The sequence below is a fragment of the Comamonas sp. A23 genome, assembly GCF_004522605.1.
Lineage (GTDB): Bacteria > Pseudomonadota > Gammaproteobacteria > Burkholderiales > Burkholderiaceae_C > Comamonas > Comamonas thiooxydans.
Genome location: NZ_RSDT01000017.1, coordinates 1 through 53,769 on the forward strand (window position 1 = coordinate 1; position 53,769 = coordinate 53,769).

Below are 53,769 nucleotides of genomic sequence, written 5' to 3' on the forward strand. Positions count from 1 at the left end.
TACAACTTCGGCAAGCACTTGAAAGCGCTCAGGTGGAAGACATCATTCCGTGCGATGTGCGAGGCGTGGGAAAAAGATCCAAGTCGCTTTAGACTTCATCCGCACCATCTCACTGTGGGACTGAACAGCTAGGCAGTAACTGCCTGATGATCGAATGTGCTCTCATTCGTTTGTTCACAAGTCGATTCGATGATGCGGCCTTTGCCTGCATTCTTTGCCAGGTACATAGCCTCATCAGCACGCTCTAACAACGAGTCGCAGGACTCTTTTTCGCCCTCATAGTAGGCAATGCCAATGCTGCACCCGACGATTGCGGTATGACCGTCTTCAACCGCAATGGGAATCCGCACCATATCCAAACAGCGCTGCATGGTTTGCACGGCATTCTCGTGATTGTTTCGACCAGTCAACACCACCACGAATTCGTCGCCACCCAGCCGGGCTACACAGTCATGGGTGCGCACTGCACTTGTTAATCGTTCGGCGACTGTCTTCAGCACGATGTCACCTGCATCGTGCCCGTAGGTATCGTTCACACTCTTAAAGCCATCCAAGTCTATAAAACATACTGCAACTGTGCCTTGGTCTCGATCCGCAAGCGCGATGAATTGCTGCATTTGCTTGTTGATGAAGCGGCGATTGGCAAGGCCCGTCAAGGCATCATGCGTTGCTTGGTACTCAATCTCTTGCTGGCGCTTTTTGTGAGCTTCTACATCTACGAAAATCCACACTGAATCAGTATCAGTGATCTGCGCTGCATTGGCATCAACCCAGAATGCGTGCCCGCTGCAATGCTGCAGTTGCACCTCGGTGCGGAAACGCCTGTTGTGGCCGAGAGCCTCACTGGACAGTCGCCCCATCCGTTCATATGTCTCGTTGTCAGGGTAGATGCAGCGTTTGGATTGCAGGAGTAACTCGGAAACGCGCTTGCCCAACATGCGTGCCATGGCCGTGTTGGCCCAGAGTATTTTCCGATCACGGACCTTGATCATGCCGATCAGGTCGTTCTCCACAAAGAAGTTTTGCTCTTTCAGCAGCTGTGCGTTCTGGAGTTTGGCAGTCAGTTCTCGCTGCTGATGCACAAACAAGCTCCCCGCACCAAACGCCATAAGCAACACACAAAATGCGGTCAAACTCCAAACGGCCACGGCTTCGTTGCGCCAAGGCTGAAGGTAGCTTTCAGTACCAATACCTGTATACACCGTCAACGAATAGGGTGTTGACAGACTTTGATAGGCAGTGATTCGCTCGATGCCGTCCAGCGCAGTAGGCGCAACGTACCAGCCATGCTCTGGGTTGAGTCGTCGCGTTTCTTTGAGCGCCAACGATGTCAAAGTGCCGCCAATACCTGCCGTCGATGTGGGATCCGCAGCGGAGTAACGTGCCACTAAGCGGCCCTCAGCAGAGCGCAAAGTGGTTGCGCTATCTTCACCAGGAGTCAACTTCTCAAACAGTTTGCGGAAATGCTCGACCTCCAAAACCACAAAGACTGCGCCCTTGAACGTCCCATCGGGAGCCTCCAGCTTGCGACTCAGGACCACGCTCCATTCCTTGAAGGAATGGCTGATCAATGGCTCCGAGATCACCATTTGATCTGAGCGCTTCAGGGTACCGAAGTACTCCCGCTCATTGATCGAAAAGGGATGCTCGCCAGGCAGAAGGCCCAGGCGAACCATGCCAGCTTCATCAGCCACGCGCACAGCTTTGGAGAAAGGCAGCAAGGCGCGCTGATTGACAACGGCATTCTCAAACTCCCGCGTGCTGGATCCAGTCTCCTGGAATTCGTGAGCAATCGTCGCCAGAGCGTTATCGATAAGCCTCATCTCGGTGTTTAACTCGTAGCTCAACACGCGAGCTTGGTTAGCCGCTGCATCCACTCCCCGCTGAACGTGATAGTCATACGACTCGTTCAAATTATGCCAAGTGATTGCTATCAATATTGAAGCTATAAATACAACCCCCGCAATGGTCTTTAGCAAAAGCTGTCTAGACTGGATAAGACTCTCAACTAAGCCATTTATCAGCTGATCAATGAAGCCGACTTTCTTCTTGTATGGGGCGCGAATACTCAACATGAATTCCGTTGCGTCAGGAAAAGCTCACGCAGCGAGTAGAGCATAGGCCCTATTAACCTTCCAAATCGATGTAAGTAATTGTCAATTACACGCCAATTAACTTGAAGTCTGGACTTTTTGAACAACAACGCCGGCTTTTGTTAGGCATCTGCTTTCGGCAAGCCTATGTGACTGCTTCTGGTCATTTCCAGTGGGACGCCATGACACAGCAACCCGCTCTGAGACAATCGTGCCATGACCGATGAATCGCCGATCCACACCGTCCACAAGCGCGTTTGCCAGACCTTCCTGAGGCACTGGAAGGCCCACAACAACGCCTACCCAAAGCTGATCAAGATGACGCCCGAAGAGCTTCGGCAGTTCAACATCGTCAACTCCTTCGGCAAGCCCAATGAGCTGTGGGGAGTCCCAATTGAAATCGATCCCAACACCACGGGCGTGATGATTGCGGTCGATGGGACGGAAATGCCTTTGGTTGAAGGCTACTAAGGGAGCGCGCGGCCTTGGCTCCTCTGTCACGCTCCTTCACACAAAGGAACTGAGATAGATGAGATCTATGCATTTTAGGATCCAGCTCTTCCTGCTTGCAGCGTCGTCTCATGCTCGACTAAGCTGCGTATTAGCAGCCAAGGCTACAGCCCTATCAAGCAGAGGAGCCTTGCTCAGATCGAGGGGTTGAGACTTATGCAGCTGAGTTGGGCCGGTGTCGATCATTGGGTAGTCTCCTTAGGCTGCGGTCTGCTTATCGGCCTCGTGAGCGAGCGTCGCGGGAGTGAGCACGAGAGCATTGCTGGAACTCGTACCCATGCCATAGCAGCGTTGCTTGGTTGCGCGGCCTGGTGGTTAGGCGTGCTGCCCTTTGCCGTTGTACTTCTGTTGGTCGGGGCACTGACCGTCGCAGCCTACTGGCACTCTGCCCCCAATGACCCAGGCCTGACCAGTGAAGTGACTCTACTTTTCTCGTTAACTCTGGGCGCCCTATCGCACAAGAGCCCTACATTGACTGCAGCTCTGGGCATTCTTTGCGCCTTGCTGGTGCATTCAAAAGGCTCCATACAACGCTGGAGTCGTGAGTTACTCAGAGAGAATGAGTTAAGGGATGGTCTTCTGCTGGGCGCTGCTGCGCTGGTCGTGATGCCACTTCTGCCGCAAGCGCCTATAGATCCATGGGGTGTGCTAAGCCTCGCAGCCCTTTGGAAAGTGGTTGTGCTGTTCATGGCTGTCGGCATGCTGGGCCACATACTGACTCGAGTGCTGGGCCCACGCTGGGGCCTACCTGTGACCGGATTTTTTTCTGGATTTGTGTCCTCTACCGCGGCTATAGCCAGCCTTGGCCAACTGGCCAAGTCCGACGAACATCAGCAGGCGCAGGCCTTTGGCTGCGCCATGTTGGCTCAGTTGGCCTCGCTATGCCTGTTCATCGCGATTCTCTCGACAACATCCATAGCTCTGATGCTATCCATGGCGCTCCCTCTACTCGTTGCAGCTCTCTGCCTTGTGTTGGCTGCAGCCACAGGATTGCTGAATCGACAAAAAACTGCCACGCAAACTGAATTCGAGACCGAACGGGTATTTAAGCTTTCAACTGCATTGCTGATTGCCGGCACCATCGCGCTAATGTTGGTTCTCGGCGCCTGGCTCCAGCATATCTTTGGCAGCACTGGCGTGCTGGTCGCGGCGGCATTTGCAGCTTTGGCCGAACTGCATGCCGCTGCTGCTAGCTTAGGGCAGCTTTTTGCGTCAGGTAGTTTGCCTCTGCCCATCGCTCAGTGGGGGTTGCTTGTGATTCTTGCATCCAGTGCAATCGCCAAATCAGTACTGGCATTCGCCGTCGGAGGGGTCAAATATGGAACACGAATCAGCCTGGGACTAGCCTCTATGGTGACAGGTGCAGGCCTGTCACTGCTATGGATTGGCTAATACGAACTTCCCATCAGCGATGGAGTGCGTGATGATTGCAGTCGGTAGAACGTAAATGCCTCTGATGGAAGGCGATTGAGATGGCCCCTCCGCAGCAGTTGAAAACATGCAAAAACCCCGCCGAGGCGAGCCTGATGGCGGGACGCGAAGGCGTTTCTAGCGCTTCATCTGATCACAGGTGCTTTTTTGTTTTGCCGGGGTCATGGTGCCCCATTTCTTCTTGAAGTCGGATGCGTGACCAGCATACATCTTGTCGTAGCTGGCGGGAGCAACACCAAGATCCTTGATGGCCGCGTCGCGTTGCTTGATGCGACCAGTCTCCACATCCTGAGAACTCATGTGCCCACAAGCCAAAGCGAGCTCATTCATGTTCGCGGCCATATTGATGGTTCCTGAAGCTATGGCTGCTTTTGCCTCGTCGGCATGTGCAGAAAAAACCATGCCCGCCGACATCAATGTGGCCAAGATCATCAGTGCTGCTTTCATGAGCATTCATCTCCTTTGAGTGTGAAGCAAGGATCGTACTGACTTCATCGCGTGCTGCTACCCCTCTCTAGAGGGGATATGGTGACATCTGCGACCTGACTGCCACACCCGAATACAGAAAGCACCTACTGAAATCAATCTCCTCTGCAACAAACCCCACGCAGCAAGGATGATCCACACAAAGTCTGGTCCGTCACCTCCCAAGCAGCGCCAGCCCCTGAGCGACATCAGGGCGCAACCCAGAGCGTCTTGATTCAGGGCGTTGCGATTTGTCTGATCATGGCACTCGCTATGACTTGATCAGCCTGGAGACCGCGACTGCGCCAGGTCCTTGATCCTGAGCCAAGTGCTGAATCAGACTGTCCCGATCAGCGGCTGTGCGCTGCTGGGATAAGAATCGCTTGCCGCATAGGTTTTCTATGTCCACCTCGAAGCCGATGAGCCGCGCCGCCACAGACCCCAGGAACTCGGGATCCGCTTGAGTTGGTAACCATGGTTCTTCCCTCAACTCCTCTTGGGAATGGGTTAAGGCATCCAGATGCTCGCGCATCCACAAAGCATCATCGATAAATCGAATGCGGCCTTGCGCTTGAACGGCCATGTAGTTCCAGCTTGGGGCATTTCGCCCGCTTCGCTGCCCATTGACATACCACTTGGGAGAGATATAGGCATTCGGGCTTTGGAAGATCGCAGTCACTGTCTTGATGCTGCGGCCCTTTAAATACAAGTTATGACTCTTGCTCACGTGTCCGGTGAGCCTCCCCAACGAGCTCGCCGCCACCAATAGCAGTGGCAGCAGATTGATTTCCACCTCGCCTGCACCTTCAGCAATCAGTGTTGCGAGCGGATAGCTATTCATGACCTGCTGCAACTCACTGACCTCAGAAATGGAAAAAAGCGGCTGTATGTACATACCATGTGGCCTTCATCAAGTGCAGCGATCAGTGTCGAGCATTCACGTGCATCCGAAAGTCGCCTCTGCGCCAGTCTTGGTGGCAGCAGTTGTTAAAACCAAAGCCTTGCTTACAGGGCTTCAGTTTGAGTAAAGTGAACCAATGACACGCATCAACACCACCGAGATATGGGAGCGGCACGGCTACAAAGTCGAACGCATCGAGCAACCCATAGGCTCGCCCCAACGCAATGTGTATGGGCCTGACGGCGTGCTGCTAATCGAGGACGCTGAGTACACCCAAGAAACAGAAGCGCTGCGTGAACTCGGTTTCATTGATTAACCAATACCTGCCTGAGCGATCTCTCTTTGACCGGCCACCTTTGAGGTGGCTTTTTTGTACCCGGATATTTTGAGATGAGAGCGTTTAACCAGCATGCGGCATGCATATGCATTTCCCTGCAAGGCTAAGCGGGTCACCCGAAACACATCCGGGTTTCAAACTAGAGCCTTGCATACAGGGCTGCAGTTTGTTTCAATCTCATCTTTATAGCTGCGAAGGAGGCGGCTCGATTTGAAGTTATTGAAGAAACACAAGACCAGTTTGGCAGCGGTAGCTGCTGCCTTTGTATTAGCAGCATGCGGTCAAAAAGTGGAGGTTCCGCCTGCACACGTTGGCAAGATCATGACCAAAGACGGCTATCAGGACAACCTGATCCCAACCTCCAAGTTCCGTCTGGGCAAGTGCTGGGCCTACTGTGATCGACTAGTCTTGCTGGATGTGTCTGACAAGGGCTATGAAGAGTCCATGAGCATCTTTATCCCCGAAGACAAGCTCAACCTAGATGTAACCATTCGCGCAACCTTGAGCATCAACTCCAAAAAAACGGCAGAGCTTTTTAATGCTGTCGCGCCAAAAGAGGTTTCGGACTATGTGTCCACGATTGCCAATGAGCAGGTGTACCGCACCTATGCCAGCCAGATTATTCAAGCCGAGGTGCGCGAATATTTGAGCAAACTGTCGATCAGTGAAATCGCCTCAAGCAACGAGAAAATCAACTCTGACTTGCGTGTACAACTGGGCAAAGCCATTGAAGCGCTTACACCTTTCTCAGTGCGCTTTGTTGGGATTACCAACCTGCGATATCCAAAGATCATTACAGATGCTCAGGAGTCCGCTGCTGAACGACGCGAAGCTATCCAAAAGGAAGAAGCGCAGCTGGCCATCTCCAAGGCTCAGTTAGAGCGCGAATTGCAGGAAGCTCGTCTGCAACGTGCGATTGACAAGGAAAAGGCAGAAACCGAAGCCATGTCTCAGTCCGTACTGGCTCAATCCGTCGATGCGCGAGTGCTTCAACTGCGCAAGCTGGAAAATGAGCGCGCCTGGATTGAAAAGTGGAATGGCCAGCTCCCCACCACCTCCCTGGGCGATGCCGTTCCAATGGTTAGCATTGGCAAATGACCCTGCTCATCAACCTGACCCCACTCTTGATCGCTGCCATAGGCTTTGGCTTGAGCTGGAAGCTTCGTAAGCTATGGGTTGCTGCAGTCACTGTGGCCACCCTACTTCTCTACTTCCAGGCTCAGCCTTCATATATGCCTAAAGGGCAGGTTACACGCTCGGAGCCGCCAGCCTTCACCGAGTCTGAGGCCAGGATCGAGGATCGCAATAGCAAACCAATGCCCGGGGATGAGCGGGACCAGCGTATGCGAGATGCCGTCAAACAAGGACTGGACTTCAAGCAGTAGCCCTATCTAAACACCAGTAAAGCCACCTACGGGTGGCTTTTTTGTGCCCCGAGATCTTGGAATGTAAGCGTTTAGCCAGCATGTTGGCATGCATATGCCTTCCCACGCAGGGCTTTAGCGGGGCCATCCGGCGCGACCACTCAAGCAGGTTCGGCAGTTCAGGAATTCGCCTGGGCTGACATCAATTAGGAGCACGGCGCGGCAGCCGCGTCGTGGCAACGGAGGTCATGCCAGATGGTGCATCACCACTTTTAGGTAAGCAGAATTCGTCTTGTTTGCGCCAAAAGCATCATGCAGAATTCGACGCAATCAACCTGTTACGCCGGGCCTGGGGTTTGCTCCTCCCCCCTTCTGACCCCTCCCCAGACACGACCCGAAAGGTCACCGGCTCTTTATTCAAGCCCGCAGCAACCGCTCGCGGGCTTTTTCTTTACCTACAGGAGATTCCATGCACTCCTCCTTCGACAAAACTTCTGGTCACTGCGTAATGAGCGCCAACCGACTTCGGCCTCTTCTGCCTAGTCGGAGCGACCGTGGTGATGACGCTCACGCCAGATGCATGGCCGATGTGACGCGAGCAGCTATCAATACTGAAGCTACTTGCGCTTTCTGCATAAGCGCTACGAAGCAAAATCATGACACAGCTACTTGAAGGCCTGATCTTGCTCGTTGCTATCTGCGCGGAGACTGGCCTGACTGGCCGTGCCAGATGCCCAGGCCGATGAGCCACAAAGCCTCACCCAGAGCCTGCGCGACGAGCTCGTCTGCCCGGGCATGCATGCCGAGTGGTTGGACGACAAAATGGAGCAGTGTCTGAAGAAGGCAACTGCCAAAACTATTGACCGCTGTGGATCATTTTTTCCTGATGGGAGCTCAAGAGGCTGTCCATGATTTGCTCTACCGCTTGCAAATACTGAACATTGGCCTTGGCACTTCGCGTATTCAGCGACAGCCACCCATGGGCTCGCTCCATCGCTGTGGATGTGAAGAAATACTTGTCAACAGCAGTGCCACTGCGATTCGCGGTTGCTGCAATTCGCTGTGATGCCACGTCAAGGTAAAGGCAAAAATCACGCGGCTGTTGCCAGCATTCCAACACAGCACCCTTCAGCCCCGCCATGCCATGTCTTCGATAAATCTTCAAAGATTCTGAAGCTGCTCTATTGACTTCACTGGCGATAACATTTGAGTTTTGCCCGAAGCAGTCCAAAGCAAGTGAAGTAGCGCAAATAGCCGCGATAACAACTGCTATAGCTTTAGTTCTCATGACCTCTAACACTGACTTAAAAAATCGATTCCACCATCTCATTTTGATAGCACTCGGATCATTCTCTAAAGCCAATCCGGTCGAATTATTTCATTTCTTAATGAGAAACCACTACCCACAACCAGAAGCTTATTTTTTGGAGACTCAATGTTCAAGAACATGAACATTGACTACATTGCATATATCTGGGAAGGCACTGCAACGTGCTTTGCAGTAGCAGGTTTCCGCCATGCTTGAGCTAGCCACCCACGAGCGCCCTCGACACTGAAATGTGTCCCTTGCTCACATGGTCTAGGATTCCCTCTATTCAAATATGAGAGGTCACTACCTTGTTTCGATTGATCATTTATGCACTGATTGCTGTTGGAGCCTGGAAGGCCTACGCAACCTATCAGGCGCGGCAGCAGCAAGCCGCAGCAATTTAGCTCCTCATCAATGAGCCGCGCGCTCGTGACATTGACGTGGGCCGCAGCGTCAACCCCAGCAAGCCGAAATACCAGTGCGATGGGCGCACCCATTGCTCTCAGATGACTTCATGTGAAGAGGCCGCCTTCTTCATACGCAACTGCCCCGGGACCAAGATGGATGGGGACAACGACGGCATCCCTTGCGAGCGCCAGCTCTGCTAGCAAGAAACCTTTTCTTTTCAGCCGACCGGAGCCCACTCCACGGGCTTTTTCTATTTCTGGAGCCCTGATGTTCAAGCCCATGATCATTTGTCGTATCGCCGAACGCTGACAGGGAGATCTGCAGGTGCTGAAGGATGCCGTGCAGAAGAAGGCCTCCACAATATGCGTATCCCGTTTGGGTAGGCCACCCAGGCCGGCTATGGCTGACCAGTCCGCTTGTTGTGACCGGCTGCGCTCTTTCCCATGCGATCCTTGAACCGTTTACCAACGCCTATTCACGGTGTCAGCAACAGCACGCGATGATTCAAGCGATCGGCAAGATACAGCACTCCTCCCTTCCCCACGCGCAGGCGCGCCTGCCGCAGGTTCAAGCGCATAGGCGCTTGCTCAGGCAGCCTAACCCAGGTCTCCGGTGGTAACACAGTCACAAAGCGACCTGTACCGGCATCAAGCTTGGCTAAGTGCCCCTCAACGGAGGCCTCGTATACATAAACTTGGCCTTCGGGGTCTAGCGCCAAACTGGTGATGTATCCGAGCGAGCTGTTTGTGGATGGGCGGTCAGTTTGCAGAACGCCCAATGTGCCATTGCCAGCCAGCACAGTGGCCGCAGGCGTGTGTGGATTGGCAGACGGGCCGCTCCATGCATCCAGCCGGAGCAGGCGCATATTCGCGTTGTCAGCGACGTAGATGCGCCCTTGTGCATCTGCAGCTAGATCTGCCATGTAGTCGCCCCCTTCATTGCCACCCCATTGGGGACTCGCCTCCTTGGGGTCATAAGCCACATCAAGCCGTCCGGTTCCGGGCTCCAGGCGATAGACCTTGCGTGAGCGATGCGGGCCTGCAATAAACCATAAGGCACCATCTGGCGTGCGTAGCAACGACTCCGGCTTGGCCAGCGAATCGGCGTTGCCCTCTTTGCCATCACCAGCTGCGCGGCGAATGTGCCCGGTCTCCAGATCCACTGCGCGGATAACGTGATTGCCTGTGTCAGCCACATACAAAGTGTCGTCAGGTGTAAAAGCGATGCTGTCGGGCGATTGAACATTCGCATCCAGAGCTTGGCCACTATCACTGTCACGCGCATCCGTGCCCACCACAGTAACCCAGCTGCCGTCCAGCTCGCGCCGCGAAACACAATCACCGCCATACTGCTGCAACAACCACAGCCGCCCTTGGGCATCTGACAAAGCCAGAGATGGACTGACTTTGTCGTTTATCACCTCCAAGGCACGAATCGGTACGATTGAGTGAGCTACCTGCCCATCGTCCTGCGCATCAAACTCGCCGCGCGCGTCGCCGCCACTAGCCCGCGATAGAGCCCAGCCTACAGCGACCAACCCCAACACCATGCTCAACATCACTGACCACTTGCGCATCGCGATTCTTCCTCCATCCGCCCCTTCGCTGCGTATTCTCCGGCATGCGTTGCAGGTCACTCGTGAGCTGGCCGATGTCTGCCAAACACCGCGCGCACAGGAGCGCCCAATGGATCGAGCGAAGTGACCACAAAATGCCTCAACGAGAAGCCTCGAAGGGATAGCAATAGGTCAAGTAAGTAGTTGCCTGACATCCTTCCGAAGACACAACAGTAATGGGTTTTATTTGTTTTTGGAAATGAGTATCGACTGCGTCTACCTCTCCAAATTCGAATCCGGATGACACAGATCTGGCATTGGGCATTGCAATAGCTCTTGATGCCGCACACCAAGATGTACGAATAGCTGCCGAAGGCTGTCGCTTTGCAATTGAGGAGCAGGCAACGCTAAACCGTTTCGATCCTTGATCGAGGAGGCGATGGTCAGATGTTCGCGAATAACGACCTTATCCTGGTTCTGACGCCTTCGCTGGCGATACTGGTTCTGGCAGCCATCTTGATCGTTGCCTGGCTTGTCCAACGATCCCAGCGCTTTCTGCTTTGGCAAGCTTGCGCCTATTCACTCACTGCTCTGACTCTCGGGGCACAGACTCTACTTACCCTGGAGGAGCTGAATCGCTACGCACTACTGATCGGCAGCTGCTATCTGCTGAGTGCGTGGTGTCTTGCCAGAAGCTGGGCAGAACGCTGGCATGTATCAACCCAACCACAAGTTGCATTGCTCATTGCCATAGTCACCTTGGCTGCGCTCTATCAATTCAGCCAGATCGAACCAAATGTCTGGGCTCGGGTGAGCTCTTTCAGCGTTGGTTCCAGCCTTGTTTTACTGCTCCCCATCCTGCAGGTCCACTCGAAGAAAAACTCATTTGACTGGCTCGATAAATCGCTGCTCTGGCTGAGCATCCTCTTCACCGCCTACACCTTCACTCGACCCGCCTTGATCTGGCTGCTGGGATACACGGATCTGCGAGCCCTGCCAAGGTCACCCTATTGGATCCTGACGCTGCTGAGCATTCTGAATTTCTCGCTGCTCTTCACCGTGGTGATGGCCGCGATTGCCGTAAAGGAAACAGTCGGCAAGCTGCGCAAGGAACGAGACATTGATGCGTTAACGCAGATTCTGAATCGCCGGTCTTTTCATGAACATGCCCAGAAGCGTCTCGCCGACATGAGACGCTATCCCATGGCAGTGCTGGCCTGCGACATAGACCATTTCAAACGCATCAACGATACCTGGGGGCACGAGCGTGGCGATATGGTGCTGCAACTGGTGGCCTCAACTCTGCAAAACAATGTGCGAGAGCACGACCTGGTTGCTCGGTTCGGTGGCGAAGAGTTTGTGCTGCTATTGGCCGACATAACGCTGGAAGATGCAGAACTCATTGCGCAGCGAATCCAGCGTGATCTCGGGTCAAGAAATACTGTTCTTCCAACTGGCCCCAAATTGACCATGAGCTTCGGAATTTCATTGATCACCAGGTCTTTCCAGTTTGAGCAAGCCATGAAGGAAGCTGATCGACTCCTTTACCAAGCCAAGAATGCTGGGCGTGATCGGGTTCATGTATCGGGGGTTTCCTATCCAGACATATCTGTAGAAACTCATCAGCTGTGGAGCAGACCTGCCGCTTAAAAGGCTCAGATAACAAGAGCCGTTCAATTGACCAACCTGACGCCAGTCACTGAACGGACCTTGCCAGCTCGGGGGATACCCACAATCAGGCGCTCTTCGAGTCTGCTACTTATCGTAGCCCCGATTCCACTTTCAAATCCAATGGCATGGACATACCGCCCATATTCAGTAAACGAGTGGGCTGGGCAAGCAGTGTCGGAAATTGATGTGATCGCTTGTACGACCTGGATTGGTGCTGCTTGCGTGGCCCAAGGACGTAAAAGTATGCACAGTGAGCACTCTGAAGCGCTTCGTGCCAACCTTGACATTTACAGCCCTCGTCAAGACGAACGCACCAGCCAACTCGCCCCCTGCTGACGGACTTCAGCCCATACCTGAAAGCCATCTACTTCACGGTTGTCCCTCTTCCTCTCCTTAGGCAAGTGCAGCGCACATGAAATAAAGCACCCGCGTCAACAAACGCACTGCGGACAAATTTCACCACACCGCCCCAGCCCGCCATCGCGGGCTTTTCTCATTCTGGAGAGAACATGCACGAACAGATTGATCGAAGGCTAAGCCGCATCGTTTGCTACCGCCCAGACGACTGCATGCGGCTTCAGCGAAGCGCAAACAGGGCCGCCGTCTCCCATCGTCCCTTGAACGCGTGCCTCAATGACTCCTCCAGAGGAGAGCGCGGCGTCAACGACTTCCTGGGGAATAAACGCCAGCTTCAGCTTGGCACGACGTGTCCAGGGCGAGTCAGGCTGGCCCGCAAGGGTGCCGGAATTGATATAGACGAAGCGATCTGAGGACGGGCCCTGCGCGAACTCACCCAAGAAATTGACTGCGCCCGTCGAGAGGGGCAAGCCCAGACGAAGCGAAAATTCGAACCGAAGAGGCTCGTGCCGACCATCCATTGGATCGAGCAAGTCCGATCTGCCGCATTGCACTGCGAACCGAACATCAGGCGGAGTATTCACCACCAGTATTCGCATACGAACGGACTGTGCGGAGTTTGCTTTGCTCATAAGAGTGCCTTGTTGCTAACGCTGGATTTCAGCGGCCACCGAAAGCTATCCGCTGGAAAGAATATGAAGCTGTTTCCCTCCTTCGGGTAACGGCGTCAAGGCGATCTGCAGGTGCTGGTCAGGGCCGTGAGTGCAGCATTTCATTGCACCCAGTTGATGCTGCTTTAGAGGGGTTTGGATGACGAACAATGACTCCTTGTTCGAGGCTATCCGACTCGGGGGTCTACTTATGCAACAACGCCCAATAAATTAGAGCTCACTTTCCAATGCCGGTTTATGTAAAAAATCTCTTAATGATAGAGCTAATAATCCCAATCCATCACCCACAATTAAATTATCCACATAATATCTCCAATGAAATATATTCCTATAGGTGGGAGATTCAGGCCTCACATCATAAATAATATATGCATCACCATCATCATCATATTCTGAACCAATTGCAATTAAACCATCAGGTAGCAACGAGCGATGATCATACACTGACTCCTGCAATAATTTGGTTGCAGTCACAACCCGATCTGTAGAAGACAAGGTAGCCATCACGACCACCCTAGTTATTCCATTATATATTGCTGTGAAATTATCTAATTCATCCAGTGGGCTACATGCTTGATCGGCGACCAGATGAATAAAATCCAAATATTCATCTGGCAAGCTAATCAACAATGCCTTTTCTACATCAGCAATTCTCTTCTTTATAAAAAGTGGATCAACAATTAAACCCAGCTCATCTGCGTCCCATTTTGCCAAGTCTTCTTTTTGTATCTTCATACTAAAAATCCTCACCACGCCACATTGAGCCACCGCCTACATGGCGGTGTCCCATTATTAGCAGCACCCGTCTCGCTATTCTTGATTCGGATGACATGCGCTCACATGAACTTCGCGGCATCACTGGATGTTGCGTGCCTGGAGGATAAGCCAGGCTGCGCGATCACTAGCTTCAACACCGAGATCCGCATCCATTGCGTTGACTGCGGCCGGAAGTTCCAGCTTCCGGGCCGTGAGCCAGACATGAACAGGGAAGGAGCACGCTGCTCACCGATTGAGCCTGGAGGCAAGGATTATCATCAGCCCTGAAGGATCACGCCCCTATCCTATTCAGCGCATAGCTTGCGGCATCACGGCCATCCGTCCTAGTCGTATCAGAAATCTGTATCTACCCCACAAACCCGCCACTCGGCTGGCTTTCTCTTTTGGAGCCCCCATGAAAGAAAGCGGCTTGATGTTCAAGGCGCCCTTAGAGCGCGCCATCCTGAGCGACTGGTAAAGCCATAGCCAGCTCTGCACCAAGGCATGGTGAATGCAGCCTACAGCAGCGACCACCACCTTTGGCTACCAGACGGCCGCATCGATGCGCTAACCTACCCAGCGAAGGAGTAGCGCAATTCTTTTGGCCAACCTGGTGACCGCATCTATGTGCGCGAGACATTCGCCCGCGCTCCCACTGCCTGCAACAACGAAGAGCTGGTCTATGCAGCCGACTATCAAGACGGCAGCGACAAAGCCTCCGGAGTCAAATACACGCCTTGTCTGCTCATGCCGAAGAAGGCGGCACGCATTTGGTTGGAAATCACTGGAGTACGCGTGGAACGTCTGCAGGGCATCAGCGAGCAAGACGCCATTGCCGAGGGCATCGAGCGCACGGAAGACTTTTTCGGATGCCCATGCTGACTAGTTCAGGCAGCTTGAACCTGGGAGGCCATCAATGGAGACGGTGTATCGAAGGTGACTCGTTGGTTTACCCGGTGATGGGGCCAGTAATCCGCGACGGCGTAGTGCTGCGTGCTCCGATTATCCCATATCGCAATGCCGCCAGCTTCCCACTGGTGATGCACCATGAACTCTGGTCTCTGTAGCCAGCCAAGCAGAAAGTGAAGGACTCCACGAGCTTCATGGCGGTCGACTCCAATGATGTTTCGGGTGAAGTCGGCATTCACGAATATGCATTTACGGCCTGAGTCGGGATTCACTCGGACCACAGGATGTGTGACAGGCTTGCCCGCCTTGATTGCAGCGATAAGCGCTTCATCTCCCTTTTTTCCAAGGTATTCACGAAAGCCTGATTGCTCCCAGGTGTGTACGGCACTCAACCCCTCCAAGTACTGTTGCATGCCGGGGGATAGCCATTCAAAAGCTTTGCTGGTGCTGCTCCAGCAAGTGTTTCCGCCAGCTGGAGGAGTCACGGTGATCTGTATCGCTGTTCCCAATGGGGGGGTGAGCTTCCAGCTGATGTCTGTATGCCAGTTGTCGATGGCAGGCGGTCGGTCGCGGTCGGACACGATCATTTCCATCTCGGGAGCATTCGCGTTGCGGTCGAAATAGGAGCCATTTGAGATTGGTCCAAATACCTGCCCCAATGCAATGTGTTGCTCTGGTGTGATTGTTTGCGGCTTAAAGAAGATGACCTCGAAGTCGAACAACGCCTGGCGAAGTTCAGCCTTAACTTCATCAGTAAGAGGCTTCGTGAGGTCAACGCTTTCGATCCAAGCCGCGAAGTTCGGCATTCTGGGGACCGGCTGTATGTGCTTGTAGCGGCTAGCAATATCGATCAACTCCATGGGTGTGGTATTAGCCATGTTCAATGCCTTTCAGGGATAGCAGGTGGTAGTGAGAGAACTGCTTACTGCCAGTGCAGCAGGCGTTTTTCGAGCCAGGTCATAAAGCGCACGATGCCAACCCCTAGCAATGCGAGTACCAGCAGGAGAGCCATAACGCCATTGATATCGAAGGTGGAGCCAAGATAGGCCAAGGTTTGACCCAGGCCCTTTTCGCTTGCGATGATTTCAGTTCCGACAACGCCGAGCAGGGCATAGATCAACCCCAACCTGAGGCCTGAAAAGATCACTGGGACCGCACCAGGCAAGGTGACCTCGAAGAACGTTGTGCCGGCTTTCGCCCCCAACGTCTTGCATAACGTCAAGTGGTCTTGGCTCACCCCGCGGATGCCAGCTACAGTCGCAGAGAGAACGATGAAGAAGGTAAGCGAGCAGCCAACGGCAATCTTGCTGCCTATTCCAAGGCCGAACCACAGGATGAACAGTGGTGCCAGAGCAATGCGCGGCATCACATTAAGCGCGTTGAAGTAGGGGTCAGCGAATCTCTCGATCGCAGGCCAGCGAACAAAAATGAGTCCAACGGCGAATGCGGCCAGGCTGCCCAGCACGAAAGACGCTGCTACCGCTGTCAGAGTCCAGCCTAGGTCGCTCCAGAACTTCGCTGTTTTTACGTTTTCCCTAAGGTAGGCCAGCACTCCACTCGGTTGGCCAACAAATGTCGGATCAACCCATTTACGCGAAGCAGCGATCTCGGCAAATCCCAGCATTAAGGCTATGAAAACGATGTGCAAGAGCACCCACTGCAGTCGATTAGCCTTCATGGTGTACCCACCCCGATTCAAGCTGCGACCAGAGAGTCGCATAGAGTTCGTGGAAACGTGTCGACTTTTGCAATTCACGAATTGAGCGAGGTCGCGGTAGGTCAATCGACACGTCTGCAATGATGCGTCCTGGCCGGGACGACATCACGATCACACGATCGGAAACGGCAACAGCCTCTGCCAAATCGTGAGTTACGAACAAAGCCGTTTGTCGGTGCTGATGACAGAGACGCAGAAGCAAATCTTGAAGCTGCAACTTGGTTTGCGCATCAAGTGCTCCAAATGGCTCATCCATCAAGAGCAACGGTGCATCCAATGCAAATGTCCGTGCAAGCGCAGTACGCTGACGCATGCCGTGTGAAAGCGCCTTAGGCAATGCATTGGCATGCTCTGCAAGGCCCACCTCGGCAAGTATTTTTCGTGCGCGTTCAAGGCTTTGTTCCTTGGTTTGCCCTCTGACCTTTGAGCCGAAGGCGGCGTTTTCCAAGGCGGAACACCATGGCAAAAGGCTATCGCGCGCGAGCATGTAGCCGATTTGGGGATTGCCGCATCGTGGAGAGCTACCCATCACTTTGATGGATCCGGAACCCGTGTGTTCGACCAGGCCCGCACACAGATTTAGCAAAGTTGTCTTGCCGCAGCCGCTTGGGCCAACGAGAGAGACAAATTCGCCTTCGGCAATATTCAGAGAGATGTCCGCCAGAACCGGCTTGTTGCCGCCGAAGCTTAAATGCAGGCCATCTACGGCAACCGCAGGCTCTCTGGAGGCAAGAGCATTGGGAATGGGCATATCACCTCCGCTCACTGCACCAGCAGCGTAGAGGTGTCCACCACCTTGCTGATCTGGCCTGTACGTTGCATATACCTCGCCGTATCCTGGAACGCCTTGGGGTCTACAGGAAATTGCAAAGAGGGCAAAGAGTTACGCAGCGAGACCTCAAGAATCTGGTCTCCATTAGGAACATTGATTTTGAAGGTGTCTTGCGCAATCTTGAGCAGCGCCGCAAAGTTTGCGGGGTTCTGCGCAAACTCACTCGCTTCAATCATGGCCCTTCGGTACCCCTCTATCGCCTTAGAATTCTTCTGAAGAAACTCATCGCGCACGACTTGCAGCATCGAGGCTCCGTTGGTCTCCAGGACATCACTGGGACCTTGCGCCTTCCGAGGGTCAACCACCATCCGGCAGACCTTCGACACCTCGCAAAAGCCATCCATCGGGGTGAAAAGCATCAGCCCATCAATCTGCTTCTGCGAGATCGCAGGAAAGGCTGTGTTGGGCGAGCCGACCGCAACAATCGTGACGTCCTGGGCAGACATGCCTGCACCCTTGAGCAGGCTCACCAACTGGAACTCGGCTGCGCTGCCTCTTGCTGTAACACCGATTTTCTTGCCTTTGAAATCCTGCATGACCGCCGGATAACCTTTGGCCGCATTGGGCGTATCCAAGCCAGCTCCCGCCATGAGGAAGAATGTGGGCCCGCGAGCTCCGCTGCCAATCGCTTTGACTGCAGCCCCCTTGTTCACAGCCTGAACAAGAACCTCCGGAGGCGTAAATGCGACGTCGAGATCTCCCGCCAGCAGTGTCTGCATCGCTAACGGAGCCTGCGGAATGCTGCGCAATTCGCACGTGATGGCATGCTTTGCGCAGAGTCCATTCGCATTGGCGACACGAACTAGAAAGTTGCCCAAGCCTGGATAGTCCTGTATGCGCAAGACGGTGGACTGAGCCATCGCCGAAGTAGATAGCGCCGATACAGAAGCTATAGCGAGAGCGATCAATTTTTTTCGAATCATGGGAATCCGTTCCGTTGGAGAGAGCGTTACGACAATCGGTATGCAAACGGATTTAAAAATCGACCCGCCAATTGAATTGCGCCTCAGGTGACAATGTTCGGATGAACACCAAGCTCGACTTCCCTAGGCGTCTATCGGGTGACCGTTATCGCGTGGATTGGCTGGCGGACTTCCCTGAGCCCTCTATGCAGCGGCTTCGTGCCATTGGCATCAAGCGAACGTTTCACGACGGCCAACTCGTACAGAAAAGAGGTGACTCTGCACATCATGTGCTGGTTGTGTTGTCAGGACGTCTGCGCTCTGTGGGCTACACCGAAGGAGGGGCCGAGCAATTTACGCGCTGGATGGAACCAGGCGAAATCAGCGGTTTTAGTTCGGTGTTGGGAAATGCGCCTGTGCCGGTAGACCTTGTCGCAGCCGGAGACGTCGAACTTCTAATCTTGCCAAGTCAGCCTTTGCTTGAGGTTTTAGCAAACGATGCTCTGGCATCTTTGGCAGTTGCACGTGCACTAAGCCTGCGCGTGAACGAATTGTTCGACATGATCTTTATCAGGGCGGAGGAGACGCTCAATGCGAGAGTTTGGGCAACGTTGCAACGCATAGCAGCGGAAAACGGAAAGCCTGTTCACGGCAATGTCGTGCTTCTCATCTCTCAAGGTGATCTCGCGCATGCCGTTGGAGCGTCTCGCCAAAAAGTCAACGTCGAACTGCGCGAGCTTCAAGCACAACAGAAGATTCGCCTGGGTTATCGCTGGATTGAGATTTTCTGCGGCACACAACCCTGAGCAAATCCATCATCTGCAGGCTTCATTTAAACCGGTGCTCTTTATGAAAGCTCAGCATCAATTGCAGAGTGGGCCTCCGAAGGCAAATCGGGCTGGCAGCACGCCATAGCTCGGTGCTATACGAGGATAGGGACACACAGTAGACTTGGCGCATAGGTATCAGATCATCGGGTCAACATCTCTCAGTTCATGGCATCCCGGCGTAACCAATTCGGCGAAAAGCACCTACCACGGCATGGGGCGCGTGAGCAGGCTAGGTCGCACGACTGCAAAGGGCGCACAGCAACCGCTGCTTCATAGGGTATGAACGGCTGCAATGGGTCGGCAACACCTGTTCATAAGCCGTGAAAACGGACTTCCAACAACCTATCGACCTGCAACTGGCGGCCACTGTCCACTGCTCACCTAAAACCCGTCAGTGGACAGTCGCCGGCGTCAATGCTCGGATGGCCGCTATGGAGCGGCGATCGATAGATCGCGATGCAGCTACGTCTTGAACAAACAAGGCACACAGCCCCGCGCTTATTGCACTCGGCTGTGTGTCATTTGGCTTTGTTTTTGCGAAAGCTTGATCACGTTAACGCCATCGCGTAAACGATCCAGGTAATCAGCCCACCGCTGAACCAGATCACAGCGCTTGGCCAGGTACTTGGTGCGGTTGTAGCTGCGGCCGTTGGCATCTTTGACGGCGTGGGCCAGGTTGGCCTCGATGGCCAGCGGGTCCAGATCCAGCTGATCCACCAGCATGGTGCGGGCGCTGGCCCTGAAGCCATGCCAGCTTTGCTCCGTGCCGAAGCCCAGTCCATAGAGGGCGCTGAGCACGGAGTTGTCGGACAGAGGGCGGTCGTGGTTGCGTTGGCCGGGGAACACATAGCGACCGTGGCCCGTGAGGGAGTGCAGCTCTCGCAGCAGATCCACCGCCTGCACGGGCATGGGCACCACGTGCGGCTCGCCGTTTTCATTCTCCTGCCTGGTGCGCTTCATCTTTTCGCTGGGAATGGTCCACAGGCCGGCATCCAGATCCAGCTCAGCCCACTCCATCATGCGCAGGTTGCCGGGGCGCTGGTACAGCAAGGGCGCCAGCAGCAAGGCGGTGCGCACCAGCGGCCCGCCCTTGTAGGCATGCATTGCCCGCAGCAGCTAGCCAAAGCGCTGGGGCTCGACGATGGCGGCAAAGTTCTTTGCATGGTACGGAGTGAGGCGGCTTTTCAGGCCTTCGGTAATGTCGCGCTGGCTGTTGCTGGCAGTGGGCAGCCGGTAGCGCCATATCTGGCGGGCCAGCATGAGTGCCCGGTCGGCCGTCTCCAGTGCGCCGCGCTCTTCCACCTTCTGCAAGACGGACAGCAGCTCCATGGGCTCGATGCCAGCCATGGGCCGTTGGCCCAGCCAGGGGAACAGGTCGCGCTCCAGCTGCCTCAAGGTGCGCTCGGCATGGCCGGCGCTCCAGCCGGCTACCTGCTTGCCGTGCCAGTCGAGCGCCACAGCCTGGAAGCTATCCCCGCGATCGAGCCCGCCTTTGAGCTTTTCCAGCTTGCGGGCCTCGATAGGGTCACTGCCCTGAGCACGTTGCATCTTGGCAACATCACGCGCCTTGCGGGCTGCTGTCAGCCCCACGGCTGGGTAGCTGCCCAGAGCAAGCTGCTTTTCTTTTCCGTCGGTACGGTACTTGTAGAACCAGCGCTTGGAGCCGCTGGGGCTGACCTGCAGGTACAGCCCGCCAGCGTCGGTGAAGCGCGCCTGCTTGCGATCAGGTGGGCAGATGGCATTGCGGCAGTGGGGATCGGTCAGCATGGGGTACAGCCTTCCTAGGTGGGGGTACAAATCCCCGCTCTCGGCCCCTGGGTGGGGGTACAACGCATGGGCCGCTAGGCCGCATGGTTGCTGGGTTTGGCCTGAAAGTGGGGGTACAACTTAGCCAAAGTATAGGCTTTTGGCGAGTTGTACCCCCACTTGTACCCCCACTTTGCCTCGGATGCCCGCGAACCTTGGTGGACGATTACGGAAGGCAAGTTGTTGATTTACCAAAGAAAAAGGGCGTTCACTGGACTTCAGTGAACGCCCTTGGACGTTATGGTGGTGGAGCTGGCGGGAATTGAACCCGCGTCCGTAAGCCTTCGCCGGACAGATCTACATGTTTAGTGCTCTGTTTTAAATCTCGCCACCCAAACCCCGCAGGCACACGCTGCTTGGGTAGCCAGCTTCCTAAAATCTCGCCAAATACCAAGAAGCCCGGTATCCAGCCAGCTAATGTAAATTCCCTTGCAGCCGGGAGGTATTGCTACCCCCTTGCCCAGCCCACTAGCGTGCTGTTGCAAGGCTCACCGGATTAAGCGGCGAGTGCGAAACGTTCGTCGTTTGCAGTTAGTTTTTTGAATGGAGATTTACGAGCGTCACTCAAGCTCGACATGCACCGCACCGGTCCCGAACCCACGTCGAAACCAGGACAGCCCCTTAGTTGCCTATTCTAGCCTCATCCCAGCAACTTCAACAGCTCAAGCGGTGAATTGATATGTGCATCGGCACCCCAGTGAACCGTATCTGCTGTCGCACCCAGGTAGCCATAGCGTGCAGCTACGGTTTTCATACCCGCTGCTGCACCGGCCTGGATATCGCGCTCGTCATCTCCGACATAGATGCAATGCTCGGGAGCAATCTGCATGCGTCGTGCGGCTTCAAACAGAGGCTCGGGGTGAGGCTTGGAATGCGGCGTCGTGTCCCCGCTCACCACGGCCGCAGCCTGAGCAAACAAAGGCATCTGACGGGTCAACGGGTCGGTGAAGCGCATGGACTTGTTGGTCACCACCCCCCACAACAACGGGCCGGCTTCCAATGCCCGGATCAACTCGGGCACGCCGTCAAATGCATAGGTGCGCTCGGTCATGCATTGCTCGTAATTGCGAAAGAACTCCTCGCGCATTTCCGCAAAGCCTGCAGACTCAGGCGTCATGCCGAACGCAATACCCAGCATTCCACGAGCCCCAGCCCCGGCCATATGGCGGTAGGCATGGAGCGGCAGAGATGGCATGCCGCGATCCACACGCATCTTGTCTGCTGCAGCTCCCAGATCAGGAGCGCTGTCGATCAAAGTGCCATCGAGATCGAAAAGAACGGCTCTAACGTGCTTCCACATGGCTGTCACTCCTGAGGGCGGCGTGTCGCCAGCATGTAATTGACCGAGGTGTCGTTGCTGAGCCAATAGCGGCCCGAGATCGGGTTGTGCTCCATGCCTTTGCTGCCTTGCACATCCAGGCCGGCTTCGCGCGCAAAGCGAGCCAACTCGCTTGGGCGCAGCAACTTGGCGTACTCATGAGTCCCTTTGGGAATCATCTTGAGCATGTATTCGGCAGCCACGATCGCCAGCGCAAAAGCCTTGGCATTGCGATTGATGGTGGAAAAAAACACCCAGCCACCAGGCTTGACCAGCTGGGCACATGCCCGCACGATGGACGCAGGATCGGGCACATGCTCCAGCATTTCCATGCAGGTCACCACATCAAAACTGGCCGGCTGCTCCTGCGCCAGTTGCTCGACGCTGACCTCATGGTATTGAATATTGGGCGTTCCCGCCTCCAGAGCATGCAACTGCGCAACGCGCAAAGCCTTGGTTGCCAGATCGATACCCACCACCTTGGCCCCTTTGCGCGCCATGGAGTCTGCAAGAATGCCACCGCCACAGCCCACATCCAGCACACGCTGGTTCGCCAATGGGGCCTGGGCGTTGATCCAGTCCAGTCTCAGGGGGTTGATCTGATGCAGTGGCTTGAATTCACTCTCGGGATCCCACCAGCGATGGGCCAGGCTGGAGAATTTTTCCAGTTCTGCCGGGTCGGCATTGATAGTGTTGCTCATGAGGCAATTGTCCGCGATTACAGCAATGAATCAGGCATAAAAAAAGCCCCGTTGCCGGGGCTTTTTGTGTAGCAATCGAAAGATTACTGAGCAGCCTTGGTGCCCACAACTTCGATTTCCACGCGACGGTTTTGAGCGCGACCAGCAGCAGTCTTGTTGTCTGCCACGGGTTGCTTTTCGCCCTTGCCTTCGGTGTACACGCGGCTCTTTTCGATGCCCTTGGACACCAGATAAGCCTTCACAGCTTCAGCGCGACGCACCGACAGCTTCTGGTTGTAAGCATCGGAGCCCACGGAGTCAGTGTGACCCACGGCGATGATGACTTCCAGGTTGATGTCCTTGATCTTGCCGGTCAGGTCATCCAGCTTAGCCTTGCCTGCGGGCTTCAGCACGGACTTGTCGAAGTCGAAGAAAGCGTCAGCAGAGTAGGTAACCTTAGATGCCACTGCAGGCTGGGGAGCCACAGGAGCGGGAGGCACAACGGCGGGAGCGGGAGCAGCAACCTGGGCCTTCAGAGCACCGTCGCAATCAACAGCGGCAGTAGCAGGAGTCCAGTTGGCATCGCGCCAGCACAGTTCGTTCGTGCCGTTCTTCCACACCAGTTCGCTGGTGCCGTTTTGCCAGTTGTCGATAGTCTTGCCACCGTCAGCAGCCTTCACTTGTGCGCCAGCGGCTGTCACGAGGGCAGCAGAGGCAAACAACATCGCCACTTTGTTCAGTTTCTTCATGGTTCTCCTCTTGGGGAAAAAGCCGCAGCAGGGCTGCGAATCTGTGGACGTCATCAGTGACCATCACCAAAAACGTTGAAATGATTGTGCCATACGTAACATGCAAGAGTGTTGTCAACTAGGCACCAACAAGTAGGACAGCTATGTAATTCCTCAGTTATGTTGCTCTGCTGCCACACGCCATTCGACCTAAAATGGCTGTTTTCCAGCCGTCAAAGTATCACTAGACATGACCCAGTTTGCTAAAGAAACTCTGCCCATCAGCCTTGAAGAGGAGATGCGTCGCAGTTATCTCGATTACGCCATGAGCGTGATCGTGGGCCGGGCGCTTCCTGATGCGCGTGATGGCCTCAAGCCCGTGCACCGCCGCGTTCTGTACGCCATGCACGAACTCAATAACGACTGGAACCGCCCTTATAAGAAGTCGGCGCGTATCGTCGGTGACGTGATCGGTAAGTACCACCCTCACGGCGACAGCGCGGTCTACGACACCATCGTGCGTATGGCGCAGGACTTCTCGCTGCGCCACATGCTGGTCGATGGTCAGGGCAACTTCGGCTCGGTGGACGGTGACAGCGCCGCCGCCATGCGTTACACGGAAATCCGCCTCTCCAAGATCGCTCATGAAATGCTGGGCGACATCGACAAGGAGACTGTGGACTTCGGACCCAACTACGACGGCTCCGAGAGCGAGCCGCTGGTGCTGCCAAGCCGCCTGCCTAACCTGCTGGTCAACGGCTCCTCGGGTATCGCCGTGGGTATGGCCACGAATATCCCGCCGCACAACCTCAATGAGGTGGTGGACGGCTGCCTGCATTTGCTGCAGAACCCCGAAGCTTCCATCGACGAGCTGATGGAGATCATTCCCGCGCCCGACTTCCCCACGGCCGGCATCATCTACGGCATCAACGGTGTCAAGGAAGGCTATCGCACCGGCCGTGGCCGCGTGGTGATGCGTGCCAAGTGCCACTTCGAGGACATCGACAAGGGCCAGCGTCAGTCCATCATCGTTGACGAGCTGCCCTACCAGGTCAACAAGAAGACGCTGCAGGAGCGCATGGCCGAGCTGGTGCACGAAAAGAAGATCGAGGGCATCAGCCATATCCAGGACGAGTCGGACAAGTCCGGCATGCGCCTGGTGATCGAATTGAAGCGCGGCGAAGTGCCCGAGGTGGTGCTCAACAACCTCTACAAGCTGACCCAGCTGCAAGACACCTTCGGCATGAACATGGTGGCCCTGGTCAACGGCCAGCCCAAGCTCTGCAACCTGAAGGATCTGATCCAGGTCTTCCTGGAGCACCGCCGCGAAGTGGTGACCCGCCGCACCGTGTTCGAGCTGCGCAAGGCGCGCGACCGCGGCCATGTGCTGGAAGGTCTGGCCGTCGCACTGGCCAATATCGACGACTTCATCGCCATCATCCGCAACGCTCCCACACCTCCCGTGGCCAAGGCCGCGCTGATGGAAAAATCCTGGGACAGCAAGCTGGTGCGCGAGATGCTCACCCGCACGCGCACCGACGGCGGCGTGGTCAATGCCGACGACTATCGCCCCGAGGGCCTGGAAGTCGAATTCGGTATGCAGCAAAACGGCCTGTACCGCCTGTCCGAGACCCAGGCCCAGGAAATTCTGCAGATGCGCCTGCAACGCCTGACGGGCCTTGAGCAAGACAAGATCGTGGCCGAGTACAAGGACGTCATGTCGGTCATCGAAGACCTGCTGGACATCCTGGCCAAGCCCGAGCGCGTCTCCATCATCATTGGCGAAGAACTCAACGCCGTGAAGGCCGAGTTCGGTCAGTCCAAGAAGGGCGAGCGTCGCTCCACCGTGGAGTACAGCGCGCAGGACCTGTCCACCGAAGACCTGATCACGCCCACCGACATGGTGGTGACGCTCTCGCACACCGGCTACATCAAGAGCCAGCCCCTGTCCGAGTACCGCTCGCAAAAGCGCGGCGGCCGCGGCAAGCAAGCCACGGCCACCAAGGAAGACGACTGGATCGACCAGCTCTTCATCGCCAACACGCACGACTATCTGCTGTGCTTCTCCAACCGCGGCCGCATGTACTGGCTCAAGGTCTGGGAAGTGCCCTCGGGTTCGCGCGGCTCGCGCGGTCGCCCCATCGTCAACATGTTCCCGCTGCAGGAAGGTGAGAAGATCAACGTGGTGCTGCCGCTGACCGGCGAAAACCGCAGCTTCCCCGAAGATCACTTCGTCTTCATGGCCACCAGCATGGGCACCGTCAAGAAGACGGCGCTGACCGAGTTCAGCAACCCGCGCAAGGCCGGCATCATTGCCGTGGGCCTGGACGAGGGCGACTATCTGATCGGCGCTGCGCTGACCGACGGCAAGCATGATGTGATGCTGTTCAGCGACGGCGGCAAGGCGGTGCGCTTTGACGAGAACGATGTGCGTCCCATGGGCCGCAATGCGCGCGGCGTGCGCGGCATGAACATCGAAGAACATCAGAACGTGATCGCCATGCTGGTCGCCGAGGCCGACGACGGCACGGGCAACGTGGTGGCGGGTTCGCAAAGCGTGCTGACCGCCACCGAAAACGGCTACGGCAAGCGCACGGCCATCAGCGAATACACCCGCCACGGCCGCGGCACCAAGGGCATGATTGCAATCCAGCAGTCCGAGCGCAACGGCAAGGTTGTGGCCGCCACCCTGGTGGCGCCCGAGGACGAGATCATGCTGATTACCGACACCGGCGTGCTGGTGCGTACCCGGGTGGCGGAAATCCGCGAGCTGGGCCGCGCCACACAGGGCGTGACGCTGATCAACCTGGACGAAGGTGCCAAGCTCATCGGCCTGCAGCGCATCGTCGAAAATGATGCGAACGACAATGCCGGCGAGGACGGCGAAGCCGATGACTCCGGCAGCGCCGGCGCCGAAGGCGCAGCCGAGTCCGGCGACGCCTCCTGATCGGCCAGCCCCGGCTGCCCCGATACGGACCGGACGCCACGGGCATGGTCCCATGCCCGTGGCCCAATGTTTTGATAGCTGAAAGCGCAAGCCAGACAAGCGCTTTCACATGTTTTGAGCGTAAATCTGATGAACCGCCCTTTTAACTTCTCCGCAGGCCCCGCCGCCATCCCTGAAGAAGTGCTGCAAACCGCAGCCGCCGAAATGCTGGACTGGCACGGCTCCGGCATGGGGGTGATGGAAATGAGCCACCGCGGCAAGGAATTCATCAGCATTTACGAAGCCGCCGAAGCCGATCTGCGCGAGCTGCTGGCCGTGCCCGCGCATTTCAAGATCCTCTTCATGCAGGGCGGCGGCATTGCCGAAAACGCCATCGTGCCCATGAATCTGTCGCGCGCCGGCGTGGTGGACTTTGTGGTGACCGGCAGCTGGAGCCAGAAGTCGGCCAAGGAAGCCGCCAAGTACGCCAGCGATGCCAATGTGGCCGCCAGCGCCAAGGACAGCGACTACACCACGATTCCCGCCGCCAGCAGCTGGAATCTGAGCCGTGGCGCCAGCTATGTGCATATCTGCAGCAACGAGACCATTCACGGCGTGGAGTTCCACGAGCTGCCCGACCTCCAGGCCCTGGGCTCGGATGCACCGCTGGTCATCGACTTTTCCTCGCATGTGGCCTCGCGCTCCATCGACTGGAGCCGCGTGGGCCTGGCCTTTGGCGGCGCGCAGAAGAACATCGGCCCTGCGGGCCTGACCATCGTCATCGTGCGCGAAGACCTGCTGGGCCATGCCCTGCCCGTCTGCCCCTCGGCGTTTGATTACAAAACCGTGGCCGACAATGGCAGCATGTACAACACGCCTCCCACCTGGGGCATCTACATGGCCGGCCTGACCTTCCAGTGGCTCAAGCGCCAGACCGAAGGCGGCCTCAGCGGCGTGGCCGCCATGGAAGCGCGCAACATCGCCAAGGCCAAGCTGTTCTATGACTATGTGGACCAATCCTCGTTCTACGTGAACAAGGTGGCCGCGAACTGCCGCTCGCGCATGAACATTCCGTTCTTCCTTCATGATGAGTCGCGCAACGACGCCTTCCTGGCCGGCGCCAAGCAAGCCGGCCTGCTGCAGCTCAAGGGCCACAAGTCCGTGGGCGGCATGCGTGCCAGCATCTACAACGCCATGCCCATAGCAGGCGTGCAGGCGCTGGTCGACTACATGCGTGACTTCGAGCAACGTCAGGCCTGAGCCCCACCCTTAGCCTTGTAAAAAGATGAGCTGCCACCGCTTGATCTGCAAGTACTTCACCAAGGTATTGGTTTGAATTCCTTGTGCAAAAAGCGCCAGCAGCTACGACATTTGAGAGATTCATGAGCCAAGAACCCCAAGCCAGCCCCGAGCTGTTGTCGCTGCGCAACCAGATCGATTCCCTGGACCGCCAGTTGCTGGAGCTGGTCAATCAGCGCGCCCATGTGGCCGAGCAGGTGGGCGAGCTCAAGAAGAAGGAAGGCTCGGCCTTCTTCCGCCCGGACCGCGTGGCCCAGGTGATCGAGAAGATCAAGTCCAACAACCCCGGCCCGCTCAAGGGCGCGCATGTGGCCGCCATCTGGCGCGAGATCATGTCGGCCTGCCTGGCGCTGGAATCCCCCCAGCGCGTGGCCGTGCTCGGCCCGGCCGGTACCTTCTGCGAGGAAGCGGCGATCCAGTACTTCGGCGGCGCGGCCGACCTGATGTACTGCAACAGCTTCGAGGAAGTCTTTCATGCCACGGCCGCCGGCAGCGCCCAGTACGGCGTGGTGGGCGTGGAGAACTCCAACGAAGGCGTGGTCACGCGCTCGCTGGACATGTTCCTGCACACGCCCTGCCATGTGGTGGGCGAAGTCAGCATGCTGATCCGCCACAATCTGATGCGCACCAGCAACACGCTGGACGGCATCGAGGTCGTGGCCGCCCACCCCCAGGCTCTGGCTCAGTGTCAGGGCTGGCTGTCCAAGCACCTGCCGCATGCCGAACGCCGCCCCGTGGAGAGCAATGCCGAAGGCGCACGCCTGGCGGCCCTGCATCCCAACTGGGCCGGCATTGCCGGTGAGCGCGCCGCCCAGCAGTTCGGCCTGCACATCGTCAGCCACGCGATCCAGGACGATGCCTACAACCGCACGCGTTTTGCCGTCATCTGCCTGCCGCACACGCTGGCCACGGCCGCGCCCAGCGGCAGCGACTGCACAAGCCTGGTGGTCTCGGTGCCCAACACCGCAGGCGCCGTGCATGACCTGCTGGTGCCGCTCAAGAAGCATGGCGTCTCGATGACGCGCTTCGAGTCGCGTCCCGCCCGCACCGGCCAATGGGAGTATTACTTCTACATCGACATCGAAGGTCACCCAGCCCAGGCCAATGTGGCCGCCGCCCTGCAGGAGCTGCAGGGCCTGTGCGCGTTCTACAAGGTGCTGGGCACCTACCCGGTGAGCAAGTGATGGCAGCTCAGGAATTGCAGCCGTTCGAGCAGCTCGGCTTGATCGGCTGCGGATTGATGGGCGGCTCCTTCGCGCTGGCACTCAAGAAAGCAGGCCTGGTCAAGCGCGTGGTGGGCTACAGCAAATCGCCCTCGACCACCGAACGTGCGCGCCAGATGGGCGTGATCGACGTGGAAGCGCCCTCCGCCCTGCTGGCGGCGGCCGGCGCCGATCTGGTGCTGCTGGCCGTGCCCGTGGCGGCCACCGAGGCCACGCTCAAGTCCATCAAGCATCTGGTCACGCCCCAGATGATGATCATGGACGTGGGCTCCACCAAGGTCGATGTGGTGCAGGCCGCACGTTCGGCGCTGCGCGACCAGATCGGCAGCTTTGTGCCCGCCCACCCCATCACCGGCAAGGAAGTGGCCGGCGTGGAGCACGCCGATGTCAAGCTCTACCAGGGCGCCCAGGTCGTGCTGACCCCTACGGAGCGCACGCTGACAGCGCATCTGGCCAAGGCCCAGGCGCTGTGGCAGGCCCTGGGATGCAAGGTCACGGCCATGTCTCCCGAAGCCCATGACAGCGCACTCGCCACCGTCAGCCACCTGCCCCATCTGCTGGCATTTGCCATGATGCAAAGCGTGCTGAACCAGCCCGGTGCCGACGATATGCTGGCGCTGGCCGGGCCCGGCTTTCGCGATTTCACGCGCATCGGCGCCGGCGACCCCAAGCTCTGGCGCGATGTGCTGCTGGCCAACCGCGATCAGGTGCTGGCCCAGTCACGTCAGTTTCGCCAGGCGCTGGAGCAGCTCGAAGGGCTGATGCAGGCCAACGACGGCCAGGGACTGCAGGATCGCCTGACCCTAGCCAGTGCCGCACGCGCCGAATGGACCATGGGCGGCAAGCGAGGCTCTTAAACTAGCGGCGTCGATCTATTCACCCAACCGCCAGAGACACCGGGCAGAGGCAGCCGCGCAGCCCTGGTGTCGAAGCAGCCAGGCTGCACAGGGGGTTACGAGAGTTTTATGTTCACCACTGAATTTCTGGACCTGCCCGCACTGGACTCCGCCAACGGCAGCGTCAGCCTGCCCGGCTCCAAAAGCATCTCCAATCGCGTGCTGCTGCTGGCGGCGCTGAGCCAGGGCACCACTACCATTCACGACCTGCTGGATTCGGACGACACCCGCGTCATGCTGGCCGGACTCAAGCAGCTGGGCTGCAGCATCAGCCCGGATGCCGTCACACCCGGCCAGGCGATTGACGTCACCGGCATCGGGGGTCAACTGCCGGCCGGCACTGCGGCCACGCTGTTCCTGGGCAATGCCGGCACGGCCATGCGCCCGCTGACTGCGGCGCTGTCGGTGCTGGGCGGCGACTTCGAGATGACGGGCGTTCCCCGCATGTACGAACGCCCCATCGGCGACCTGGTCGATGCGCTGCGCCAGCTGGGCTGCAAGATCGACTATCTGAAGGATGAAGGCTTTCCGCCCCTGAAGATCGGCCAGCCCGACTTCAGCCAGCTGGGCAGCGAATCCATCAAGGTGCGCGGCGATGTCTCCAGCCAGTTCCTGACCTCGCTGCTGATGGCCCTGCCCTTGCTGGCCAAGGAGCGGGACATCACCATCGAGGTGGTGGGCGAGCTGATCTCCAGGCCCTATATCCACATCACGCTGGAGCTGCTGGCGCGCTTCGGCATTGCCGTGAAGAACGACCGCTGGCAGCGTTTCGTGATCCCCTCAGGCAGCCGCTATCAGTCGCCGGGCGCCATCCATGTGGAGGCCGATGCCTCGTCGGCCAGCTATTTCATCGCGCTGGGCGCGATTGCCACCGGCACCACCGATGACGCCGATGCCGACAACGTGCCGCAGCCCAAGAACATACGAATTCTGGGTGTGGGCCAGGATTCGATCCAGGGCGATATCCGCTTCATCGAGGCCGCCCAAGCCATGGGCGCACAAATCGAAAGCGGCCCCAACTGGCTGCAGGTCAGCCGTGGCAGCTGGCCTCTGAAGGCCATCGACCTCGATTGCAACCATATTCCCGACGCGGCCATGACGCTGGGCACCATGGCGCTGTATGCCGACGGCGTGACCACGCTGCGCAATATCGCCAGCTGGCGCGTCAAAGAAACCGACCGCATTGCCGCCATGGCGATCGAGTTGCGCAAGCTCGGCGCCTCGGTGGAAGAAGGGGCTGACTACATCCGCATCACGCCGCCCGCCGGCAAGACCGCCTGGAAAGCGGCCAGCATCCACACCTATGACGACCACCGCGTCGCCATGTGCTTCTCCCTGGCGGCCTTCAACCCGGCCAAGCTGCCGGTACGCATAGAAGACCCAAAATGCGTGGCCAAGACCTTCCCCGACTATTTCGAGGCACTGTTTTCCGTCAGCGAAGCCGAGCGCGAGCATATTCCCGTGATCTGCATCGACGGGCCCACGGCCTCCGGCAAGGGCACGATTGCCGCAGAAGTCGCCAGGGCCCTGGGCTACCAACTGCTGGACTCCGGCGCGCTCTATCGCATCACCGGCCTGGCCGCATCGCGTGCCGGCATGACGCTTGACGAGTCGAACGAGGAAACCATTGCCGAGATGGCGCTGGACATGCCCGTGCGCTTCGATGCACAGCAGCGTGTCTGGCTCGGCGACGAGGACATCAGCCTGGCCATTCGCAGCGAAGAAGCCGGCATGAATGCCTCGCGCGTATCGGCCCTGCCTGCCGTGCGCACCGCGCTGGTGGATCTGCAGCTGTCCTTCCAAGCCCTGCCTGGGCTGGTTGCCGATGGCCGCGACATGGGTACGGTCATCTTCCCTCACGCCCCGCTCAAGGTCTATTTGTGGGCGTCTGCGCAGTGCCGCGCCGAGCGCCGATATAAACAGTTGATTTCCAAAGGAATTTCAGCTAATATGTCCACCCTTTTGGCAGACCTTGAGGCGCGCGACGCCCGCGATATGAATCGCAGCACCGCTCCGCTCAAGCCCGCCGAGGATTCTTTGCAGCTCGACAGCTCCGAGATGACCATTGAAGAAGTGGTTGCCCAGGTGCTGTCGTGGTGGCAGGAACGCCAGCCGTTCGGTCGTCCTTGAAATTTCAAGCTTGAAGTTTCAAGGCCAGCCCTGCATCTGGCTTGTTGGCCCTTGATGTCAGGTTCTCGCAGACCGCGGACCGGCAGCAAGGTTGTTAACCTTTAACCCCCGTGGGCCTCAAACCCACAACCTCCGCAATCAGTCTTAAAAACGCTTGGCAATGGTGCCGACGGAAACCTGGTTGCGGGCAAGGAACTACATGTCTGAATCTTTTGCCGCCCTTTTTGAAGAGTCGTTGACACGCACCGAAATGCGTCCTGGCGAAGTTATCACCGCTGAAGTTGTGCGCGTTGAGCACAACTTCGTGGTGGTGAACGCCGGCCTGAAGTCGGAAGCCTACGTGCCCCTCGACGAGTTCAAGAACGACCAGGGCGAAGTCGAAGTCCAAGTGGGTGACTTCGTGTCCGTGGCCATCGGCTCCATCGAAAACGGCTACGGCGACACCATCCTGTCCCGTGACACCGCCAAGCGTCTGGCTTCCTGGCTGTCGCTGGAAAAGGCTCTGGAATCCGGCGAATTCGTGACCGGCACCACTTCCGGCAAGGTCAAGGGCGGCCTGACCGTTTTGGTCAACGGCATCCGCGCTTTCCTGCCCGGTTCGCTGATCGACACACGTCCCATCAAGGACCTGACTCCCTACGAAAACAAGACCCTGGAATTCAAGGTCATCAAGCTGGATCGCAAGCGCAACAACGTGGTGCTGTCGCGCCGCGCTGTGGTGGAAGCCTCCATGGGCGAAGAGCGCGCCAAGCTGATGGAAACCCTGAAGGAAGGCGCTATCGTTCAGGGCGTGGTCAAGAATATCACCGAATACGGTGCGTTCGTGGACCTGGGCGGTATCGACGGCCTGCTGCACATCACCGACATGGCATGGCGCCGTGTGCGTCACCCCTCCGAAGTGGTGACTGCCGGCCAGGAAATCACTGCCAAGATCCTGAAGTTCGACACCGAAAAGAACCGCGTGTCCCTGGGTCTGAAGCAAATGGGCGACGATCCCTGGATGGGCGTGGCTCGCCGCTACCCCTCCGCCACCCGTCTGTTCGGCAAGGTCACCAACATTGCTGACTACGGCGCATTCGTGGAACTGGAACCCGGCATCGAAGGCCTGGTGCACGTTTCCGAAATGGACTGGACCAACAAGAACATCGCTCCCACCAAGCTCGTGTCCCTGGGCGACGAGGTGGAAGTCATGGTTCTGGAAATCGACGAAGACAAGCGTCGCATTTCCCTGGGCATGAAGCAGTGCAAGGCTAACCCCTGGCAAGAATTCGCCCAGAACACCAAGCGCGGCGACCGCGTGAAGGGCCCCATCAAGTCCATCACCGACTTCGGCGTGTTCGTGGGTCTGGCTGCCGGTATCGACGGCCTGGTGCACCTGTCTGACCTGTCTTGGAACGAAGCCGGCGAAGCCGCTGTTCGCAACTACAAGAAGGGTCAAGAAGTCGAAGCCATCGTGCTGGCCGTGGACGTTGAGCGCGAGCGCATCTCCCTGGGCATCAAACAGCTGGACAGCGATCCCTTCACGACCTTCGTGACCGTGAACGACAAGGGCCAGGTTGTGACCGGCAAGGTCAAGACCGTGGACGCCAAGGGCGCTGAAATCGACCTGGGTGAAGACATCATCGGCTACCTGCGCGCTTCCGAAATCTCGCAAGACCGCGTGGAAGATGCTCGTTCCGTCCTGAAGGAAGGCGACGAAGTGACGGCCGTGGTGGTGAACGTGGATCGCAAGAGCCGCAACATCCAGCTATCCATCAAGCAAAAGGATCACGCTGAACAGCAAGTCGCCATGGCTTCCCTGTCGGCTCAGTCCTCCAAGGAAAACGCTGGTACCACCAGCCTGGGCGCTCTGCTGCGCGCCAAGCTGGACGCTGACAAGTAAATCTTGCATCAGCCGGTCAGCCAGCTCGTCTGACTGACCGCCAAGCGTCAAAGACAACGGGCGCCCTGTGCGCCCGTTGTTGTTTTCAACCTAGAGCCTCCGTCACCCGATGACCCGATCCGATCTCGTCGAAGAACTTGCCGCCCAATTTGGCCAACTCAACCAACGTGATGCCGAGCAGGCCGTCAAAACCATTCTGGATGCCGTCAGCGATGCCCTGGTGCGCGGTCACCGTATTGAAATTCGCGGCTTTGGCAGCTTTGCCATCAATCACCGCCAGCCCCGCATAGGCCGCAACCCCCGCTCCGGCGAGTCCGTTCAGGTTCCTTCCAAGCGCGTGCCTCATTTCAAGCCAGGCAAGGCCCTGCGCGAAGCCGTGGACAATCTCAAGGCCGAAGACTCCGCTGCCCAGCAGCCGCAGATCGCCTGAAGTCCATGGGCACCGTCAGCCACATCAGGGCTGACCACGCCGTCCGTTTGCCAGTCCGAGCATAGGCTGGCCTAAAATCTTCCCGTCACACAAGGCGCATAAAGGGAAGCATGAAATACCTGCTGTGGCTGCTCAAGGCAGCCATTTTTTTCACTCTGTTCGCATTCGCACTCAACAACCAGCAAGACGCCACCGTGCATTTTTTCTTTGGCACGGCATGGACGGCACCTCTGGTTCTGGTGGTTCTGGCTGCTTTCGCACTGGGCCTTTTTGTCGGAGTGCTGGGCATGGTGCCACGCTGGCTCAAGCATCGCAGCGCAGCGCGCGAGGCACAGGCCACTCAACAGGCACCGAACGCCGCAGCCAGCGCCACCAGTGCAGCACCTGCGGTGAAGGAACAGAACTCTTCTTCGATCATTGCGCCGGGCGACGTGCATGGAATTTAATCTGACTTGGATTTTGCTGGGCCTGCCTGCAGCCTTTGTGCTGGGCTGGCTGGCCTCCCGCTGGGATTTGCGCCAGGTGCGTGCCGACAACCGCCAGGCTCCCAAGGCGTACTTCAAAGGCCTGAACTTTCTTCTCAACGAGCAGCAGGACAAGGCCATCGATGCCTTTATCGAGGCCGTGCAGAACGACCCCGACACCACCGAACTGCACTTTGCACTGGGCAATCTGTTTCGCCGCCGCGGCGAATACAACCGAGCAGTGCGCGTCCACGAGCATCTGCTCAGCCGCGCCGACCTCACCCGCCCCGACCGAGACCGTGCCCAGCATGCGCTGGCACAGGACTTTCTCAAGGCCGGCCTGCTGGACCGCGCCGAGGAGGCTCTGAACCGCCTGGAAGGCACGCAGTACGAAGGCGAGGCACGCCTGGCGCTGCTGGCCATTTACGAGCGCTCGCGCGACTGGGCCCAGGCAGCGGCCATCGTGCGCAAGATGCAGGCTGCGGGCCAAGGGGACTTCAGCACCCGGCTGGCCCACTATCTTTGCGAAGACGCGCAATCTCAGGTCGCCCATGGCCAGCTCGACAAGGCGTTTGCGCAGCTGCAACAGGCCCTGGAGACTGCGCCGCAAGCTCCGCGTCCCCGACTGGAGCTGGCCCAGCTCCAGCATCGACAGGGCCGGTCCGCACAGGCTTTGTCAAGTCTTCAGGCCCTGGCACAGAACAGCCCCGCAGCCCTGCCCCTGGCGGCCAGCCTGCTTGTGGAAGTGGCCGAGGCAACGGGCGCGCTCGCCGAGGCTCGCGATCTGCTGCTCAAGCACTACGAACAGGCACCCTCGCTGGATCTGCTGCAGGCACTGGTCGCAGTCGATCAGAAAAGCGGTGATGCTGCAGCCCCCGGCCGCCAGCGCCTGGTGCAACACCTGGAGCATGAATCTTCCCTGGTAGCTGCCGCCCAATGGCTGGAAGGCGAGACACTGACCGAAGAGCAGTACCATGCCACCGTGCAGAAGGCGCTGAACCACGCCACCAAACCCCTGACCCGCTACCGCTGCGCAGCCTGCGGCTTTGAAGCCCGCACCCATTTCTGGCATTGCCCCGGCTGCCAGAGCTGGGACAGCTACCCGGCACGCAGGGTCGAAGAGCTGTAAAGCACTTCCAGAAGACAAAAGAGCGCCCAGGGCGCTCTTTTTCAATGCATGCAGGCGGCCCGGTTAATGGCCGACCCACTCATCGCCCGGCATATCCTGCTTGCCGATCAGCCAGGGCAGGCGCGAGGACACTCCGACCAGAACCCCCACGGCCCAGAACAGGGCCGAGACACCGACCACGGTGCCCAGCGAGCCGAACAGCACCGGCATCAGCACGCTGGAGCCATTGATGGCCATCATGCGCAATCCCAGCGCCTCGCCATGGCGCTCGGGTGGCGTGATCTGATGGATCATGCTCATCACCATGGGCTGCACCGATCCCAGCACCACGCCCAGCAAGACCGAACAGGCGCCCATGCTCCAGGCACCGGGCATGAAGGGGTAGGCGATGAACAGGGCGCAAGCGGCAACCATGGCCCCCAGCACCACTTGCGATTCGGCCATATGGCGTGTGATGATGGGCATCAGCATGCGGATCACGGCTGCAGCAATCGCAAAGGCGCCCAGGATGCTGCCTATCACCGAGGCAGGCAGTCCGCGCTCATGGCCCAGAATGGGCACGACAAAGGTGTGCACGTCCCAGCAAGAGGAAAGCGCCCAGTTCAACAGCAACAGGCGCCTGAAGCCCCGGTTCTGCACCAGGTCCCAGGCCGTTGCCTTCTGGTTCGCACTCTCGGTCTGCAGTGCGGGCAGCTCCTGCACCGTTCTTACCCAGAACCAGGCCGCCAGAGGCATCAGGGTCAGCAGCAAAAACGCCGCCCTGAAGCCCGTGGTGCTGGCCGCTTCGCCGCCGGCATAGTCGATCAGCAACCCGGCCGCGAAAGGCCCCAAAAAATTGGAGATGGCCGGCCCGATCGCCAGCCAGCTGAAGACCTTGCGCAACTCGTCCTTGTTGTGTGCCATGCGCCCCACATGGCGCTGCAGGGCGATGAGTGCCATGCCGGCGGCGCCGCCCGTCAGCAAAGCGCTCAGGCATAGCACCGGATAAATCGGGAACAGCACGGCCACTCCCGCTCCGGAACAGGCGGCCGCCACACTGATGATGAGCGGGCGCTTGAGCCCGTGACGGTCCGCATAGCGCCCCGCGGGCAGGGACAGGAACACCTGGGTCAGCGCAAACAGCGCCAGCAGCATGCCGACCGCAGCCGCGCTATAGCCCTCCTTGAGCGCCAAAAGCGGCGTGGCCATGCGCATCCCGGTCATGGTGCCGTGAATACAGACTTGCGCGAGGATCAGGCGCAGCAGGGCCGCATTCATTCTTCATCCTCGCTGGCGGTCTGATCGCCTCCAGACGAGGTGGCCGGAAACAGGGGCTGCTCCTGCCCGGCTTCATTCGGCAGCTCCTGCACATTGCGCAAATGGCGCTGAATGGCGCGCGTGCGCACACCCACCTGATCAAACTTGCGCGCAGCGGCATCGATGGACTTGCGCGTAGCCTCCACCACCTCGCCGAACTTGCCGAACTCGGTCTTGACCTGACCGAGCACGCCCCAGACTTCGGAGGAGCGCTTCTCGATCGCCAGCGTCTTGAAGCCCATCTGCAGGCTGCTGAGCATGGCGGCCAGATTCGCGGGACCGGTAATCACGATGCGATGCTCGTTCTGCAGCGCCTCGACCAGGCCCGGACGTCGCAGCACTTCGGCAAACAGGCCCTCGGTGGGCAGATACATGACGGCAAAGTCCGTGGTGTGCGGCGGTGCGATGTACTTGCTGGCAATCTTTTTGGCTTCGCCGCGAATCGATGTCTCGAAGGCATTGCCTGCAGCGGCAATTGCCACCCTGTCGGCACTGTCCTGGGCATCCTGCAGGCGCTGGTAATGCTCGACCGGATATTTGGCGTCGATGGGCAGCCAGACGGGCTGCTCGTCGTTGCGGCCCGGCAGCCGGATGGCGAACTCGACCAGCTCATCACTGCCAGGCACGGTCTTGACGTTTCTCGCGTACTGCTCGGGCGTGAGCACATTGTCGATAATGCTGCCCAGCTGCAGCTCGCCCCAGGTGCCGCGCGACTTCACATTGGTCATCACGCGCTTCAGATCGCCTACGCTGCCCGCCAGAGTCTGCATCTCGCCCAGCCCCTTGTGCACCTGCTCCAACCGATCGCTGACCAGCTTGAAGGACTCGCCCAGACGCTGCTCCAGCGTGGCATGCAGCTTTTCATCGACAGTGCGGCGCATCTCGTCGAGCTTGAGGGAGTTTTCGCTCTGAATCGTGGCCAGTCGCTCGTTGAGCGTTGCGCGCAGCTGCTCGGCCGTGGTCTGCTGGCCCTGTGCCAGCGCAGCCAGTTGCTGGCTCACCGCATCCTGCAACACGGCAAACTGATGACGCAGTTGCTCGCCATTGCTTCCTAGCTGATCCTTGAGCGCAGCCCCCATATTGGTACTCATATGCGTGAGCTGCTGCTGGATGTCGCCCTTGAGCGAGTCCAGCGTACCGCGCGTCGTCTCGGCCAGGGCCTCGAAGCGCTGCTGGACATGGACTGCCTGCTCTGCACTGCTTTGGGCCAGTGCCGCACGGGCTTGCTGGCTGTCGCCCGTCAGCCGCTGCGCAAGCTGGGAAACGTCTTCACGAAAGGATGCCAGCGCCGCCGCCTGCTCGCGCCGTGCGGCCAGTGCATCTTGCTGGGCCTGGGCCAACTGGGTCTGTACATGCTGGGTGACACGGTCCAGGGCTCCATCGCTCTTGGCCACCGTCATCTGGGTACTCTGGCTGCTGCGCTCCAGCTGCTGCAGCCTGACATCCAGCGCCTGCAATCCCTGCAGCAGCTGGGCTTGCAACCTCATCGCATCAGGGCCCAGAGCAAGTTCCGTCTGACGGCGCAGCCCCTGCAGCCACCACAGCAGCACCAGAAGCAGGCCCACCATCAATACGGCCAGCGCCGCCAACCCAAGCCACCACGTAGTCACTGTCTTGCCACGCCTTTCGCACTCTTTTTTGATAGCTGCAAGCGCTTATCAGCAAATCGCTACAGACCTATTCATTGAATTTCCGCCCTGGGCATTGCAGACTGAAGTTTGCAAGCACTAGCGCGCAGGCAAATTATCAGTCCTCAGAGCCACGAAAAATTCAATGCGATCAAAAGTGCTGCTTCCGGTTGCAGCCTTGGTGACAGCTAGGCTGCAATCGGTTGACGCAAGAATCAGGCGTCGGGGCCCACTTGCTGGGCAATGGCCATGGCGAACTTGCCGCCGCCCACGGACCAGTCGGAATAGTCGTTTTCGTGCGTGAAGATGAACACATCGCTGGGTGCGACGTCCGCATCTTTCTCCAGATTGGCGGCGATGTTGGCATACAGCGCGCGCTTCATGGCATCGCTGCGCCCACGGCGCATGGTGATCTCGACCACGACCACGCGGTCCGAGCGCTTGTAGCCGTTGAAAGTGCGGCTGAAGAAGAACTTCTGCTCGTCATATTCCTCAACCATGTTGAACAGCTCATCGGCGGGCATGCCGATGCCGTCGATCAGGGCCTGATGAATACCGTTGACGATGGCCTGGCGCTGGGCGGGCATGGTGTCCTTGTGGACGCTGGTGCGGATAAAAGGCATTGCTGTCTCGCTTGATATAAAAAAGCCCGCTGTGCGCACAGACGCCAAGCGGGCAGAAATTATCAAAGCCGACAACGCACTCAGAGCACGTATTCGCCCTCAAACTGATATGACGTGATACGGCCTAATCGCGGCATCAGGCCAGCTGATTGACGGGCGTCAGCGGCCCCTTGCCAGCAAAGAACGAGATCAGGTTGTCAGCCGCCAGCCCCGCCATGGCCGTACGCGTACCCTTGGTGGCGCTGGCGATATGAGGTGTCAGCACCACATTGGGCACGGTCAGCAGATCGGGATGCACGGCCGGTTCGCCTTCGAACACGTCCAGCCCCGCTGCAGCAATGCGCCCGTCTTTCAGTGCCTGGGCCAGAGCCGCATCATCGACGATGCCGCCACGCGCAATATTGATCAGCGTGGCTGTGGGCTTCATCTGCGCAATTTCTGCCGCGCCTATGGTGTGGCGGTTTTCGGGGGTGAATGGCAGCACCAGCATCAGATGGTCTGCACGTTCGAGCAGCTCCTGCTTGCCGACATAACTGGCCTTGCACTCGGCTTCCAGCGCAGCATCCAGACGCGAGCGATTGTGATAGATCACCTCCATGCCAAAGCCGTAAGCCGCACGGCGTGCAATGGCCTGACCGATGCGGCCCATGCCCAGGATGCCCAGCGTGCTGCCATGCACCTCGGCACCCGCAAACAGGTCGTAATGCCAGTCCTTCCAGAGCCCGGCACGCAGATAGTGCTCGCTCTCGGTAATACGGCGCGCCGTGGCCATCAGCAGGGCAAAGCCGAAATCAGCCGTTGTCTCGGTCAGCACATCGGGGGCATTCGTGCCCTGCACGCCCGCGGCCGTCATCGCGGGCACATCGAAATTGTTGTAGCCCACCGCCATATTGGCCACGATCTTGAGCTGCGGGCAGGCGGCCAGCAACTCAGCATCGATGCGCTGCGACCCCGTGGTCAGTACGCCATCCTTGCCCTGCAACTGCTGTGCCAGCTCTGCCGGAGACCAGACCACATCCTCCTGATTGGACTGCACTTCAAAATGCTGCTGCAACCGCTGCACCACCTCGGGTGAAATGGCGCGGGCAATCAAGATACGGGGCTTTTGACTCATCGCGTTGTCTCCTCATTCATCTTTTTAGAACATATCAGCTCGCCCGGCACAGCCCGAGCTATCAAGCAAGAGCCGTCCCACAGCAATGATGTCGTCCCCCTCAAGGGGAGAGCCATCACCTAAACCAAATCCAGGTAATCAAAACCAGCAGAGGTACCAGCACGCAGACCGACCAGAGCATATAGCCGAAAAAGCCCGGCATCTTCACGCCGCGATCTTCAGCAATCGCCTTGACCATGAGATTGGGCGCATTGCCAATGTATGTGTTCGCACCCATGAACACGGCACCGGCAGAAATGGCTGTCAGCGTCAGCGCCATCTCGGTCATGAGGTGAGCGGGGTCGCCGCCGGCGGTATTGAAGAACACCAGATAAGTCGGAGCGTTGTCGAGGAAGGAAGACAACAGACCCGTGGCCCAGAAATACATGGCCGGGTTGGGCGTGCCATCGGCATTGGTGACTGCGCGCACCACGGCACCGAACGGGCCATCGACACCTGCCTTGAGCATGGCGATGACGGGAATGATGGTCAGGAAAATACCTGCAAACAGCTTGGCCACTTCCTGCATGGGTCCCCAGCCGAACTCATTGGCCTGATGCACACGAGCGGGTGTGAGTTTGAGCGAAAGCAGCACCACGGCAAGCAAACCCAGATCACGCACCAAACCGGGCAGGCCCACATGGGTCCCGGCGATCTCGATACCCGCAGGAGTGCGCCAGATGCCGCTGACCAGCACCAGAGCCACCACCACCATCAGCAGCACAAAGTTCACGCGGCCTTCAAAGCCCAGGCGGCTTTGAGCCCCGGTCACATCCATGCTGGGCGTGGGATCGGGCAGATCGGTCTCGCCCTTTTGCCCCATCAGCTTGTGATCTATCGCATAGAAGATGGCCAGCAGCGCCAGCGTGAGGAACAGCATAGGGCCCCAGATATGGCTCACCGTCCAGAAGAAGTCCACCCCCTTCAGAAAGCCCAGGAACAGCGGCGGATCTCCGAGCGGCGTCAACGCCCCCCCAGCATTGGAGACGATGAAGATGAAAAACACCACCACATGAGCCTGATGACGGCGGTTATCGTTGGCGCGCAGCAAGGGGCGTATCAGCAGCATCGAAGCCCCGGTCGTTCCCATGAAGCTGGCCAGCACCGCTCCAATGGCCAGGATGGCGGTATTCAACCCCGGCGAACCACGCAGATTGCCGCGCACATAGATGCCTCCGGCCACCGTGTACAACGCGGTCAGCAGGATCACGAATGGCAGATACTCGGCCAGCAAGGCATGCACCAGATTCACGCCCGCCGCGCCCAACCCGTAGACCAGCGCAAAAGGCAGCAGGAAGGCCAGCGCCCAGCCGGCAGTGACCTTGCCGAAATGGTGATGCCAGAATTGCGGAAGCAGCAGCGGCAGCAGCGCAATGGACAGCAGCATGCCCACAAACGGCAGGCCCCAGGCCACGGACATGGCTGCGCCGTCAATGTCTGCGGCCTGCGCGGTGGCCGCTGCCAGCGTCAGCAGCGCGGCCGCCGCGGCTTTCATAAAAGATTTGCTGTTCAAACGCCCATCCTCTCTGCTCTTTGCCCTGCAACAGGCATAACTCCCGCCAATGATTCTTTGATTTCTATGCCGGCGAAACCGGCGCCGGCGGCGCAATGCTGAACACCTGGCGCAGATAGGCCAGGTATTTTTCATCGTCACACATGCTCTTGCCCGGTGTGTCCGATAGCTTTGCCACGGGCTGGCCGTTGCAGCGCGTCATCTTGATCACGATCTGCAATGGCACATGCTCGGGGGGATTTCCCAAATCGTTGGTCAGATTGGTGCCGATGCCGAACGCCAGCTGGCAGCGACCGTTGAAGCGCTCGAACAGCCCGATGGTTTTGGGGATGGTCAGCCCGTCGCTGAAGATCAGCACCTTGCTCAGCGGATCGATCTTGTTGGCCTTGTAATGCGCGATCAAGCGCTCGCCCCAGTCAAACGGGTCGCCGCTGTCATGGCGCGCACCGTCAAAAAGCTTGCAGAAGTACAGATCGAAATCACGCAGAAAGGCCGACATGCCATAGACGTCGGACAGCGCAATCCCCAGATCGCCCCGGTACTCGCGCGCCCAGGACTCGAAGCCGAAGATCTGGCTGTCGCGCAGGCGCGGGCCCAGCGACTGGCAGGCCTGCAGATATTCATGGGCCAAGGTGCCCAGCGGGATCAGGCCCAGCTTCATCGCATACAGCACATTGCTGGTGCCCGCCAGTTGCCCCTTGCGCTGGCCGTTAACGCGCGCCGCCCCCGAATGACCCAGCCTGGCGCAAAGCACCCGCAGCACCTCTTCATGCCAGGCCCTGGAAAAGCGCCTGCGGGTGCCGTAATCGGCAATCTTGAGCGACTCAAGGCCAGGCGCTTGCAGCAGCTCGATCTTCTCGTCCAGGCGCTTGCGTCCTTCCAGAAAGTTGGGTACGGGCTGGGTATTGCGGAAATACACCTCGTTGACGATGGCCAGCACTGGAATCTCGAACAGGATGGTGTGCAGCCAAGGGCCCTGGATGGTGATGTCGATCTCGCCGCTGGCCAGGGGCGTGACCGTGATGTATTTGTCGTTGAGCTGGAACAGGCTCAGGAAATCGACAAAATCGCTCTTGATGAAGCGCAGCGAACTCAGATAGGCCAGCTCGGCATCTTGAAAGCGCAGCTTGCACAGAGAGCGGATTTCTTCACGAATTTCATTGACGTACGGAGCCAGTTGCACGCCAGGGTTGCGGCATTTGAAGCGGTACTCCACCTGCGCGCCCGGAAACTGATGCAGCACCACCTGCATCATCGTGAATTTGTACAGGTCGGTGTCTAGCAGACTGGTGATGATCATGGACGACGGTGGGCCTGACGGTCCGTTCAGTCATGGAACAAGGCTGGCTCAAATACAGGCTGCGCCAGCCTCAACAGAGACTGACGAGTGTAGGCTATTCCACACCCTGCACCGTACTCACGGCCCCTAAGCGCTTCTTGCAGATGCGGGCTTCGGATTTGCCGCCAGATATATCAATCGGATCAGAATCAAACCTTTGATACACATACGCGAGAAGCTATCGTTTTTGCTATTCACCAGCAGGCTCTGCACGCAGCAGTGACTGTAGCGCCGCCCGCAAGGGCTCGGGCAAAGGCACAGGCCGGCGCGTCTGTCTGTCGACATAGACATGCACAAAATGCCCGGCAGCAGCCGACTGGCTCGCACCCCTGGCAAACAGACCCACTTCATAGCGCACGCTGGAGCTACCCAGATGGGCCACGCGCATACCCGCTTCCACGGCCTGGGGGAAAGCCAACGAGGCAAAGTAATTGCACTGGGTCTCTATCACCAGGCCGATCGTCTGACCTTCATGAATATCCAGCGCGCCCTGCTCTATCAGATAGGCATTGACGGCGGTATCGAACCAGCTGTAGTAGATGACGTTGTTCACATGACCGTAAACATCGTTGTCCGACCAGCGGGTGCTGATTTCACGAAACACGGGATAGGAGTCGCGCGCCTGTGGCTGGGCGCGCAAAGGTTTGCCATGAGATAACGATGCAGTCATGCAGTCATTTTGCAGAGCCGCCCCGGCGCCGCCAGCACCACCGCGACAGGGCTTGCAGGTTGTCACTCATCAACGCATGACGCACCGCACAAAGAAAACACGCTACTTCAATTTTTGTCAGTTATCAGACATAACAAAGTCTTTTAAAAATCAGATACTTATCAAAAACAAAGAGTCATTAATTTTTTTGCTGCAGCGCAACAAATTAAAGCTTGCATTGCCACAAATTCTCTTTCACAATGCACCCATGCTGCACTGCAACATACGACTGACAAAGATAGCGGTCATGTCAGGGCAGACGTTTCCTCCGGTCCGATCCCTTTGTTAGATCCGTAATTTTGGAGAATTGCCATGAGCCTGACCCCTGACCAAATCCTGAGCGCACAAAAAGCCCACTTCGAGACACTGTTCGGCCTGACCAGCAAAGCTTTCGAAGGCGTGGAAAAGCTGGTGGAACTGAACGTCACCGCCTCGCGCGCCGCACTGGCCGAAGCTGCCCAGCACACCCAGGCCGTGCTCAGCGTCAAGGACGCCCAGGAACTGCTGACTCTGCAAGCAGGCCTGTTCCAGCCGCTGGCCGAGAAAACCGCTTCCTACAGCCGCCACCTGTACGACATCGCCAGCAACACTGCCGGCGAATTCAACAAGACGCTGGAAGCCCAGTCCACCGAAGCTCGCAAGAACTTCAATGCCCTGCTGGACAACACGACCAAGAATGCTCCTGCCGGTTCCGAATCCGCTGTTGCCATGGTCAAGAGCGCAGTCTCCGCCGCCAACAACGCCTTCGAATCCGTGCAAAAGGCGGTGAAGCAAGCCTCCGACATGGCCGAAGCCAATTTCAACGCAGCCACCAAGACAGCAACCGAAGCTGTCAAGGCCACGACCGCTGCCAAGCGTTAAGACCATGGTTATTGACATGCTTGGCAAAGACTAGGGTTTACCCTATAATCACCAGCATGTCAGGTCGGCATACATTGAATCAGATGCTGACCTTGCGCAAGTTGTCTCCTTGGATCCTCCTGAAACCCCCGTTTCATGGATCCCTTCAAAGCCCAATCTTCCCGATTGGGCTTTTTTTTATGCGCGCTTTCCTCAGGTCGCCAGTTCCTTCACTCTGTGCATAATTGACGTTTACGTCAACGTCAACAGACATCGAACAAGGAGACAGTTCATGCAGATTCAGGATCGCGTATTCATCGTGACCGGTGGCGCTTCAGGCTTGGGCGAAGGTACGGCGCGCATGCTGGCCGCCAACGGCGGCAAGGTCGTGATTGCCGACATGAATGCAGAGCGCGGCGAGGCCGTAGCCAGTGAGATCGGCGGCGTCTATCTGCGCTGCGATGTCAGCAATGAGGCCGATGGTCAGGCCGTTGTCGCCAAAGCCACCAGCCTGGGCAAACTCGCCGGCCTGATCAACTGCGCCGGTATTGCACCGGCCGAGAAAACCGTAGGCAAGAGCGGCCCGCACAGCCTGGCCGTCTATACCAAGACCATCATGGTCAACCTGGTCGGCACCTTCAACATGATTCGCCTGGCAGCGGATGCCATGAGCAAGAATGAGCCAGAGCCTACCGGCGAGCGCGGTGTGCTGATTTCTACCGCCAGCGTCGCAGCCTATGACGGCCAGATCGGTCAGGCCGCCTACTCAGCCTCCAAGGGCGGCGTGGTCGGTATGACGCTACCCATTGCTCGCGACCTGGCTCGCAGCGGTATTCGCAATATGACGATTGCTCCCGGCATCTTCGGCACCCCCATGCTGTTCACCATGCCGCAGGAAGTTCAGGATGCACTGGCCGCCAGCGTGCCCTTCCCCAGTCGCCTGGGCAAACCCGAGGACTACGCCAAGCTGGTCAAGCAGATCCTGGAAAACGACATGCTCAATGGTGAAGTCATCCGCCTGGACGGCGCCATTCGCATGGCCCCGAAATAATGGGTAAATCAAAGGCCTTGCCGCAAGGCCTTTTCTCGGGATCCCGGGCAAAGAAAAAGCCGCAATCAATTGCTTGATTGCGGCTTTTTGAATCTGGCGGAGTGGACGGGACTCGAACCCGCGACCCCCGGCGTGACAGGCCGGTATTCTAACCAACTGAACTACCACTCCTGGCAGGAAGCTTTGCTACATATCATGTAGCTGCAAGCGCTTCAAACTTGGCGACCCTACGGGGATTCGAACCCCGGTACTCACCGTGAAAGGGTGATGTCCTAGGCCTCTAGACGATAGGGTCAATTCCTAGAACGATTCAAGTCTTGCGACTCGCCGTCATTAATTTTGGTGGAGGTAAACGGGATCGAACCGATGACCTCTTGCATGCCATGCAAGCGCTCTCCCAGCTGAGCTATACCCCCTGAAGCAATGAAACAGTGTTTCTCTGCTGCAATGCAAAAATTGTAGCACAGGGTTTTCGCCAGTTTTTCCAAACTTCCAACATTTTGTCGAAAGCATGAAAAAAGGGATGCAGAGAGCACCCCTTTTTCTTTCAGTGCCAAGCCTGATCAGCTCACGGCGCCGCCGTCACGGATACGGTGCATCTCGCCGATATCCACCGTCCAGACCAGACCGTCGCCGATCTGCCCGGTGCGGCAGGCCGCGACGATGGCTTCGCGAATCACTGCCACCATGGACTCCTCCACGATTACGCAGACCATGAGCTTGTCCGAAAAATCGGTCAGCTCATCCTTGACCGTACGCTTGTCCACGGCTGCGGGGGCCGTAAAGCCCTCGGCCTTGAAAATCGTCACACCCGGAAAGTTCGGAATCGCACGCAGCTCGGTACGTAGGCGCTCCAACCGGCTGGGACGCACGATGGCGCGGATTTCTTTCATCGTCATCGGATCACTCCTTTCTCAAATCAAGCCTCGGTCGGCTTCTCGTCAAACCAGCGGTACAGCGTGGGCAGCACCACCAGCGTCAACAAAGTCGAGGTAATCAAACCACCGATCACCACGATCGCCAAGGGACGCTGAACTTCGGAGCCAGGACCCGTTGCAAACAGGAATGGCACCAGACCCAGCAAAGCCACGGTTGCGGTCATCATCACAGGGCGGAAACGCTGAGTACAACCTTCGCGCACGGCTTCGGCCACGTCCATGCCGTCCTGGCGCAGTTGGCGAATGCTGGATACAAGCACCACGCCGTTCAGCACAGCAATACCCCACAGGGCAATAAAGCCCACCGATGCCGGCACGCTCACATATTCGCCAGTGACAAACAAGCCAATCAGGCCGCCAATCGAAGCAAAGGGCAGCACCAGAATGATCAGGCTTGCCAGCTTGATGGAGTTAAACAGCAGGAACAGCAGGAAGAAGATGGCCACGATGGTCAGCGGCACGATCACCTGCAGCGTGCCCATGGCGCGCTCCATGTTTTCGAACTGACCGCCGAACTTGAAGTAATAGCCGTCGGGCAGCTTGACTTCCTTGTCCAGGCGCTGCTCGACCTCGGCAACAAAGCCAGCCAGGTCACGCCCTTCCACGTTCGCGCCCACCACCACGCGGCGCTTGCCACCTTCGCGGCTGATCTGCGCGGGGCCATCGACCAGTTCGATCCTGGCCAGACTGCTCAGCGGCACTTGCGCGCCAGCCGCCGTGGTCAGCAGCGTTGCGCCAATGGCTTCAGGCGATCCCCGATAGGACTCGGGGAAACGCACCACGACCGAGTAACGACGCTCACCCTCATACAAGGTCGTCACGTCCTTGCCGCCAATGGCGGACTCCAGCAGGCTTTGCACATCGGCAACGTTCAGACCGTGACGAGCAATCGCCTTGCGGTCGATATCCACCGTCAGAGCCTGCTGACCCGAGAGTCGCTCGATACGTATGTCCGTACTGCCGGAGACGCTCTTCAGAATGCGCGCCACCTGTTCGGAGACTTCCTTGAGGTCTTCAAGCTCGTCCCCGAACACCTTCACGGCCAGTTGCGAGCGCACGCCGGTCACCATTTCATCCACACGCTCGGAGATGGGCTGGGACAGCACAATCTGCACGCCGGGAATCTTGGACAGGCGCTGACGAATCTCTTCGTCGATCTCATCCTGGGTACGCTCGGACTCGGGGTCCAGCAGCACGATGGGGTCAGACTCATTGGGGCCAGCAGGATCGGCTGGCGATTCGCCACGTCCCAGCTTGGACACCACGGACTTCACGCCGGGCACCTGCGCCACTTCCTTCATGGCAGCCATTTCCATGCGAATGGATTCATCCAGGGAAATGCTGGGCACGCGGTTGATCTGCGGTGTCAGCGCGCCTTCCTTCATGGTCGGCATGAAAGACTTGCCCAGGAACGGGAACAGGCCCAGCGATCCGATCAGCAAAGCCACGGCCACGGCCAGCGTCAGGCGGTTGCGTGCAGTCGCACCGTCAAGCAGACGCAGATAGTGGCGCTTGAGGAAGCCAATCAGCTTGGTATCGTGATCGGCACCGCCCTTGAGGAAGTAGGAACACAGCACGGGCGACAGGAACAGCGACACGGCCAGCGAGATCGCCAGAGCCATGGCAATGGTCAGCGCCAGCGGTCCGAACATCTTGCCTTCAATACCTTGCAGCGTCATCAGCGGCAGGAACACCAAGATGATGATGGCAATACCGAAGATGGTGGGGGTAGCGACTTCCACGGTGGCCGACAGCACGGTGCGAATGCGCTCGCCGCGCGAATTGCCCGCCTGCCCCAGCTTGTGGAAGACGTTTTCAACCACCACCACGGTGGCATCCACCATCAGACCAATGGCAATCGCCAAGCCACCCAAGGACATCAGATTGGCCGAAATGCCGTACTTGTTCATCATGATGAAGGTGGTCAGCGGCGTGATGATCAGCGTCGCCACCACAATCAGGCTGGAACGCACATCGCCCAGGAAGATGAACAGCACCACCACCACCAGGAAGATGCCCTCAATCAGCACCTTGCCCACGGTCCAGAGAGCGGAATCCACCAGATCGGTACGGTCATAGTAAGGAACGATCTGCAGGCCGCCAGGCAGCATGCCCTTGGAGTTGATCTCCTCCACACGCTCCTTCACGCGTGTCACGACTTCCTTGGCATTGCCGCCGCGCATCATCAGCACAATGCCCGAAACGCCCTCGGTATAGCCGCCCTTGATGATGGCACCCTGTCGCACCTCGGCATCAATCTGCACCTTGGCCACATCACGCACATAGACCGGCACTCCTCCCTGCTCCTTGAGCACGATGTTGCCGATATCGTCCAGCGTGCGGATCATGCCCACGCCGCGAATCAGATACTGCTCGGTCACCTGCGGCAGGATGCCGCCGCTGGCATTGGCATTGTTGTCCGCCACGGCTTGCACCACCTGACGCACGCTCAGGTTGTAGTGACGCAGGCGGGCAGGATCGACCAGCACCTGGTACTGCTTGACATATCCGCCCTGAGAGTTGATTTCAGCCACACCGGGAATGGATCGCAGCAACGGACGCGCCACCCAGTCCTGAATGGTGCGACGCTCCGTCAACTCGGCCTGGGTCAGCTCGCGCTTGCCATCATCGGGGTGGTCCAGCGTGTACTGGTAGACCTCACCCAGGCCGGTGGATACCGGCCCCAATACCGGCACGATGCCTTCAGGCATGCGTGGCGTGACTTCGATCAGACGCTCCGTCACCAACTGCCGGGCAAAGTACACATCGGTCGCATCGGTAAACACCAGCGTGATGATGGACAGACCGCTCTTGTTGAGCGAGCGCATCTCTGCCAGCCCGGGTAGCCCCGTCATGGCGATTTCGAGAGGCACGGTCACAAAACGCTCGATCTCCTCGGGCGAACGACCAGGGGCTTCGGTGGCAACCTGAACCTGCACATTGGTCACATCGGGGAAAGCATCCACCGACAGATTCATGGCGGCACGCAGGCCAAAGCCACACATCACCAGCGCCAGCACGACCACCACCAGCCGCTGCGATAGCGCGGCACGAATCATGGAGGCAATCATGGGCTTACTCCAGTTCTGCGCGCTTGCGCTCGTTGTTCAGGTGGAATGCACCTTCGACCACGATCTGGGAGCCTTCGCTCAACCCCTTGAGCACAGGTCGCAGACCACCGCTGGCCGCCCCCAACTCCACCGGAGTCAGGCGATAGTGGTTTTCGGCTTTCTTGACGTAGACATGATCCTTGTCGTTCTCGCGAACCACCGCCAGCGACGGGATTGCCAGAGTCTTCTCCATGGCCCCCTGGATCTTCATGGTGGCCAGCATCTGGGGCTTGAGCGCCAGATCTTTGTTGTCCACCTGAGTGCGAATGGTCACGGTGCGGGTTTCGGGGGACACGGTGTCACCCACGTAGATGATCTTGCCCGAGATGGGTGTCTCCTCGACGGTCAGCCCCAGCGCCGGCACATCGATCTGCACGTTCTGGCCAGTCTGCACGCTGCGCGCAATTTGCTCGGGCAGGGCGCCCACCACCCAGACATTGGAGAGATCTGCCACAGTGAACAGAGGGTCCCCCGGCTGCGCCACCTGACCCTGGCTGACCTGGCGCTCGATCACAATACCTGCAGCAGAAGCCGTGATGGCGGCATTCGGGGCCACATTGCCCTTGGCGCGCAAACTGCTCAGCGCATCGGCGGACAAGCCCATCAGCTTGAGCTGATCGCCTGCCGCCCTCAACTCTGCGCGCGCAATCTGCACTTCCGATTCGCGACGCAGCAGTTCTGCAGAGCCGATCACATCGGCAGCAATCAGCTGACGCGCCCGCTCTACGGAGCGCTCTGCCAGAGTTGCCGTGGCGCTGGCACGCATATAGGCCAGTTGAGCCGTGGTCAGCTCGGGGCTGGCGACGCGCGCCAGGGTCTGACCAGCTTTGACGCGATCGCCGGTTTCGGCCAGCACCTCGGTCACACGCCCTGTCACGGCCGCACCGATGCGGGTGACCTTGCGTTCGTTGGCTTCAATGCGACCGGCAACTTCCTGCACCGATGCAACCTCGGCCTGCGTTACCGCGGCGGTCTTGAAGTTGGTTGCCATTTCGGCTGAGACAACCACCTCCATGGGGTCAAGCTCGGCCTTGGTATCTGCTGCAGCAACCGCAGCAGCCGGCTCCTCCTTGCCGCAGCCAGTCAGGGTCAATGTTGTCAGCCCGGCCAACGCCAGTGCCAGAACCAGAGAGGCGGGACGCGCAGTCCTGGAGTGATGATGAGAAGACATAAAGCGAATTCAAAAAATACGAAAACGTGGTCTTGACTTTGAAAGCTCAAAGCGAGGAAGGCTGGGCATAGCGGCCAGCCAGAAAATCCAGCTCAATCCGGGCGGATTGCAGCTGATAACGGGCTTCAAGCAAATCGGCGCGTACCGTGCGCAGCACGCGCTGGGCGTCCAGCACATCCAGAATGCCGCGCTCGCCGAAGCGGTAGGCAGCCTCGGCTACGCGCAAGGCCGATTCGGCCTCGCGCACCGCGCCCTCGCTCAGGGCCTTGGTGCGCACCTGCGCCATTTCCATGACCTTCCAGGCCTGCAACATTTGCTGCTCAAGTTCGGCCTTGCGACCTTCCATGCGCAGGCGAGCACGCTCGGCTTCCGAAGCAGCCTCATCAATCGGACCGCGACGCTGGTCGAACAGCGGAATCTGCATGCTCACGCCGATGGTGTTATTGCGGATATCGGGCTCTCGCGTCTGCGCGTAACGCAGCTCAAGACCCGGCCAACGGCTGGCTTTGGCACCGTTCTTCTGCGCTTCGGCCTTGTCCACCTCGGACTGCAGCTGCAGCAGCTCCGGATGGGACTGCCAGTTGATGTTCTGCAACTGCACTGTCTCCACCGGATCCTGCAGAGACAGGGCCAGATCAAAGCGATTGGGCAACTGGCCTGCCGCCAGACGATTGAGCGTGAGCTGGGATTGCTCGGCCAGCAAACGGGCAGACTGCTCCTGCTGACGAGCGTTGATCAGTTCGGCATCGGCCTTGATGATTTCGTAACGCGCCGCCTCACCGCTGGAAACACGCACGCGTACACGCTCATGGGCCTGTTCCAGCAGCTTGACGGCATCGTAGGCGGCCTGTGCCTGCGCCTGTCGCAGCACCACCTCGTAGGCCTTGAGCTTGACCTGGGCCACGAGTGCATTGCGCGACGCAGCAATCTGGTGCACGGATGCTCGCTGCCCGGCTTGCGCCGCCTCGATACGAGCAGCGCGCACGGAAGGCATTTCTATGGGAACCGAGACCCCCATGGTCTGCACATTGCCGGGCGTGGCCGATGCCAGACGCGCCTTGTTGTCGCCGCGACTCCACTCCAGCTTGGGGTTGGGCAGCGCGCCAGCGCTGACCACGGCAGCCTGAGCCGTGAAGCTCGACTGCTGCACTGAGCGCAGTTCGGGATTGTTGTCCAGCACGGTCTGCACCAGCTGCGTCAAAGTCAGCTTGGGCTGCACCTGATCTGAAATGGTGCTGCTGATTTGTGGTGTGCCATGAGCATTGGTCTGAGCATGCGCAGCCAGAGCTGCAGCGAGACACAGGCCGAACACGGCCACGCGTTTGGGGCTTCGCAATGGTGTATGGCCAGAAGAATTCTTACTGGCCTTGGCCGGTAAAGAAGCCGGCACTATCGATCTATTGAACATAGAACACAGCTGCCTTCTTGAGGGCAGATAAAGTGAGGAAAGGGTCGGAAACCCGTCATGCACATGCGGCGGCCGCCGCATGCGATGCAGGATCAGTTACACCTGAGCAGGTGAAGCCGCCCCAGACCTGTCTCAGAGCCATGCTCTGCAGACAAGCACATTCCAGGCCAGCAGGCGCTGGAATAACGGGCGGCAGGTATCGGGGGTCTAAAAAGCCCAGCGCAAACGTTCTGACGTGATGACGTCAGCTGAGCTGGAGCTTGCCTGCCTGCGGCAGGCCGAGACTTGGCGGACGCAACATGCTTTCCGGCCAGGGATGAGTCGGGTGCACCACATGCCCCTGAGGAGGCACCCGGACATTGGCCACACCTACAGCTACCGCTTCAGGAGGGCCAAACAATTCATTGCGATCATCCTGGGCCGGATTGAGCTCGGCAGTGCGATGTGGACGGTGAATGGAGAACTCCACCGTATCTTCTTCCACATCGTCCTCGAACTCCTGCAGCACATCGACACCGTATTCGTGCGGCTCTGCGTCGAGTACATAAGCCATGGCCACCACATCTTGCGAACCTGCCGGCCACATGGCGATGAGTTGCACCCCGATGATGGAGGCAAACATCAACAGCGACAGCAGAAAGGAAGACGCCGGACGCATGGATCGAAGGAGCTGTGGTTAAACGAACAACAATGAAGGGATGAGACAGTCACCGGGAAGCAGGCCCAATGGTGACAAGATGGTGTACCGATTGGCAGCAAAAGTTCCCGCATGGAAAACTTTTGTCAACATCTGTAAGGGTGAACGATAGCGTATCGCCATAGCACTTGCATGGCAAGGGTATCTTGCTAGAAAGTCAGGAGCACATCAAATCTGCCAGAGCGCCACAGACAAGAAAAAAGCCGCAATCAATTGCTTGATTGCGGCTTTTTGAATCTGGCGGAGTGGACGGGACTCGAACCCGCGACCCCCGGCGTGACAGGCCGGTATTCTAACCAACTGAACTACCACTCCTGGCAGGAAGCTTTGCTACATATCATGTAGCTGCAAGCGCTTCAAACTT

Annotated in this window: 48 protein-coding genes, 4 tRNA genes and 1 other RNA gene; 20 read left to right on the plus strand and 33 right to left on the minus strand. The window is 58.2% G+C overall.

Translation table 11 applies throughout. The features are described from left to right. Positions 1 to 128: 128 nt before the first annotated feature. Complete coding sequence (locus EIC84_RS23930; RefSeq protein WP_003067634.1) at positions 129 to 2,075, minus strand: diguanylate cyclase; 1,947 nt, start codon at positions 2,073 to 2,075, stop codon at positions 129 to 131. Between the two features lie 234 nt (positions 2,076 to 2,309). Here EIC84_RS23930 and EIC84_RS23935 point away from each other — a divergent pair, with 234 nt between their 5' ends. Continuing rightward, the gene (locus EIC84_RS23935) at positions 2,310 to 2,564 is read left to right on the plus strand and encodes a hypothetical protein (RefSeq protein ID WP_003067637.1); all 255 of its coding nucleotides are present in this window, start codon (positions 2,310 to 2,312) and stop codon (positions 2,562 to 2,564) included. 195 nt (positions 2,565 to 2,759) lie between these two features. Continuing rightward, positions 2,760 to 3,995 carry a DUF4010 domain-containing protein gene (locus tag EIC84_RS23940; protein ID WP_003067639.1) on the plus strand — a complete coding sequence of 412 codons (1,236 nt, stop codon included), beginning with the start codon at positions 2,760 to 2,762 and terminating at the stop codon, positions 3,993 to 3,995. Positions 3,996 to 4,151: 156 nt separating this feature from the next. Here EIC84_RS23940 and EIC84_RS23945 read toward each other — a convergent pair whose 3' ends face one another. Both EIC84_RS23945 and EIC84_RS23950 read right to left on the minus strand, forming a co-directional pair. Beyond that, positions 4,152 to 4,481: a hypothetical protein gene (locus tag EIC84_RS23945; protein WP_003067641.1), complete on the minus strand. Its 330-nt coding sequence runs from the start codon at positions 4,479 to 4,481 to the stop codon at positions 4,152 to 4,154. Positions 4,482 to 4,770: 289 nt separating this feature from the next. After that, positions 4,771 to 5,394 (minus strand): FMN-binding negative transcriptional regulator, encoded by a 624-nt coding sequence (locus EIC84_RS23950; RefSeq protein ID WP_003067642.1) that lies wholly within the window; start codon positions 5,392 to 5,394, stop codon positions 4,771 to 4,773. 142 nt (positions 5,395 to 5,536) lie between these two features. Between EIC84_RS23950 and EIC84_RS23955 the strand changes: the two genes are divergently transcribed. The 3 genes from EIC84_RS23955 (at position 5,537) to EIC84_RS23965 (ending at position 7,122) form a co-directional block, all read left to right on the plus strand. Beyond that, entirely contained in the window at positions 5,537 to 5,716 is a 180-nt protein-coding gene (locus EIC84_RS23955) for a hypothetical protein (protein ID WP_003067643.1), read from the plus strand. 231 nt (positions 5,717 to 5,947) lie between these two features. Then, the gene (locus tag EIC84_RS23960) at positions 5,948 to 6,835 is read left to right on the plus strand and encodes an SPFH domain-containing protein (protein ID WP_218894969.1); all 888 of its coding nucleotides are present in this window, start codon (positions 5,948 to 5,950) and stop codon (positions 6,833 to 6,835) included. Continuing rightward, positions 6,832 to 7,122, plus strand: a complete 291-nt coding sequence (locus tag EIC84_RS23965; protein ID WP_003067645.1) for a hypothetical protein — start codon at positions 6,832 to 6,834, stop codon at positions 7,120 to 7,122. The genes EIC84_RS23960 and EIC84_RS23965 overlap by 4 nt, the downstream gene beginning before the upstream one ends. A gap of 835 nt (positions 7,123 to 7,957) precedes the next feature. Here EIC84_RS23965 and EIC84_RS23970 read toward each other — a convergent pair. Continuing rightward, on the minus strand, positions 7,958 to 8,389 hold the full coding sequence (locus EIC84_RS23970) for a hypothetical protein (protein ID WP_237704489.1): 432 nt from the start codon (positions 8,387 to 8,389) through the stop codon (positions 7,958 to 7,960). Positions 8,390 to 8,850: 461 nt separating this feature from the next. Between EIC84_RS23970 and EIC84_RS26230 the strand changes: the two genes are divergently transcribed. Then, positions 8,851 to 9,018: an excalibur calcium-binding domain-containing protein gene (locus tag EIC84_RS26230; protein ID WP_370456519.1), complete on the plus strand. Its 168-nt coding sequence runs from the start codon at positions 8,851 to 8,853 to the stop codon at positions 9,016 to 9,018. Between the two features lie 275 nt (positions 9,019 to 9,293). Here EIC84_RS26230 and EIC84_RS23980 read toward each other — a convergent pair whose 3' ends face one another. Beyond that, positions 9,294 to 10,394 carry a hypothetical protein gene (locus tag EIC84_RS23980; protein ID WP_003067647.1) on the minus strand — a complete coding sequence of 367 codons (1,101 nt, stop codon included), beginning with the start codon at positions 10,392 to 10,394 and terminating at the stop codon, positions 9,294 to 9,296. Positions 10,395 to 10,820: 426 nt separating this feature from the next. Between EIC84_RS23980 and EIC84_RS23985 the strand changes: the two genes are divergently transcribed. After that, on the plus strand, positions 10,821 to 12,023 hold the full coding sequence (locus EIC84_RS23985; protein ID WP_003067648.1) for a diguanylate cyclase: 1,203 nt from the start codon (positions 10,821 to 10,823) through the stop codon (positions 12,021 to 12,023). A 554-nt stretch (positions 12,024 to 12,577) separates the two neighbouring features. Here the strand turns inward: EIC84_RS23985 and EIC84_RS23990 are convergent. Together EIC84_RS23990 and EIC84_RS23995 are read right to left on the minus strand one after the other, a co-directional pair. Further along, complete coding sequence (locus EIC84_RS23990) at positions 12,578 to 13,033, minus strand: DUF5990 family protein (RefSeq protein WP_237704486.1); 456 nt, start codon at positions 13,031 to 13,033, stop codon at positions 12,578 to 12,580. 249 nt (positions 13,034 to 13,282) lie between these two features. Continuing rightward, entirely contained in the window at positions 13,283 to 13,807 is a 525-nt protein-coding gene (locus EIC84_RS23995) for an SMI1/KNR4 family protein (RefSeq protein ID WP_080554211.1), read from the minus strand. A 648-nt stretch (positions 13,808 to 14,455) separates the two neighbouring features. On the opposite strand from EIC84_RS23995, the gene EIC84_RS24000 reads away from it, so the two are divergent. Next, positions 14,456 to 14,710, plus strand: coding sequence for a hypothetical protein (locus tag EIC84_RS24000; RefSeq protein ID WP_003067650.1), 255 nt, complete (start codon positions 14,456 to 14,458; stop codon positions 14,708 to 14,710). A 5-nt stretch (positions 14,711 to 14,715) separates the two neighbouring features. Here EIC84_RS24000 and EIC84_RS24005 read toward each other — a convergent pair whose 3' ends face one another. From EIC84_RS24005 to EIC84_RS24020, 4 genes are read right to left on the minus strand one after another with little or no spacing between them, the layout of a single operon-like run. Beyond that, positions 14,716 to 15,615, minus strand: a complete 900-nt coding sequence (locus EIC84_RS24005; protein ID WP_003067652.1) for a TauD/TfdA family dioxygenase — start codon at positions 15,613 to 15,615, stop codon at positions 14,716 to 14,718. 44 nt (positions 15,616 to 15,659) lie between these two features. Continuing rightward, a complete protein-coding gene (locus EIC84_RS24010) occupies positions 15,660 to 16,415 on the minus strand; it encodes an ABC transporter permease (protein WP_003067654.1) in 756 nt (251 codons plus the stop codon). Next, positions 16,405 to 17,205, minus strand: a complete 801-nt coding sequence (locus EIC84_RS24015; RefSeq protein ID WP_003067655.1) for an ABC transporter ATP-binding protein — start codon at positions 17,203 to 17,205, stop codon at positions 16,405 to 16,407. The genes EIC84_RS24010 and EIC84_RS24015 overlap by 11 nt, the downstream gene beginning before the upstream one ends. An 11-nt stretch (positions 17,206 to 17,216) precedes the next feature. After that, positions 17,217 to 18,209 (minus strand): ABC transporter substrate-binding protein, encoded by a 993-nt coding sequence (locus tag EIC84_RS24020; RefSeq protein ID WP_003067656.1) that lies wholly within the window; start codon positions 18,207 to 18,209, stop codon positions 17,217 to 17,219. Positions 18,210 to 18,310: 101 nt separating this feature from the next. Here EIC84_RS24020 and EIC84_RS24025 point away from each other — a divergent pair, with 101 nt between their 5' ends. Continuing rightward, on the plus strand, positions 18,311 to 18,994 hold the full coding sequence (locus EIC84_RS24025; RefSeq protein WP_003067657.1) for a Crp/Fnr family transcriptional regulator: 684 nt from the start codon (positions 18,311 to 18,313) through the stop codon (positions 18,992 to 18,994). A 522-nt stretch (positions 18,995 to 19,516) separates the two neighbouring features. Here EIC84_RS24025 and EIC84_RS26445 read toward each other — a convergent pair. The 6 genes from EIC84_RS26445 to ompA all read right to left on the minus strand — a co-directional run bounded on the left by EIC84_RS26445 (position 19,517) and on the right by ompA (position 23,571). Continuing rightward, positions 19,517 to 20,122 carry a site-specific integrase gene (locus EIC84_RS26445; RefSeq protein WP_237704487.1) on the minus strand — a complete coding sequence of 202 codons (606 nt, stop codon included), beginning with the start codon at positions 20,120 to 20,122 and terminating at the stop codon, positions 19,517 to 19,519. Between the two features lie 12 nt (positions 20,123 to 20,134). After that, positions 20,135 to 20,785, minus strand: coding sequence for an integrase arm-type DNA-binding domain-containing protein (locus EIC84_RS26450; protein ID WP_237704488.1), 651 nt, complete (start codon positions 20,783 to 20,785; stop codon positions 20,135 to 20,137). A 283-nt stretch (positions 20,786 to 21,068) separates the two neighbouring features. Continuing rightward, positions 21,069 to 21,445, minus strand: a transfer-messenger RNA (tmRNA) gene (gene ssrA, locus EIC84_RS24035). A 19-nt stretch (positions 21,446 to 21,464) separates the two neighbouring features. Beyond that, positions 21,465 to 22,124, minus strand: a complete 660-nt coding sequence (locus tag EIC84_RS24040) for an HAD-IA family hydrolase (protein WP_003067658.1) — start codon at positions 22,122 to 22,124, stop codon at positions 21,465 to 21,467. A gap of 5 nt (positions 22,125 to 22,129) precedes the next feature. Continuing rightward, positions 22,130 to 22,843, minus strand: a complete 714-nt coding sequence (gene ubiG, locus EIC84_RS24045; RefSeq protein WP_003067659.1) for a bifunctional 2-polyprenyl-6-hydroxyphenol methylase/3-demethylubiquinol 3-O-methyltransferase UbiG — start codon at positions 22,841 to 22,843, stop codon at positions 22,130 to 22,132. Between the two features lie 83 nt (positions 22,844 to 22,926). Then, positions 22,927 to 23,571 carry an outer membrane protein OmpA gene (ompA, locus tag EIC84_RS24050; protein WP_003067660.1) on the minus strand — a complete coding sequence of 215 codons (645 nt, stop codon included), beginning with the start codon at positions 23,569 to 23,571 and terminating at the stop codon, positions 22,927 to 22,929. 229 nt (positions 23,572 to 23,800) lie between these two features. Between ompA and gyrA the strand changes: the two genes are divergently transcribed. From gyrA to lapB, 9 genes are all read left to right on the plus strand, one after another. Further along, positions 23,801 to 26,497, plus strand: coding sequence for a DNA gyrase subunit A (gene gyrA, locus EIC84_RS24055; RefSeq protein ID WP_003067661.1), 2,697 nt, complete (start codon positions 23,801 to 23,803; stop codon positions 26,495 to 26,497). A gap of 129 nt (positions 26,498 to 26,626) precedes the next feature. Further along, positions 26,627 to 27,736 (plus strand): 3-phosphoserine/phosphohydroxythreonine transaminase, encoded by a 1,110-nt coding sequence (serC, locus tag EIC84_RS24060; RefSeq protein WP_003067662.1) that lies wholly within the window; start codon positions 26,627 to 26,629, stop codon positions 27,734 to 27,736. 122 nt (positions 27,737 to 27,858) lie between these two features. Continuing rightward, entirely contained in the window at positions 27,859 to 28,959 is a 1,101-nt protein-coding gene (gene pheA / locus EIC84_RS24065; RefSeq protein ID WP_003067663.1) for a prephenate dehydratase, read from the plus strand. Continuing rightward, positions 28,959 to 29,855, plus strand: coding sequence for a prephenate dehydrogenase/arogenate dehydrogenase family protein (locus EIC84_RS24070; protein ID WP_003067664.1), 897 nt, complete (start codon positions 28,959 to 28,961; stop codon positions 29,853 to 29,855). Before pheA ends, EIC84_RS24070 begins: the two co-directional genes overlap by 1 nt. A 108-nt stretch (positions 29,856 to 29,963) precedes the next feature. Further along, a complete protein-coding gene (locus EIC84_RS24075; RefSeq protein ID WP_003067666.1) occupies positions 29,964 to 32,024 on the plus strand; it encodes a bifunctional 3-phosphoshikimate 1-carboxyvinyltransferase/cytidylate kinase in 2,061 nt (686 codons plus the stop codon). Between the two features lie 199 nt (positions 32,025 to 32,223). Then, the gene (gene rpsA / locus EIC84_RS24080) at positions 32,224 to 33,906 is read left to right on the plus strand and encodes a 30S ribosomal protein S1 (RefSeq protein ID WP_003057144.1); all 1,683 of its coding nucleotides are present in this window, start codon (positions 32,224 to 32,226) and stop codon (positions 33,904 to 33,906) included. A 109-nt stretch (positions 33,907 to 34,015) separates the two neighbouring features. After that, entirely contained in the window at positions 34,016 to 34,336 is a 321-nt protein-coding gene (locus EIC84_RS24085; protein ID WP_003067668.1) for an integration host factor subunit beta, read from the plus strand. Positions 34,337 to 34,446: 110 nt separating this feature from the next. Further along, positions 34,447 to 34,782, plus strand: coding sequence for a lipopolysaccharide assembly LapA domain-containing protein (locus EIC84_RS24090; protein ID WP_003067671.1), 336 nt, complete (start codon positions 34,447 to 34,449; stop codon positions 34,780 to 34,782). Then, on the plus strand, positions 34,772 to 35,929 hold the full coding sequence (lapB, locus tag EIC84_RS24095) for a lipopolysaccharide assembly protein LapB (protein WP_003067672.1): 1,158 nt from the start codon (positions 34,772 to 34,774) through the stop codon (positions 35,927 to 35,929). The genes EIC84_RS24090 and lapB overlap by 11 nt, the downstream gene beginning before the upstream one ends. 63 nt (positions 35,930 to 35,992) lie before the next feature. Here the strand turns inward: lapB and EIC84_RS24100 are convergent, their stop codons facing one another. The 7 genes from EIC84_RS24100 to EIC84_RS24130 form a co-directional block, all read right to left on the minus strand. After that, positions 35,993 to 37,186 carry an MFS transporter gene (locus EIC84_RS24100; RefSeq protein WP_003067675.1) on the minus strand — a complete coding sequence of 398 codons (1,194 nt, stop codon included), beginning with the start codon at positions 37,184 to 37,186 and terminating at the stop codon, positions 35,993 to 35,995. After that, positions 37,183 to 38,793: a DNA recombination protein RmuC gene (gene rmuC / locus EIC84_RS24105; protein WP_034362702.1), complete on the minus strand. Its 1,611-nt coding sequence runs from the start codon at positions 38,791 to 38,793 to the stop codon at positions 37,183 to 37,185. The genes EIC84_RS24100 and rmuC overlap by 4 nt, the downstream gene beginning before the upstream one ends. A 275-nt stretch (positions 38,794 to 39,068) precedes the next feature. Then, positions 39,069 to 39,476: a tautomerase family protein gene (locus EIC84_RS24110; RefSeq protein WP_003067678.1), complete on the minus strand. Its 408-nt coding sequence runs from the start codon at positions 39,474 to 39,476 to the stop codon at positions 39,069 to 39,071. A gap of 136 nt (positions 39,477 to 39,612) precedes the next feature. Continuing rightward, positions 39,613 to 40,590, minus strand: coding sequence for a D-glycerate dehydrogenase (locus EIC84_RS24115; protein ID WP_003067680.1), 978 nt, complete (start codon positions 40,588 to 40,590; stop codon positions 39,613 to 39,615). A gap of 115 nt (positions 40,591 to 40,705) precedes the next feature. After that, entirely contained in the window at positions 40,706 to 42,124 is a 1,419-nt protein-coding gene (locus EIC84_RS24120) for a sodium:proton antiporter (protein ID WP_003067682.1), read from the minus strand. Between the two features lie 82 nt (positions 42,125 to 42,206). Next, complete coding sequence (gene pncB, locus EIC84_RS24125; protein WP_003067684.1) at positions 42,207 to 43,442, minus strand: nicotinate phosphoribosyltransferase; 1,236 nt, start codon at positions 43,440 to 43,442, stop codon at positions 42,207 to 42,209. A 229-nt stretch (positions 43,443 to 43,671) separates the two neighbouring features. Then, the gene (locus EIC84_RS24130) at positions 43,672 to 44,151 is read right to left on the minus strand and encodes a thioesterase family protein (protein ID WP_034362704.1); all 480 of its coding nucleotides are present in this window, start codon (positions 44,149 to 44,151) and stop codon (positions 43,672 to 43,674) included. Between the two features lie 351 nt (positions 44,152 to 44,502). Here EIC84_RS24130 and EIC84_RS24140 point away from each other — a divergent pair, with 351 nt between their 5' ends. Both EIC84_RS24140 and EIC84_RS24145 read left to right on the plus strand, forming a co-directional pair. Further along, on the plus strand, positions 44,503 to 45,051 hold the full coding sequence (locus EIC84_RS24140; protein ID WP_003067688.1) for a phasin family protein: 549 nt from the start codon (positions 44,503 to 44,505) through the stop codon (positions 45,049 to 45,051). Positions 45,052 to 45,322: 271 nt separating this feature from the next. Next, on the plus strand, positions 45,323 to 46,081 hold the full coding sequence (locus tag EIC84_RS24145) for a 3-hydroxyacyl-CoA dehydrogenase (RefSeq protein WP_003057163.1): 759 nt from the start codon (positions 45,323 to 45,325) through the stop codon (positions 46,079 to 46,081). A gap of 94 nt (positions 46,082 to 46,175) precedes the next feature. Here EIC84_RS24145 and EIC84_RS24150 read toward each other — a convergent pair. The 9 genes from EIC84_RS24150 to EIC84_RS24190 form a co-directional block, all read right to left on the minus strand. Next, positions 46,176 to 46,252, minus strand: a tRNA-Asp gene (locus EIC84_RS24150). Between the two features lie 48 nt (positions 46,253 to 46,300). Beyond that, positions 46,301 to 46,376: transfer RNA gene (locus tag EIC84_RS24155), tRNA-Glu, on the minus strand. A 45-nt stretch (positions 46,377 to 46,421) separates the two neighbouring features. Then, a tRNA-Ala gene (locus EIC84_RS24160) sits at positions 46,422 to 46,497 on the minus strand. A 147-nt stretch (positions 46,498 to 46,644) separates the two neighbouring features. Beyond that, a complete protein-coding gene (locus EIC84_RS24165) occupies positions 46,645 to 46,980 on the minus strand; it encodes a P-II family nitrogen regulator (RefSeq protein ID WP_003057166.1) in 336 nt (111 codons plus the stop codon). Between the two features lie 20 nt (positions 46,981 to 47,000). Then, positions 47,001 to 50,090 (minus strand): efflux RND transporter permease subunit, encoded by a 3,090-nt coding sequence (locus EIC84_RS24170; protein ID WP_003061132.1) that lies wholly within the window; start codon positions 50,088 to 50,090, stop codon positions 47,001 to 47,003. A gap of 4 nt (positions 50,091 to 50,094) precedes the next feature. Next, positions 50,095 to 51,300 (minus strand): efflux RND transporter periplasmic adaptor subunit, encoded by a 1,206-nt coding sequence (locus EIC84_RS24175; RefSeq protein WP_003061135.1) that lies wholly within the window; start codon positions 51,298 to 51,300, stop codon positions 50,095 to 50,097. 46 nt (positions 51,301 to 51,346) lie between these two features. Next, the gene (locus tag EIC84_RS24180; protein ID WP_003061136.1) at positions 51,347 to 52,618 is read right to left on the minus strand and encodes a TolC family protein; all 1,272 of its coding nucleotides are present in this window, start codon (positions 52,616 to 52,618) and stop codon (positions 51,347 to 51,349) included. A gap of 334 nt (positions 52,619 to 52,952) precedes the next feature. Next, positions 52,953 to 53,366, minus strand: a complete 414-nt coding sequence (locus tag EIC84_RS24185; RefSeq protein WP_003061138.1) for a hypothetical protein — start codon at positions 53,364 to 53,366, stop codon at positions 52,953 to 52,955. Positions 53,367 to 53,643: 277 nt separating this feature from the next. After that, positions 53,644 to 53,720: transfer RNA gene (locus EIC84_RS24190), tRNA-Asp, on the minus strand. Positions 53,721 to 53,769: the final 49 nt, after the last annotated feature.

Excerpts from the sequence above, each read along its gene's own strand:
- lapB (WP_003067672.1), top strand. The coding sequence starts at position 34,772 with ATGGAATTTAATCTGACTTGGATTTTGCTGGGCCTGCCTGCAGCCTTT.
- serC (WP_003067662.1), top strand. The coding sequence starts at position 26,627 with ATGAACCGCCCTTTTAACTTCTCCGCAGGCCCCGCCGCCATCCCTGAA.
- EIC84_RS26450 (WP_237704488.1), bottom strand. The coding sequence starts at position 20,785 with ATGCTGACCGATCCCCACTGCCGCAATGCCATCTGCCCACCTGATCGC.
- ubiG (WP_003067659.1), bottom strand. The coding sequence starts at position 22,843 with ATGAGCAACACTATCAATGCCGACCCGGCAGAACTGGAAAAATTCTCC.
- EIC84_RS24165 (WP_003057166.1), bottom strand. The coding sequence starts at position 46,980 with ATGACGATGAAAGAAATCCGCGCCATCGTGCGTCCCAGCCGGTTGGAG.
- EIC84_RS24005 (WP_003067652.1), bottom strand. The coding sequence starts at position 15,615 with ATGGCTAATACCACACCCATGGAGTTGATCGATATTGCTAGCCGCTAC.
- EIC84_RS24115 (WP_003067680.1), bottom strand. The coding sequence starts at position 40,590 with ATGAGTCAAAAGCCCCGTATCTTGATTGCCCGCGCCATTTCACCCGAG.
- EIC84_RS24185 (WP_003061138.1), bottom strand. The coding sequence starts at position 53,366 with ATGCGTCCGGCGTCTTCCTTTCTGCTGTCGCTGTTGATGTTTGCCTCC.
- EIC84_RS26445 (WP_237704487.1), bottom strand. The coding sequence starts at position 20,122 with ATGCATGCCTACAAGGGCGGGCCGCTGGTGCGCACCGCCTTGCTGCTG.
- EIC84_RS23990 (WP_237704486.1), bottom strand. The coding sequence starts at position 13,033 with ATGAGCAAAGCAAACTCCGCACAGTCCGTTCGTATGCGAATACTGGTG.
- EIC84_RS23930 (WP_003067634.1), bottom strand. The coding sequence starts at position 2,075 with ATGTTGAGTATTCGCGCCCCATACAAGAAGAAAGTCGGCTTCATTGAT.
- pncB (WP_003067684.1), bottom strand. The coding sequence starts at position 43,442 with ATGATCATCACCAGTCTGCTAGACACCGACCTGTACAAATTCACGATG.
- pheA (WP_003067663.1), top strand. The coding sequence starts at position 27,859 with ATGAGCCAAGAACCCCAAGCCAGCCCCGAGCTGTTGTCGCTGCGCAAC.
- EIC84_RS24015 (WP_003067655.1), bottom strand. The coding sequence starts at position 17,205 with ATGCCCATTCCCAATGCTCTTGCCTCCAGAGAGCCTGCGGTTGCCGTA.
- EIC84_RS24130 (WP_034362704.1), bottom strand. The coding sequence starts at position 44,151 with ATGACTGCATCGTTATCTCATGGCAAACCTTTGCGCGCCCAGCCACAG.
- EIC84_RS24025 (WP_003067657.1), top strand. The coding sequence starts at position 18,311 with ATGAACACCAAGCTCGACTTCCCTAGGCGTCTATCGGGTGACCGTTAT.
- EIC84_RS24040 (WP_003067658.1), bottom strand. The coding sequence starts at position 22,124 with ATGTGGAAGCACGTTAGAGCCGTTCTTTTCGATCTCGATGGCACTTTG.
- EIC84_RS23995 (WP_080554211.1), bottom strand. The coding sequence starts at position 13,807 with ATGAAGATACAAAAAGAAGACTTGGCAAAATGGGACGCAGATGAGCTG.
- EIC84_RS24175 (WP_003061135.1), bottom strand. The coding sequence starts at position 51,300 with ATGTCTTCTCATCATCACTCCAGGACTGCGCGTCCCGCCTCTCTGGTT.
- EIC84_RS24120 (WP_003067682.1), bottom strand. The coding sequence starts at position 42,124 with ATGAAAGCCGCGGCGGCCGCGCTGCTGACGCTGGCAGCGGCCACCGCG.
- EIC84_RS24090 (WP_003067671.1), top strand. The coding sequence starts at position 34,447 with ATGAAATACCTGCTGTGGCTGCTCAAGGCAGCCATTTTTTTCACTCTG.
- EIC84_RS24085 (WP_003067668.1), top strand. The coding sequence starts at position 34,016 with ATGACCCGATCCGATCTCGTCGAAGAACTTGCCGCCCAATTTGGCCAA.
- EIC84_RS23955 (WP_003067643.1), top strand. The coding sequence starts at position 5,537 with ATGACACGCATCAACACCACCGAGATATGGGAGCGGCACGGCTACAAA.
- EIC84_RS24110 (WP_003067678.1), bottom strand. The coding sequence starts at position 39,476 with ATGCCTTTTATCCGCACCAGCGTCCACAAGGACACCATGCCCGCCCAG.
- EIC84_RS23980 (WP_003067647.1), bottom strand. The coding sequence starts at position 10,394 with ATGCGCAAGTGGTCAGTGATGTTGAGCATGGTGTTGGGGTTGGTCGCT.
- EIC84_RS24020 (WP_003067656.1), bottom strand. The coding sequence starts at position 18,209 with ATGATTCGAAAAAAATTGATCGCTCTCGCTATAGCTTCTGTATCGGCG.
- EIC84_RS23985 (WP_003067648.1), top strand. The coding sequence starts at position 10,821 with ATGTTCGCGAATAACGACCTTATCCTGGTTCTGACGCCTTCGCTGGCG.
- gyrA (WP_003067661.1), top strand. The coding sequence starts at position 23,801 with ATGACCCAGTTTGCTAAAGAAACTCTGCCCATCAGCCTTGAAGAGGAG.
- EIC84_RS24100 (WP_003067675.1), bottom strand. The coding sequence starts at position 37,186 with ATGAATGCGGCCCTGCTGCGCCTGATCCTCGCGCAAGTCTGTATTCAC.
- rpsA (WP_003057144.1), top strand. The coding sequence starts at position 32,224 with ATGTCTGAATCTTTTGCCGCCCTTTTTGAAGAGTCGTTGACACGCACC.
- EIC84_RS24075 (WP_003067666.1), top strand. The coding sequence starts at position 29,964 with ATGTTCACCACTGAATTTCTGGACCTGCCCGCACTGGACTCCGCCAAC.
- EIC84_RS23945 (WP_003067641.1), bottom strand. The coding sequence starts at position 4,481 with ATGAAAGCAGCACTGATGATCTTGGCCACATTGATGTCGGCGGGCATG.
- EIC84_RS23970 (WP_237704489.1), bottom strand. The coding sequence starts at position 8,389 with ATGAGAACTAAAGCTATAGCAGTTGTTATCGCGGCTATTTGCGCTACT.
- EIC84_RS23940 (WP_003067639.1), top strand. The coding sequence starts at position 2,760 with ATGCAGCTGAGTTGGGCCGGTGTCGATCATTGGGTAGTCTCCTTAGGC.
- EIC84_RS24010 (WP_003067654.1), bottom strand. The coding sequence starts at position 16,415 with ATGAAGGCTAATCGACTGCAGTGGGTGCTCTTGCACATCGTTTTCATA.
- EIC84_RS24170 (WP_003061132.1), bottom strand. The coding sequence starts at position 50,090 with ATGATTGCCTCCATGATTCGTGCCGCGCTATCGCAGCGGCTGGTGGTG.
- EIC84_RS24070 (WP_003067664.1), top strand. The coding sequence starts at position 28,959 with ATGGCAGCTCAGGAATTGCAGCCGTTCGAGCAGCTCGGCTTGATCGGC.
- EIC84_RS24140 (WP_003067688.1), top strand. The coding sequence starts at position 44,503 with ATGAGCCTGACCCCTGACCAAATCCTGAGCGCACAAAAAGCCCACTTC.
- ompA (WP_003067660.1), bottom strand. The coding sequence starts at position 23,571 with ATGAAGAAACTGAACAAAGTGGCGATGTTGTTTGCCTCTGCTGCCCTC.
- EIC84_RS23950 (WP_003067642.1), bottom strand. The coding sequence starts at position 5,394 with ATGTACATACAGCCGCTTTTTTCCATTTCTGAGGTCAGTGAGTTGCAG.
- EIC84_RS24145 (WP_003057163.1), top strand. The coding sequence starts at position 45,323 with ATGCAGATTCAGGATCGCGTATTCATCGTGACCGGTGGCGCTTCAGGC.
- EIC84_RS23935 (WP_003067637.1), top strand. The coding sequence starts at position 2,310 with ATGACCGATGAATCGCCGATCCACACCGTCCACAAGCGCGTTTGCCAG.
- rmuC (WP_034362702.1), bottom strand. The coding sequence starts at position 38,793 with ATGGTGGGCCTGCTTCTGGTGCTGCTGTGGTGGCTGCAGGGGCTGCGC.
- EIC84_RS23965 (WP_003067645.1), top strand. The coding sequence starts at position 6,832 with ATGACCCTGCTCATCAACCTGACCCCACTCTTGATCGCTGCCATAGGC.